The following is a 57,671-nucleotide window of genomic DNA, read 5'->3' as shown; positions in this document are numbered from 1 at the left end:
TCAGTTGCGCTTGTAGCTCGTTTTTTGCATTCGTTGCGAGATATAACCCTGCCAGTACGCTAGCCAACGCAAGGCAGACTAATAGCTCAACCAGACTAAACGCCCGTTGCCGGTTGCTGCTTGTCGTTGAATAATTGTTGTTTAACCAAAAGTAAATCACTGAACGCCTGTTTTTTATCTTTTGGATTGCGTAAAAGATAAGCTGGATGATACGTAACTAAAAAAGGAATCTGTTGATAATAGTGTAATTTAGCCCGCAATTGATTCAAAGGCGTAGTTTTACCCATAAGAAATTGTCCGGCAAAACGCCCAAGGGCCAGAAGCAATGCCGGTGCTACCAGTTCAATTTGCCGTACAAGGTAGTCGCGGCAATGATTAATTTCCTCAGGCAAGGGATCACGATTATCAGGCGGCCGACATTTTAAAACATTGGCAATATACACCTGTTGTTCATCCAAGCCGATGCTTTGTAACATCCGATCCAGCAACATACCGGCTTTACCCACAAACGGCTTGCCCTGTTTATCCTCATAAAATCCGGGAGCCTCGCCAATAATCATGAGTTTCGCAGCCGGGTTACCGCGAGAAAAAACCGTGTTCGTGCGGGTATTAGCCAACGCGCATCGCCTGCAGGAAGCCACGGCCGTCATTAATTGCGATAACTGTTTTGTACAGCCGGTATTGTCATCGCGTACAATCCAGGGCTCTATCCCCATTTGTTGCAGATAATAATGATTTAAATGATTTGACATGCCAGCCTTAAACCTGTTTTCGATGAAAAAAAGCGACAATTCTCGTGGACATAAATGACGGAGAAAGCTTCGCAGCGAAAACCAGAATTTTATTCATTATACCGGGAATAATAAATAATTTATTGCTATTTAATCCGTTGTAAGCCTTACGCGCAACTTTTTCGGCACTCATGAGTCCAATGATGCCACGGGCAAGCCAGGATCCCTGCATGTGGGCCCTTTCCATAAACGCCGTTTCAGTTGGGCCTGGGCACAAAATAGAGACAGTAACCCCATGCGGCTTTAACTCATACGCCAAGGCTTGCGAAAGGGAGATTACATAGGCTTTGGTCGCATAGTAAGTCGCCATGCGCGGTCCAGGCTGGAAGCCTGCTGTCGATGCCACCTGTAAAATTTTTCCTCGACCCAGTTTGCTGAAGCGCTCGGCATAATAGTGGGTGAGTTCGGTTAGACAAACCATGTTTAATTGCATCATGGCATTGACCGTTTCGTTATTCGTTTCCACAAAATCAGCCATGCAGCCGATACCGGCATTATTAATCACGCATTCAATATCCCATTGCTTGTTTTCCAGCGTTTCTACCAGGGTACGCGCACTGCCGGGGCGGCTTAAATCCATGGTGATGCTGTCAGCCTGGATACCGAATTTTAAGCGAAGCGTTGCCGCAAATTCGCTGAGACGCGATTCTTCACGAGCCACCAGAACCACATCATGTCCCTGCCTTGCAAACTCAAACGCTATAGCCTGCCCGATTCCCCTTGATGCGCCAGTAATCAGTGTCCTCATGATAGTCATCCGTATAAATGAGTTCGTCTCCCTGCCCCTTAACCACGGTCTGCAGGGGCTCCTCTTTGTTTTTCAGGCTATGGCAAATCAGGCGTGCCGCATTTAGATTGCCGGTTTGAAAGGCTTTAAACAATCGTGTGGCCTGTTCCGGGGTTAACTCCCAGTTTGCATAGAACACCGGTTCTTCGGTAATCCCTTTATTATTAAGAATAGATTCAAACCATTTCAATTGCTGGCATTGTTCCTTTAGCGATTCAACATTCAACCTCGACGTGATCTGTTTCAGAATAGCGAACAAGACATGCACCTCGCCATTGATTTTAAGCAGCATATCGAGGCTATGATGAGGGTTGCTCAAAGCAAATGAATGCCGTGCTACTTTATAGATTTTCAAGTCTGCTGGCTTTTTAAAGACAGCAGCAGGCAATTTTAAAAAAATCGGAAACATGCTTTCAAAAATCTGCATATTGCACAGGGTATTGACTCGACGCAGCCAGGTGGACAGGCCTGAATTAAAAAAATCACCCTCATTGGGATACGGCGATCTGGCAGACTCTGATTTGGGTTGCGGAAAATGACGCTCGCGTATCTCATTAATTTTATCAGCAGTCATCCCTCGTTCAAGAGCAATGTCAGCCAGACGCTCAAACCAGTCCTTGCGATTACGAAAGCAGGTAAAATAGAGCGCTTCTTCAATGCTTGCAAAATTCGCATACATGTATTCTTCATTACGTGCCTTACCGGACTGACTTGTGTCATAGCGTGGCGCAATGTAATTTTTTACCGCTTCCTCACCATACTGCACCAGCATGGCCTGTTCTTCTGGCGTGATATTAAATTGAGTAGCCGACACATTGCCTGTGGGCAGCAAGACCACCTGATTACTGTGCTGCATTAATCGTAAACGATCCTGTTCCCAGCCGCTGACTGGATCTTTAACACCCGTTAAAAAACCATAAATCCAGTTCCAGATGAAATTTTCCCGGTAGATACGATCCACCAGCTTATCCAGCAAGCCCCGCTCGCAACCATTATCAAACTGAAAAGCAAGCAAACTTAAACAATTGCCGTATTCCGACGTCAGCAGCGTTGAATGGTTGTCATGAAATACATTGGTGGGGAGATTGTTTAATACGCCGCCATCGTTGTGCGGCTCTCCTTCAAAAATAGTGGGTTTAAAAACTACCGGTAAACTGGCTGACATCGTGACCACGGCACTGACTTCAAGATCCGGCGTGGTCGTGCTTGAGAAATAGCGGGTTTTGCGCCGCTTTATATTGGTCGCTGTCACAATTAACTCATTACCGAGCCCGCAATCAGGGTAGCGCGCCTTAAGCGCTTTAAGTGATGCAAAGGTGATTTTATTATTGTAGAGTACTTCGTCCGACAGAAACTTTCGCCCCTTGGCCGTCGTATCAATTTCATAGCGCCGAATGATTTGATTGACTTTCTGCGTCACCATAAAATCCAGTGCGCCTTTCACGGCCTGGGTATCTGACATGCCTGAACTGTCAATGTCAAAGTGAATCAGATTTTCCTGCCGAAATTCTTTAAAAAAATTCAATATCTCTTCCGAGGTGTAGCCTAAATAACACAGCACGGCCATAATGGCTCCAGCCGAACTGCCTGCAAAACGGGTTGGATTGATGCCGGCTGCCTCACAGGCTTTATACGCACCAACATGGGCAAATATTTTGCCGCCACCACCGCAAAACACCATATTGTCAAGCTCTGGCCGTTTTTCGGTAATCAGTATTTCGCCGGTGGATGGCCGCTCGGACACCATGACGTCATCCTCTTCGATAAGCGGTTGGTAATTTTTTTCTCTGAATTTAAATTCTTCCAGTTCATATTCGTTATTTGGTTTTTCATACCAGGACTTAATCCAGCGCCATAATCGTTGATACCAGGTTTGCGTGGTAATAAACCGCTGCGTCTGGCGGTATTCGTACATCTCCTCCATGCGCTGATTTTGCAAAGGCACACGGATAGCATAGAGATGCGGTTTAAAAATCATGTCATCATAATTGAGCGCATCAAGATCCTCATGGATTAAACTTTCAACCAATCGATCGGTTAATATCAAGCGTTTAGCATTACGCAGGGGCGTCAACTGATTATCATCCGGATCGCGGTATTTACTGCCATTGCTTTCCGTCGCAAATTGTTTAAGGCCAATCAAAAGCCCATACTTGTCCGGACAGATTTCAACACCGGTCAACTGGTAATTTAATGTGAGCTCCAACGGCGTAAGCGGCCAATGATAGGCTTTGCGGCGATAATAAAGGAGGTTCGTGATACGGCCCCACCAACTTAAACCGACTTCCGCCGTGTAACCCCGGTAATCATTGGTCGCTACCCCGCTTAAAAAAGCCATTTGCGCATTATGGCAATGCGGCGTTAAAAACCAGTGGATAAATTTTTCTTTCGCCTCATCACTAAGCCTCGTGTAATCGAAAATGATGCGTTCATCGTCCAGCAGGTAATTACCCAGTGTGTAATGACTATCCGGCGCCAGGCCGTTGATACGAAACCAGCCGCGATGAATGCAAAGAAGAATTTTTTGAAGAAGGCGTGTGTTGGGATGTTCGGCAGTATTCCTATGTAACAAATCACTTAACACATTTTCTCGAGCCATAATAAATCCCTTTGTTATGTGATCGTTATCAACCACGTTTCGTCCAAAGTGGTCTGACTGATAAATTATTTATCCAATTTAATAACTAACATAAATCATTGCAGAATTGAATAAGGCAGATGGAGTTTATTAAACGATACACGTGTCTGTTAATAAGACACGTGTCATTTATTCGGACAAGGAGGCCAGGATATTGGCGATTACCTGTTCTGGATTGGGTGATCGGGTGATGGAGCGTCCCATGACCAGGTAATCGCTGCCCATCATGAACGCATCCTTAGGCGTTACGATTCGGGATTGATCATCAGCATCATCACCTGGGAGACGGATTCCGGGCGTTATGGTTAAAAAGTCAGTGCCGCATAACTGCTTGACTATAGGCGCTTCCAGAGCTGAGCACACCACACCATCCAACTCGGCCTGATGCGCGAGGTGAGCCAAGCGGTTCACCTGATTGGCTATGGACGTGTCAATGCCTATTTCTGGCAATTGCAGGGAATTCATGCTGGTTAACACGGTGACTGCAATCAGCAGGGGTTTATCCTTGCTGAGGCCATCCAGTGTATTTTTGGCAGCACGCATCATCGCCAAACCGCCAGAGGCATGAAGGTTCATCATCCAGACTCCCATTTCGGCAGCGGCCATGCAGGCACGCGCGACCGTGTTGGGAATATCGTGAAATTTCAGATCCAGAAAAACCTTAAACTGTTGATTAACCAGCTTTCTGACAAATGAAGGGCCAAGCAGGGTAAACAGTTCACTGCCGACTTTAAGGGCGCAGTGAGCTGGATTAATTTTTTCAATCAGCTTTAATGCATCAGCCTCATGATGAAAATCAAGAGCGACAATCAGCTCAGTGGTCATCAGGCGACTTCAACGGCTGAAGCTATACATTTTTTAACTGCATCAACGACCCTGTTTTGCTCTTCGAGCGTCAAATAAGGGTGCATCGGCAGGCTTACAACCCGCTTACTGGCGGCCTCCGCACACGGGAAATCACCAGTTTTGTAGCCTAAATACTGAAGCGCTTCCTGCTCATGCATGGCAACCGGGTAATGCACTGCCGTTGGGATGCCCAAAATTTGCATTTCTTTCTGGAACTGTTCACGGTGTGGTACTTCAATGGTGAACTGGGCATAAACACTGGTATTGCCTGCTTTAATGACTGGCGTTTGTGCAATTCCGTTCAATAGATGGATATAACGTTCAGCCACTTGTTGACGCTGTTCGATTTCTTTTGGAAACAGCTTCATTTTTTCAATCAGGATAGCCGCCTGTATGGTATCCATACGGCCATTGATCCCAATGCGGCGATGACAGTAACGGGCATTCTGGCCATGGATGCGAATTTCAATCAGGCGCTCGGCGAGAATATCATCATCGGTAAAACAGGCCCCGGAATCACCATACCCGCCCAAGGGCTTGGATGGGAAGAAACTTGTGCATCCGATGGTGGATAACGCACAGGAATAATGCCCGTTTTGAGTGGCGCCAAAACTTTGTGCGGCGTCTTCAATAACCGGTAAACCATATTTTTTGGCAATCAGATTGATTGCTGCCATATCTGCCGTTTGGCCATAGAGGCTGACTGGCATAATCGCTTTGGTGTTTGGCGTAATCGCCGCTTCCAGCTTTTTAACATCAAGATTATAAGTCGCAGGATCAATATCAACAAAAACAGGTTTGGCCTGGCATAAAGCAATGACTTCTGCTGTTGCAAAAAAACTGAATGGGCTGGTAATCACTTCATCGCCAGGTCCGATTTCAAGCGCTAAAAGCGCCATGAGCAGGGCGTCTGTGCCGCTGGCATTGACAATGGCATGGCGGGTACCGACAAAATCAGCCAGTTGACGCTCCAGGAGACCAATCTCCGGTCCCATGATGTATTGGCCATGATCCAGTACCTTTTTAATACTGTTTAACACGTCGGTTTCGATTAATTGATACTGCTTTTTCAGGTCGATAAATTGCATAATGTTCTCGTTAAAAGCGATTTAAACCAGAAATCAGGATAAACCTAATCTCCCTCTAATCCATGAACAGGCTTCATTCTACCCCACTGCTTACAACTTGGGCAATGCCAATGTAAGTGTTTACCGCCAAATCCACACTGAGTACAGCGATAAATGGGTTTATTATCAAGAAACTTGCTGGTAATGTCGTAAAGCATTTGCAGTTTGTCCCGCACTTTGCCATGGGCTGTTTCAAGATGCCAGCAAATCAGGCGGTTGAGCCCCTTAATTGATGGGTAAGTGCTCAATTGCTCTGAAACAAAATCAATGGCGGCATCCATGTTTTTTTCCTTGCGCAGATAATCCCCAATCACAAAAATAGTGGATGCGCGAGGATGGTCTTTGAGGGTATCTGCCAAATAATCTACGCATTCATTCATGCAATCCAAATGGCGGTGGCAAACAACCAGCGGTTCAATGATTTCACTCAAAAATTCAGGGTCTTGCTGCGGAACTCGTTTTAATGAACGGATTGCCTGTTTGAAACGACCCTGCTCCATGTCGAACAATGCCTGCATCAAACTGCCGCGAACGGACAGTTTATCAATCAATAACGCTTGCTTGATGGCATTCTGTGCCTTTTCCAAAGCATTCGCCTTTAAAGCCTGGGTGGCAATCTCACAATAATAATGAGCAGCCTGCATGTGCATGCTCTGTCCAGTTGATAGTTCCAGTTTTTTAATGACATCCAGCGCGTTTTCCCAGGATTTCTCCTGTTGATAAATAGCGAGCAGCCCTTGCAGACTGGAGGTTTCACGCGCCCCACCCAGCTCAACCACCTCAAGAAAAATACGCTCTGCGCGATCAAACACGCCAGCGCTCATGTAATCCTGGCCTAACGCCATGAGGGCTTCTTTTCGTTCCACCATGCTCAACTGCGGTCGGGCAATCAAATTTTGATGAATGCGGATGGCACGATCGACTTCGCCTCGGCGTCGAAATAAGCTGCCAAGCGCCAGATGGGTTTCAACCGTTTCGCTGTCTACTTCAAGCAGTTTGATGAACACGTCAACCGCTTTATCGGGTTGTTCATCCAACAAATAATTAAGACCAACAACATATTCTCGTGATAAGCGGTTTCCCGCTTTCGACTCTTTGCCGGCAAAGCTTCGATTAGCAACCCACCAGCCTGACCAAGCCGCGGCCGGCAATAACAATGGCCATAAATTAATCATCAACGGTCTCCATGACGAATAATCAATTGATTGAAATCATCACAACGGGGCGGTTTTATCTTAATTTCTGAAACGCTGTCAAATCGTCGCTTCAATGTTGATCTTTTAATGGTATATCCCTTAAATTTTTAATTTCTTTTTCCGTCAGACGTAACTGGTTTCTTACTCTGGCTAACTCGCGCTTAAGTCGCCAGTAGCGCAATAGAAAGATGAGGAAGCCAATCAGAATACCTATTCCGAGCATGATTGTCATTAAAATGGAAATGGGCATGGTCATCGTGGTCACATAAAAATTCACTTCGACGGAACTGGCATTTAGCGCCGCAAAGCTCACACCAACCAAAATTAATAACAAATAAAACAATATCATCAAAAGACGCATTGCATTTATCCTTATACGCTTTTACATACGCTTTGACGCTGAAACACGTCAATAAAGACCCCGTGTTTAGCCGTCTTCCCATGGTATTTCAAATGAAGTGCTCTAAGTCAATCACAAAAAAAAGCGTAGTAAACTACGCTTTTTTTTCTTACCGATGTCTATTCAACATCTTTACTGGCCATCTTTTCTTTCAAGAGATCACCCAGAGTCGTGGAGGCCATTTCGCCGCTACGTGAGTATTTCTTGATTGCTTCAGCCTGGTCTTGTGCGTCTTTTGCTTTAATAGACAGGGAGATGGTACGGTTTTTCTTGTCAACATTGACAATTTTCGCCTCAACATCATCGCCTTCTTTAAAGAAAGTGGTCGCATCATCAACTTTGTCTTCGGATAATTCGTTGGCACGAATGGTTCCAATCACATCCTGCATTAATTCAACAGTAACTGTTTTTGAATCAACGGCAATGACTTTACCCTTGACAATGGCGCCCTTGGCATTTTCTTCAACGTAGCTGGTGAAGTTATCACCTTCCAGTTGTTTAAGACCTAAGGAAATGCGCTCACGCTCAGCATCAATAGCGAGAATAACGGCTTCGAGTTCCTGACCTTTCTTGAACTGCTTGACCGCTTCTTCGCCTGGGGTATTCCAGGAAATGTCAGACAAGTGAACCAGACCATCGATTTCGCCATCCAGACCGATGAAAATACCAAAATCAGTGATTGAGCGGATTTTACCGGTAACTTTTTGACCCTTGCTATGGGTTTGAGCGAACTGGTGCCAGGGGTTGCCAACACACTGCTTCATACCCAGAGAAATACGGCGTCGTTCTTCATCAATTTCAAGAACCATGACATCAACCATATCACCCATAGAGACCACTTTGCTGGGATGAACGTTTTTGTTGGTCCAATCCATTTCAGACATATGAACCAGTCCTTCAACGCCCTCTTCGATTTCAACGAAGCAGCCGTAATCTGTGATGTTGGTTACCTTACCCTGTAACTTTTTACCGACAGGATAACGTTCAACCAGATCAACCCAGGGATCATTGCCCAATTGCTTCATGCCCAAGGAGACACGGTTACGCTCGCTGTCAAAGCTCAATACTTTCACTTTAACGTCCTGGCCGACAGACAACACTTCGCTAGGATGCTTGACGCGCTTCCAGGAGATATCGGTGATATGGAGCAGACCGTCAATACCGCCCAGGTCAATGAAGGCACCGTAGTCAGTCAGATTTTTCACAATACCATTCAATACTTGGCCGTCATGCAGCGATTCCAGCAGGGCTTGACGATCAGCACTGCTTTCTTCTTCGACAACAGCTCGTCGGGAAACAACAATGTTGTTTCGCTTCAGATCCATTTTGATTACTTTAAACTCAAGCTCTTTGCCTTCGAGGTAGGATGGATCACGGACAGGTCTGACATCAACCAAAGAACCTGGCAGGAATGCACGGATTGTACCGATTTCAACAGTGAAACCACCTTTAACCTTGCCAGAAATCAAGCCGGTTACTGTATCGTTGTTTTCATGGCACTTGGACAATTTACGCCAGGCTTCCTGACGTTTGGCCTTTTCGCGGGACAGCAGGGTTTCGCCGTAGCCGTCTTCCACAGAATCCAAAGCCACTTCGACCATATCACCGACATGGACTTCCAATTCACCGTTCTTGTCCTGGAATTCTTCAACAGCGACTATCCCTTCGGATTTTAAGCCAGCATTGAGTGTGACGAAATCATCATCGATATCGATTACTTTTGCGGTGATTATTGCGCCAGGATAAAATTGAGCACCAACGATACTTTGCTCAAATAATTCTTTGAAACTTTCAGACATGTTTAATTAACTCTTTAGTAAAATAATGGAAGCATGAAATCCACTCAACTTCCCCCCTTGTTCGCATTTTCAGCGAAAAAACGAATGGTGTCCGATTAATTTTAAAACATTATCGAACACTTGTACAATCGTTAATCCAGTTGTATCAATCCTCACTGCATCCGGTGCAGGTTTGAGGGGCGCATGCGAGCGCTGTGTATCCCGCGCATCGCGTTTAGCCAATTCATCAACAACCTGCGCGAGGCTAACATCAATTCCCTTTTCTTTCAACTGAAAATATCGTCTGGCGGCTCGTTCTTCCGCTGAAGCATCCAGATAAATCTTCAAAACCGCATCCGGGAAAATCACAGTGCCCATATCTCGACCATCTGTAACCAGACCCGGCGGTTGGGCAAAAGCACGCTGACGCTGCAGAAGCGCTTCCCTGACTTGAGGGATAGCGGCAATGACGGAAGCATCCTGACCGCACTGTTCGGAGCGCAATTGATTATAGACATCCTCACCATCAAGAATAACCCGGCTCTGCTGATGAGGGTCCGTTTCAAATCGCACATCCAGCGAATGAGCTAACTTTACTATATCCTGAATCTGATTAAAATCAATTCGATTTTTTCTTAAGGCATAAGCAAGAACCCGATAAATAGCGCCGCTATCGAGCACATGCCAATTCAAATGATTAGCCAGCATATGACAAATCGTGCCTTTCCCCGTACCGCTCGGTCCATCAATCGTAATAACTGGAACCATTTTATTGCATTTCATCAACATATTCCTCAATCGACATGCGGATGGCGCGGGATGTTTTAACAAAATCCGGAAACGAAGTTGCCACATTCGCACAATGCCTTACCGTCACTGGCCCTTCGGCGACAGCGCCAGCAATGGCGAACGCCATGGCAATACGATGATCATTAAAACTGTTCACTTCACCACCTGATATTTTTCCACCTTTTATGAAGACCCCGTCTTCAAAACCCTGGGCATCTACACCCAGGCGCTGCAATCCTTCCACCATGGCGCCAATGCGGTCACTTTCTTTCACCCGCAATTCTTTAGCGCCATGAAGCCTGGTTTGGCCATTGGCACAGGCTGCTGCAATAAAAATAACGGGAAATTCATCAATAGCCAGAGGCACAAGGGCCGTGGGGATATCAATTCCTTCCAGCGGTGCATATTTTACATGCAAATCAGCCACGGGTTCTTCACCGCATAAACGTTTATTTGTCATAGTAATATTAGCACCCATCATGTCCAATATTTGGATAATACCCGTGCGCGTGGGATTAATCCCGACATTACGGATGATGAGGTCGGAGCCCGGGATAATTGAAGCCGCCACAATAAAAAAGGCGGCGGAAGAAATATCACCGGGAACAATAATGTCGCAACCAATGCACTCGCTTTCGGAGTTGACGGTGATGCCGCTTTCAAGCTTTTGTATCGGGTAGGAAAAGGTCGTCAGCATGCGCTCGGTATGATCGCGGGTATGTCCCGTCTCGACCACCGTGGTTTCTCCCTCGGCATACAATCCAGCCAGCAACAGGCAGGATTTTACCTGGGCGCTGGCTTCAGGCATTTCATAATGAATGCCGCGCAGTTGTTGACCGCCGCGGATATAAACCGGCGGTTTTCCTTCCGTGGTCACTAAATCAGCACCCATTTGCATCAAGGGCCGGCTGACGCGCTCCATGGGTCGTTTTCTTAAACTGTCGTCCCCATCCAGTTCAGAATCAAACGCTTGGGCTGCAAGAATACCAGCCAGCAGGCGCATGCTAGTGCCTGAATTACCGCAATCGATGGGTTTTTCCGGCTTTTTTAAGCCGTATTTGCCTACGCCATGAATGACCACTCGACGCGAAACAGGTCCTTCAATACGAACCCCCATAGCCTGAAATGCCTTGAGGGTGGCCATGCAGTCATGGCCTTCCAGAAAACCGCTGACGGTGGTCGTACCCTGAGCAATGGCGCCGAGGATAATGGCACGGTGGGAAATGGATTTATCGCCAGGAACGGTAATATCCCCTGTCAGGGCAGTAACCGGCTTACTCATAAAATGTAAAGCACTCATATCGGATGTTCCTCAGCAAAATCACGCATGAATTGAATCAGGGCATCGACTCCGGCCATGGGCATGGAATTATACATGCTGGCGCGCAAGCCACCGACAAAGCGATGCCCTTTTAAAGCCAGGAGGCCGCGGGTTTTTGCCTCAGTCAAAAACAATTCTTCTAACGCGCTGTGAGTTAAAGAAAAGCAGACATTGACAATAGACCGGTAAGCGGGGTCAATTTTGCACTGATAAAAGTCGGACGAATCAATGTAGCTGTAGAGCCGTTTCGCTTTTTCCAAATTGCGCTGATACAACACCTCAACCCCACCCTCATTCAGGATCCACTGGAACATTTTATCCGCCATGTAGCAGTTAAACGTTGGGGGGGTTGCATAAAGAGAATGACTTGCTGAGTACGTACGATAGTCCAGCATGGTCGGTATTGCCGAGTCATGAATAGATTCAAGCAGGCGATGACTGATGATAACCAGAGTCAAACCGGAGTTGGCAATGTTTTTTTGGGCACCAGCAAAAATTAAATCATAATCAGCCACATTAATCGGTTCACTCAGCAGACAGGAAGTCATGTCGGCGATAAGGGGGATGCCGTTGGTTTTGGGTGGCGCAGGCAGGCGAATACCGTTAACCGTCTCATTCGGTGTATAGTAAATGTAAGTACTGTCTTTTTTAATATCCCATTGATCGGGTGAAGGGATACAGGTAAATCCTTCGGCTTTACCTGAAGTGACACAGTAAGCTGCCTTGAGCTTTTTGGCCTCGTCAAAGGCAAATTCAGACCAGATTCCTGTCACCAGGTAGCCACCAAATTGCTTTTTACCTAAAAAATTCATGGGAATGACTGCAAATTGCGTCCGGGCAGCCCCGCCCATAAAAAGGACATGGTAATTATCGGGGATCCTGATGAGCTCGCGCAAATTACTTTCCGCTCGCTTCATTAGGGTATCAAACTCCTGGGTGCGATGACCGACCTCCATCACCGACATCCCGGTACCCTGCCAATCGAGCAATTCATTTTGCGCTTCAATCAATAGGGACTCGGGCAACATCGCAGGCCCGGCGCCAAAATTATAACCTCTAGTCATTGCTGTTTTCTTCTACCTCTTCACCCGGCTCTGCGACATCTTCGTCCTGTTCGACATCGCCATTGATTTCTTCAATGCGCTGCATGCCAACAACATGCTCACCCGCACTGACGTTAATCAAACGAACGCCCTGGGTGTTACGGCCAATAATTGACAATTCCTTGACTCGGAAGCGGACCAGAGTACCTTGATCAGTAATCAGCATGACTTCATCCCCTTCATCCACTTGCAGGGCACGAACCACTTTGCCATTGCGTTCATTGACCTGAATAGAAATAACGCCCTGACCGCCACGGCCTGAAACCCGATATTCACCAACATCCGTCCGTTTGCCATAGCCTTTTTCGGTTGCTGTCAGAATAGTCCCTTCAGGCTTGGCGACGACCAGGGAGATAACAGATTGATCTTCCGCAAGGCGGATGCCGCGCACGCCGCGGGCAGTGCGCCCCATGGGTCTTACCAGCTTTTCATCAAAACGGATGACTTTACCCGCATCGGTAAACAACATGATGTCTTTGCTGCCATCGGTGATATCAACACCAACCAAACGATCGTCGCTATCCAGATCAACCGCAATGATGCCAGTGGAGCGCGGCCGGCTGAACGCTTCAAGCGGTACTTTTTTGACCGTACCGTGCCGGGTAGCCATGAAGACGAAATACCCTTCCTGGTATTCCCGCACCGGCAACATGGCATTAATGGCTTCATCTTCGGCCAGAGGCAGAATGTTAACAATGGGTTTGCCTCGGGAAATACGACTTGCCAGCGGCAATTGATAGGCTTTCAGCCAGTATAATTTACCGTGGTTGGAAAAACACAGCAGGGTATCATGGGTACTGGCGATAATTAAGCGTTCAATGAAATCTTCATCTTTAACATTAGTCGCCGACTTGCCTTTGCCGCCGCGACGCTGGGCCTGATAGGCCGAGATAGGCTGGTATTTGACATACCCCTGGTGAGACAAGGTCACTACCACGTCCTCTTCCGTGATTAAATCTTCAAGCGTAATGTCTTCCTGAGAAGCAGTAATTTCTGTACGTCGCTCGTCGCCAAACTGGCTTTTTATCTCAACGAACTCGTCGCGAATGACTTCCATTAACCGCTCAGGCGAAGCGAGAATATTAAGCAGCGCTTTAATTTCCTGAAGTAATTGCTTGAATTCATCAATAATTTTGTCTTGCTCAAGCGCAGTTAAGCGATGCAATCGTAATTCAAGAATTGCCTGCGCCTGATTGGCAGACAGACGGTAGCCGTCAGGCAAAAGACCAAAGCCAGGATCGAGATCATCGGGCCGGCACGCATCGCTGCCGGCGCTATCCAGCATGGCTTTCACAAGTCCTGGACTCCAGGTCCGCTCCATCAGCCGCTCTTTAGCGTCCTGCGGAGTTGGTGACTTTTTGATTAAATCAATCATTTCATCAATATTAGCCAGAGCAATGCCCAAACCCTCAAGGATATGCGCACGGTTTCGAGCTTTCTTCAATTCAAAAATTGTTCGGCGGGTTACGACTTCACGGCGATGCCTGATAAAATATTCGAGAACCTGCTTAAGGTTTAACGTGCGGGGCTGGCCATCGACCAGGGCCACCATGTTAATACCAAAAACATTCTGCATCTGGGTATGAGCATACAGGTTATTGAGGATGACTTCAGGTACCTCGCCACGTTTAAGCTCAATAACGACGCGCATCCCCGATTTATCGGATTCGTCCCTTAAGCCAGAAATGCCTTCCAATTTCTTTTCACGGACCAATTCGGCTATTTTTTCAACAAGCCGCGCCTTATTTACCTGATAAGGCAACTCATTAATAATAATGGCCTGACGCCCGGACTGGGATTCAGTTTCAATGTCGGTGCGGGCACGGATGAGGATTCGCCCGCGGCCGGTGCGGTAAGCCTGGACAATTCCCGCCTTGCCATTGATGATGGCTGCCGTTGGAAAATCAGGGCCGGGGATATAATTCATCAGATCATCAACGCTTAACTCCGGATCTTCAATCAGCGCGATACAGGCATTGATGACTTCAGTGAGGTTATGAGGCGGAATATTCGTGGCCATACCTACCGCAATTCCTGAGGAGCCATTAACCAGAAGGTTGGGCACGCGGGAAGGTAAAACCACTGGCGCAAACTCGGATTCATCGTAGTTAGGGCTAAAATCCACCGTTTCTTTATCGAGGTCTGCCAACAGAGCATGGGCTACTTTTGACATCCTGACCTCGGTATATCGCATGGCGGCGGCAGAATCGCCATCGACGGAACCGAAGTTACCCTGCCCGTCTATAAGCAGGTAGCGCATGGAGAAAGGCTGGGCCATGCGGACGATGGTATCATACACCGCTGTGTCGCCGTGAGGATGGTATTTACCGATAACATCCCCCACCACACGGGCAGATTTTTTGTAAGGCTTGTTCCAATCATTACCCAATTCGCTCATGGCATACAATACACGGCGGTGAACCGGCTTCAGGCCATCGCGAACATCCGGCAGCGCTCGCCCGACTATGACGCTCATGGCGTAATCCAGGTAGGATTGTTTCAGTTCATCTTCAATATTGACTGGTATGACTTCTTTGGCTAAATAAACCATGGCTTGGAGGCGTCCTTATGCAATCATCGAATAAATGACCATAGGAAGATAAACTTTCCTTCTGGCCGGTCTGCTACGTCACTCAATTTAACGTGTAAGAATACCATAAGTCAGTCTTTATTTGAATCCGGCAGGTGGCCAGGACCATGATGAAGGTCCGATTTTTTACTATTTTTATCCGTTAACAGGCAAAAATAGCCCTTGATGTTATGATTAAAGGAGAACGACTTGTGAAAAAAGTCGGGCCGCTTCATACTCAATCATTTTTGTAAAGATTTAATGCAATGATAAATTGACTGTGAAGATACGTTTTAATATAGTTTCGCAACTGATGTAAGCGTGAGGCTTAAGAAGCCAAGCACCAAGGAGACATAATGACAACAAAAACCGCACAACTGATTCTTGACGGACATCCCCCCGTTGAGTTACCGGTCTATACGCCAACTCTGGGAAAGGATGTAATCGATATTCAAAAATTGGGATCAGTGGGGGCGTTCACCTATGACCCTGGCTTTGTTTCTACAGCATCCTGCGAGTCAAAAATAACCTACATTGACGGCGACGAAGGTGTCCTTCTCTATCGCGGCTACCCCATTGAACAACTGGCTGAGAAAAAAGACTTCCTGGATGTCAGCTATTTATTAATGAACGGTGAATTACCCACAGCGGATGAAAAAAAGAGCTTTGTCAGCCTGATTAATAACCACACCATGGTTCATCAGCAAATGTACCGCTTTTTAGACGGCTTCCGCCGCGACGCACATCCCATGGCGATTATGGTGGGTATAGTCGGAGCCTTGTCGGCTTTTTACCATGAATCCATGGATTTAACCAATCAGCATGATCGTTACATTTCCGCTATCCGTCTGATAGCCAAAATGCCGACTTTAGCCGCGATGAGCTACAAATATTCTGTGGGGCAGCCTTACATGTACCCCCAAAATAAAATGTCCTACGCTGAGAATTTTCTGCACATGATGTTTGGCGTCCCTTCGGAAAACTACGTGCCGAATCCCACCATTGTCGATGCCATGGACAAAATTTTTATCCTGCATGCCGATCATGAGCAGAATGCATCGACCTCCACCGTCCGATTGGCTGGTTCTACCGGAGCCAATCCCTTTGCCTGTATTTCAGCGGGTATTGGCGCTCTTTGGGGGCCTGCGCATGGCGGCGCCAATGAAGCATGCCTCAATATGCTCAAGGAAATCGGCGATATTAAAAACATTAATCATTACATTAAACGGGCCAAAGACAAGGATGATCCATTCCGTCTGATGGGATTTGGTCATCGCGTTTATAGAAGCTATGACCCTCGCGCCAAAGTGATGCGGGAAACCTGCCATAAGGTTCTTGAGGCCGTTGGCGCCCACGATGCTCCCATTTTCAAGCTGGCTATGGAACTTGAGCGCATCGCACTGGAAGATGAATACTTTGTCGAGAAGAAACTCTACCCGAACGTGGACTTCTACTCTGGCATCACCTTAAGCGCGATTGGCATTCCAACCAACATGTACACCGTGATTTTCGCCCTGGCAAGAACAGTCGGCTGGATGTCACACTGGATGGAAATGGTCGCCAGCAAATCCAAAATCGGCAGACCCCGCCAGCTCTACACCGGCGAAAAACTGCGGCAAGTTCCCTAAAGTCACAAATGCAATGGCTCCCCCGCCTGCGCGGGGGATGACAAATAAAGATGCAAAAATAACATCAACGCAGAAATAATAGCTGCGCAGGAATGGCATTAGCGCAGGAATGGCATTAGCGCAGGAATGGCATTAGCGCAGGAATGGTTTAGCGCAGGATGGGAATCCGCTTATGTGTCTGCCCGCGCAGACGGGCATCCATTGCCCGTCATGCCGTCCTCATCATGCGCATGACACGCTGCCATCCCTGAAAATCATGCTCAATCTTCTCCCGTTCATTGTTAGGTGAGAATTCCAACTCGGCATGCCAACTGGCTTCAAGCGTCGACAGGGATCCCACCTGGCCCACGCCTATTGCGGCCAATAATGCAGCACCCTGGGCCGTGGTTTCAATGTCATGAGGCCGCTGCACAGTTGTCTGGCATTGGGACGCTAAAAACTGCAGAAACCATTGATTGACTGTCATTCCCCCATCCACTCGCAGGAGTGAGATACGCAGATTACTGTCTTCCTCCATGCAGGCAAGTACTTCCCGGGTTTGATAACATACTCCCTCAAGTGCTGCACGTGCAAAATGGGCGCGCGTGGTGTTTCGAGATAAACCAAAAATAGCCGCCCCGGGTGTGGACAACCAATAAGGCGCTCCCATCCCGTTGAATGCGGAAACCAAATAAACCCCCTCATTGCTGGTAAGGCTTCTTGCCAACTCCTCCGTCTCAGCCGCATTAGCCAGGAGCTTCATCTCATCGCGTAACCATTTCACCGTAGTGCCAGCCTGATAAATACTGCCTTCAAGACCATACATGGTCTGACCTTGAATGGTATAGGCAATGGTAGTCAGCAAATGATGATGAGAAAGAACCGCTTGCGGGCCCGTGTTCATCAACAAAAAGCCGCCGGTGCCAAACGTCGCCTTGGTCATGCCTTCAGCGAAACAGCGTTGGCCAATCAATGCCGCCTGCTGATCGCCTGCCACACCATGGATGGGTACAGAAAACCCCAGATGCGACACATCAATATCACCATAATAGGCATCACAAGCCCTCACGTCTGGCAGTACCGCCTCGGGAATGGAAAACAATTGAAGCAGTTCGGTATCCCATTGCTTTTCATGAATATTAAAAAGCATGGTGCGGGATGCGTTGGTGACATCGGTTAAATGGGATTTACCCTTCGTCAGGCGCCAGATTAAAAACGAATCGATGGTACCAAAAGCCAATTGTTCCTTAGCCAGCAGGGATTCTGCATCCTTTGTGTGTTGAAGCAGCCAATGCAACTTGGTCGCGGAAAAATACGCATCCACTAACAGACCCGTCTTTTCACGAATCATGCCCTGATAGTCCGATAAGGATTCACAAAAAGCCTGGGTTCGTCTATCCTGCCAGACAATAGCCGGCGACAGGCATTTTCCGGTTTCTTTATCCCAAAGCAACGTCGTTTCGCGTTGATTGGTAATGCCGCAGGCAATAATTTTCCCCCCGTCCGCCTGCGCTGCGACATCACGAAGAGCGGTTAAAGTCTTTTGCCAGATTTCCTCCGGATCATGTTCAACCCAACCGGGCTTAGGGTAGTGCTGGGTGATGGTATATTGGCTGGTAGCAACCAGTTCAAACCGGTCATTATAAAGCATGGCGCGTGTGCTGCTCGTTCCCTGATCAATAGCCAGAATATAATTCATTGCTTTCTACTTCCCTATCGTGATAATTAGAAGAGTGATTTTATACGCTTTTTGCGGAGACCTGAACATGGATGATTTCTTTGATGTGGCCATCATTGGCGGCGGCATTAACGGTTGCGGGATTGCAGCCGATGCCGCCCTGCGGGGACTGTCGGTACTTTTAATTGAAAAAGATGATTTGGCATCCAAAACATCGTCCAGCAGCAGTAAATTAATTCATGGCGGCTTGCGCTATCTTGAGCAATACGATTTCTCGCTGGTCAAAAAAGCCCTTGATGAACGGCAAACCCTGCTTAAAATTGCTCCCCATCTGGTCTACCCGCTCCCTTTTGTTTTGCCTTATGAACAAAGCATGCGCCCAACCTGGTTATTGCGTACCGGCTTGTTCCTTTACGATCATTTGAGCCGCAAAAACCGTTTGCCAAGAAGCCGCTTAATCCGCCGCTCTCAAGCTTGGAGTGAGCCTTATTTTTTACCATTATCCACGGCATACCACAAAGGATTTGCTTTTTACGACTGCGCAACCGATGATGCGCGTTTAACCATCAGCAATGCCTTGCAGGCACGCGCGCATGGCGCCATTATTTTGCCCCGTACAGAATTGCTAAATGCCACGGTTGAAAACCAGTCATGGCGTTTGCAGGTGAAACTGCAAAATGATCGGGAAGTGATGTTTAAGGCCAGGACAGTCATCAATGCCACAGGCCCTTGGGTCGAACAAGTCAATCAACGCTTAAACATCCCCAGTCGCTACAAAATGTCGCTGGTCAAGGGCAGTCATCTGGTGGTCCACAAGCTTTATGAAGGCAATCACGCCTACCTGTTGCAGAATAAAGACAAACGCATTGTGTTTGTCATCCCCTACCACGGCAACACCATGATTGGCACAACGGATATTGCCTTTAAGAATAATCTTGACCATGTCAGTATTTCACCCGAAGAAATCACCTATCTTCTGGATCTGACCAAACTGTATTTCCGACACACCATAAAGAAAGAAGACATACTGACAACCTGGAGCGGTGTTCGTCCCCTATTGTCGTCTGATGATGAAAAGCCACAGGCTTTAAGCCGGGATTACGCGTATCATTACTCGTCTCATCCTGCCCCGGCAATCGCCATTTACGGCGGCAAGATAACAACTTATCGGCAACTGGCCAATGAAACCATGGATACGTTAGCTGCCGTTTTCCCCGCTCTACCCCCAAGCCTGTCTGATAAAATGGTATTGCCTGGCGGCCAAAGCGATCATTCGGATTATAAAACTTATGTGGCTCATGCGAGAGAAAAATATTACTGGCTTGACGAGAATATCCGCGAACGTCTTTTTCGAGCTTATGGTACACGAACAGAGTTAATTCTTGGTAAATTGAACGAGACTGCTGATTTAGGGGAGCATTTTGGTCACGGCCTTTATCAGGTCGAAGTGGATTATCTGGTGGAACAGGAGTGGGCACAAACCTGCGATGATATTTTATGGCGTCGCAGCAAATTAGGATTACAGTTTTCCGCAAGAGAAAGGGATGCTTTAATGCATTACCTGAACAATAAAATTATTCTCGCCTAGTGTCGCTGGGCTAACAGCCCAGCCTGTACATTATAAATGAAAGGTTTTCTTCAACCAGCTTTGCGCCTCAGTGCTTAAGGACTCTTCCTTAAGAACCAAAGCCGGGATAACCGCTTTCCGTTCAGTTTCATCGCCGTACATTTCGTCCATCAACTCATTCCAGTATTTCAATACAGCCGCTGCAGGGAGTTGATCCACCTGGCCAAGTACCTGATGAAGTCGTTGACGCCAATAAGCATCCACCGCTTTTTCCATCCAGGAAATAAGTTTTGGAGTTAAACCATGTTCATCGAGGCCCTTGCCCTCACCAAATCCTTTTTCAAATTTTTTGGTTCGAAGGTGAGCATACTTTTTGCCGTAGAGCTTGTTAACCCAGTCCATCCATTTCTTGCCTAAATAAATTCCTGTTTCAGAATCAGGGGCATGGTGGAGATTGTTATTTATCTCCTCAACCAGTGCAAACCAACTGTTCTCAAATACCTGTCGTTGCTCAGGCGTCGAGTCAGCCTTCATTTTTGCCTCAAATTCCGCGTACTGCTTTAGCTCATCGGCTGTGAAGATTTCTTTGACCCAGGCGTCTTCCAATTGTTGTGTCATTTGATATACCTCAATAAGTTGCATAATTTGTTGCCATGGAATGGATTTCTTATCGCTGCAAGCCATCGTGATACGTTTTATAATTGCATTCGCTTCTAACAAGGTTTCTGCCTTCCGCTGTAAAAATTTGGCTTGCATAATCAGATTGTCAAAAACATTCTCCTGCTTAGCCAGTAACTGTTTTATTTGGGATAGCTCAAAACCAAAGAATTTCAGTGCAATAATCTGTTGCAGCTTTAATAAATCCTTTTCGGAGTACAAACGATAATTATTGTTCTGCCGTAAGCTCGGTTTTAACAAACCAATTTGGTCGTAATGATGCAGTGTACGAACTGAGACATTAGCCAGTTTGCCAAATGCCTTGGCATGCCATTGATTCATCGTTTTTTCCTCCTTGAGACCAAGGTTAGGGGATGACGCAACGTCAGGGTCAAGCCTTTTGTGAAAATTAACCCCGTCAGCCGCGTCAACTTCGGGAAATAAGCTATATATATATAATAATGATAAAGGTTACTCATGCGAACCAAACCTTATTTGATGACGGCCTGTAGTGAGGAATGATGATTAATTCGTTTGCCCGGGAAGAAGAGCGACTCGCTGCTCTATACGAATTGCAAATTCTTGATACCCCTCCTGAAGAGCGATTTGACCGCATTGTTAATCTGGCCGTTGGGTTTCTCAGTGTGCCCATCGGCTATATTGCCCTGCTTGATGCCCATCGGCAGTGGTTTAAAGCACGATGCGGCATCCTTATTAGTCAGTCTGATCGCAATGAATCCATTTGCCATTATACCATTCAGCACAATGAGCCGCTGGTTATACCTGATATTCTTCAGGATGAGCGATTTGCTGACAAATACGCGGTTTTTGGCGAAGACAATCCTATCCGATTCTATGCTGGTGTTCCTTTAAGCAACGCAGACGGATTGAAAATTGGCACCCTGTGCGTTGCTGATAAAGATCCTCGACATCTTACAGAGAGTGAGTTAAAGCTGCTTTGTGAATTAGCACGGCAAGCGGAAGATGAATTGGCGCTGCTGACAGTGACTAAATTAAAAAAATCATTGCGTGAAACCAATACCGCCTTAAATGAGGCTAAAGAGCAGCTTGAGTTGCGTAATGAACTGCTGCTCAAAATGTTCAGTTCTTATATGTCGGATGAGGTGGTGAAGCAACTGCTGGCTTCACCAAAGCCCCTGCAACTCGGGGGTGAAAAGCGAAAAATAAGCATCCTTTTCAGCGACTTGCGGGATTTTACCTCCATCTCGCGCACCTTATCGCCTGAAAAACTCGTGGATATGCTCAATCATTATTTTTGTCGGATGGCTTCTGTCATTGAAAAATACCAGGGTACCATCAATGCTTTTATCGGGGATGCAATCATGGTCATTTTTGGCGCCCCGCAGGACATCGAAAACCACGCCTTGTCCGCAGCCGCCTGCGCCATCGAAATGCAACAGGCGCTTCATGATGTCAATGAATATACCCGAGAGAATAATTTACCTGAGCTCGCCATGGGAGTCGGTATTAACACCGGGATTGCCGTCATTGGCAATATTGGTTCAGACAGGCGTCAGCAATACACTGCCATTGGTTGTGCGGTGAATCTGTCCTCCCGAATCCAGTCGCTGACTTCAGGCGGTCAGATTTTGATTTCCGAACATACGCTTAAAGACACAGGGAATTGCCTCATGATTAAAAGCCACTCCAGCGTAGAGGTGAAGGGTTTTGACGATCCAGTGAAAATTTATGAAGTGGAAGGTATCGATGAAGCCGCCACTCATTCACTTATTAAGCAGAAATAGTTTATTTGGATTGACGTTCTTCGTCCATTTTTGCGCGGATTTCCGTCATATCGACTTTTAATGCCTGTTCAGCCAATTCTTTTAAGGCAGATTCAGGCATACTCCCCGACTCTGAGTAAATGATAATGCCCTGCTTAAAAACAATCAGGTGGGGAATTGAACGAATCTGGAATGTTTCAGCCAGCGCTGGAACCGATTCCACATTCACTTTAGTGAAGTGTATGGCCGGGTACTGTTCAGCGACCCGGGCATAGACTTTACCAAACTCCTTACAGGGCGCACACCACTCGGCCCAAAAATCAATAAAGACGAGGTCTTCAGTCGTCACCAAGGTTTCGAGTTGTTCCCCACTGACTAAGTCTTTGAGCATGATAATTCCCTGGCATTGATGGCAGAAAGAATATTGGTAAAAATACTGTCGACACTACCAAGGCCGCTGACCCGATGAAATTGCGGAGCCAAGCAGTCTTGGGTATTAGCCCAACGCTGATAATAGTCAATCAGCGGCTCGGTTTGCTGGTGGTAAACATCCAAACGGTTTCGAATCGTCGCTTCGGAATCATCCGCGCGCTGAATTAAAGGCTCACCGGTTGCATCATCCAGGCCATCCTTAAGCGGTGGATTGAATGTCACATGATAAACCCGGCCGGAAGCCACATGAACCCGCCTGCCGCTGATACGGTTAATGATTTCGCTGTCGGGTACGGCGATTTCAATGACATGGTCGAGTTTAATGCCAGCGGTTTTCAACGCGTCAGCCTGAGGAATCGTGCGGGGAAAGCCATCAAAAAGAAACCCTTTGCGGCAATCGTTTTGTTGCAGGCGCTCTTTCACCAATGCAATAATGATGTCATCTGAAACCAGCTTGCCGGCATCCATAATCGCCTTGGCATTTTTACCCAGTTCAGTACCTGCAGCAATGGCAGAACGCAACATGTCCCCAGTCGATATTTGAGGAATGTCGAAATAATTGGTTAATTTGAGGGCCTGAGTACCTTTCCCGGCGCCTGGACCGCCCAGCAGCATTAAACGCATTCATTGACTCCTAATCGAATTAACCTTCTATCCTACCTTGAGATGGCAGCAAAGTCATTAGTTTTGCTCATTATTTATACCGAAAATGCGACGCTGGAACTGAACAGCGGCTCAGTTGCGCCTGATAAATCTGGGCTCGGGTTTTTACTTTCCGCGCCACCTGAATCAACCAGGGTTTTCTAAGGTAGGTTTTACGCTGATACCCTCCCACCCCTTCATGGTATGCCAGGTAAAGATTATAGGCGTCATAGCGCGGAATATGGGCGCGGCGATTGGCCTGATTCGCATACCAGCCGATGAAATCCACCCCATCGCTAAAACTGTCTCTGGACGCCCAGAAATTACCGCCGTCCTGCGATTTTTTATATAAGGCCCAGGTTGAACGCAAAGCCTGGGTATATCCGTAAGCGCTGGACGGCCGTTTCCACGGAATTATCCATAACAATTTGGATCGTGGCGGCGTCGCTTTGGCATCAAATTTGGATTCCTGATGGATAATGGCCATTTGTACCGGCACAGGAACACGCCAACGCCGTTCAACGTCCTTGCTGGCACGGTACCAACCGGGGTATTGTTTAAAAATATTGCAGACGTTATTCACATCAGCGGGTTGGCGGGATGCGCATCCGGACAATACAAGCACAAGCGAGATGATTAACAGCTTTAATTTCATTATTCTTATTTAGGTAACATTTAAACGGCTATTAGTAACAAAAAGTAGGCGAGATTTAAATATTTATTATAAAAATTTCCTGAGATCAGGCAGTTGCAATTTCCCTTTTGTTAAAGAATACTAGCAGGTTACGATTGCTTCATTATCCCACGCTTTCTATTAGTAATGGCAGGTTCTGCATGAGTATTCTGGTATTTGATATTGAAACCATTCCGGACCTTGAAGCCGGCCGTAAATTATATGATTTACAGGGTCTTTCCGACGAAGACACAGCCAAAGCCATGTTTGCTTTACGGCGAGCGAAAGTCGGTCATGATTTTTTACCCCATTATTTGCAAAAAATTATCGCAATCTCCCTGGTTATCAGCCAAGGGAATCACATCAAAACCTGGTCTTTGGGTGATGAACAGTCAGACGAAAAAGAGCTCATCACCCGCTTTTTTTCTGGCATCGATAAATATTCCCCAACGCTGGTCAGTTGGAATGGCTGCGGTTTTGATTTGCCGGTTCTTCATTATCGCGCGCTATTGCATGGCATCAGTGCGCCGACTTATTGGGAAACCGGCGATAATCAGCAGCAGTTTCGCTGGAATAATTATTTAAACCGCTTTCATTATCGACACCTTGATTTGATGGACATTTTAGCGGCTTATCAGAATAAAGCCTTTGCGCCTTTGGACGAGATAGCATCGATGTTGAATTTTCCGGGCAAAATGGGCATGAGCGGTGCGCGGGTTTTTGACGAGTATTTAGCCGGCAATTTAAAAGCCATTCGTGACTATTGCGAAACCGATGTGCTTAACACCTATTGCGTTTACCTCCGCTTTGAGCTCATGCGCGGTGTTTTTACTCAGCAAGATTACGACCAGGCATTCATGCGATTAAAGGATTATTTAGCCGGTGAAGCAGAACGCCCACACCTTCAGGAATTTTTAAGCCGGATGGCCTGAATCAAGGTCAGATAATCGCTATCTGGCTTTTGCTGAAACAAAGTACAGTCTATAGTTATGAAAAGACTCTTGGATGGACAGGTATGCTGAACTATTTAAAAAAAGGCTGGAATGGGCAGTTGACGTTTGGGCAAATTTTTTTTAGCCAGGGAGGAGATTACCTTCTGGAGGGTGGTCTAGCCTATATCGTCTTTTATATTTTTATACTCACTGCTTTGTTCACCGGAGGATTCAATCTTGAGAATCTGTGGCTGCTTCCGTTGATGCTTTATGCCGTTGGTTTTTATATCTGGTTATTAAAAGCTTTTTGGGGTTCAGCTAACCAGAGCAGCAATGCATTCACCGCCACGATGATTCGTATTTTTACTATCCTGTTGCCTCTTATTTCTATCGCCTTGTTCGTGTTTATTTTACTCTATTACCTTGCTACGGCTATTTTGGAGTTACTGAATTAACCGGCTGATTATGAACTTTACCATTATTCCTATTCGTGAAGAATACATTGACAGTTACTGGCAAGCCCTTGACAGCGTGGCACGCGAGCAAAAATATTTGGCTTTTCTTAAAGGGCCGCCGCTTGAAATGACCCGGGATTTTGTCAAACAGAACCTCAAGGGGAATTGGCCTCATCTCATCGCTTTGCATGAGGAGGAAGTCATTGGCTGGTGTGACATTTCATCACTTGACCGTCCTGTCTTTGCTCACATCGGTTCGTTGGGTATTGGCGTTAGAGCCGCTTTTCGCGGCTTGGGCGTGGGAAAAGCCTTGCTGGCTGAAGCCCTCAAACAAGCACGTGAAAAAGGATTGACCCGCATTGAATTAACCGTGCGGGAACACAACAAAACCGCCAGGGCACTTTATCAACAGTTTGGTTTTGTCGTTGAGGGAATACATAAAAATGCCGTGTGCATTGACGGGCGGTATGAAAACCATTTGTCTATGGCTTTGCTTTATGCTTAAACGTCGGTTTTTTAAGACATGTAACGGCGACCCCAATCTCGCAAAGCCAACAGCATAGGTTCTAATTCAGCCCCGTATTCCGTCAACGAATATTCAACTTTTGGGGGGACCTGAGCATAAACCTGCCGATGAACAACGCCATCTTTTTCCAGTTCACGCAATTGCAGGGTGAGCATGCGTTGCGTAATGCTTGGCATCAGACGTCTAAGCTCGTTAAATCGTTTGGTGCCGGAAAGCAGATGGAAGAGAATTAACCCTTTCCATTTATTACCAATAACATCAAGGGCAGCTTCTACAGCACAGCCATAATGGCAATTGTTCTGTCGTCGACTGGGTTTCGTCATAAACAAATCTCGGTATATTTTTTGTAACTATATTACAAAACTGTGCATTCTTGCACAAATTAATGGCATGGTTACACTGTTGCAAACCCAGTAACGAGCAATAATCATGACAAAATCAATGCGTATTTTCATAGGACTTTCATTATTTTGCAGGATGCTTTCAGCGGCTGAATACACCTCTGTTTCTTTCTTTGCCTCCAATAACACCGGTATAATCCAACCGGAACAAGCCTACCAGCGCCTGCTCAGTGACGCACAGAATCAATTGAAAAACACCATCATCGATATCTTTCAATCCCATCACCTGGAGCAGAGCCAGTGCGAAGACGGCATCGGCGTGTATCAAATGGCAGACAGCGGCCATTTGACTGCAGATAATGGCAAGATTTTTACAACCTCGCCTTATCAAACGCTCACCGATGACACAATATTTTCTCTCTCTCAAGAGATGGCAAACGCTTTGCAGCAGGAAAGCGTGGCTGTTTTTGTTCCGGATGACAAGGCCGAAGCCGCCGAGACCACCGTCTATCTTAATTCCCGGCATTACAGCCTGACGCAAACCATCAAACTGATTAATGAACGACTCCCAGCCGATTATTCCCAGGCATTCACCCTTCATTTTGACAGTAAATACGGGGGTTTTGACGAAGCAACCATTGGCAGCATTGAGTGGTTGGGCAATCAAATTGATCCGGTTGTTATTCAAAACGCCTTTCCTGAAGAAAAAATGACAAGGAAGCATGGCAAAGCGTTTTTAATCTATCACGATGGGCGCATTGTTAATTTTTAAGCATTGGTTCTTTCCTGCATAAAATCCAGGCTGGCTCGGCGACAAGTCAGCCTTTTTCATCGACTGAAATTATTTTACCCAACCCTGTCATCGATAGGTCATTGTATTTAAGAATCATCCTGTTACAATTGCGTGCAGTATTAATGCTCTGAATGAAGATATGATCAAATTAACCAGCCTGTTTATTGGACTCACCTTACTAAGCCATCCCCTTGCTGCCTCCGATGTCTCGTCTGTCACTTTTTATGCAGCGAATAATGTTGGCGAAGTTGCCCCAACTGAGGCCTACAAAAACCTGTTAAGTGAAAAGCAGCGTCAATTAGAAACCACCATGGTTGATATCATGCAATCCCATCATCTTGAACAAAGTCAAGGTGAAAACATTTTGTGCATGTACAAAACCGAATCTGACGGACATTTGGCCGCGGAAAACAGCAAACTGTTTACCAGCTCCCCTTACCAATCCATTGCCGAAGATGAAATATTCACTATCTCAAAAGAACTGGTCAGTACCTTACAACAAGAAGCCGTTGCCGTCTTTATTCCCAACGAACAGGCTGGCAGTGGCGATACCATTATTTACCTTAATTCACACCATTACACAGTTGACGACGTCTTAAAACGCATCAGCGAAAAATTGCCCCCGGAATACACGCAGATCTATACCTTGCATTTTGATAGCACCTACGGTGATTTTCATAAGGCTCGAGTAGGTCGTGTTGAATGGTTAGGTCATCAGATTGATTCGTCTGTCATTCAGGCTGCATTCCCTGACGATACGATTGAAGTAAAAAATGGGCAGGCTTACCTTGTGCTCAAAGATGGGCAAATAGTTAATTTTTAACACATCACGAAACATGGGCTATACAGGGTATAGCCCCGTCAGCATATGATCATCACATGAGATCGTTTAGCAAGGCTGCCAAACGACAACCTGCCAGAGCGATGCGTTGCTCAGCCGTTACCTTCACCATATCCTGGTATTCATTGCTCGGTTTTTCACCATTTTTGATTTGATACGCCTTGGCAATGGCCAATTGATAAGACTCCTGGCTCCAGGCCTTGGCATCAAGCGTCATGTTATTCACGTGACAAGGCCAACGCTGTTCAATTTTCCAGGCTTTAGCGTTCAGTTGTTTGGTGTTTAATCGGGCTGTTTTAAGAAAGCCGCCGCCATTATCCCAATAGGAATGCAGGTTGGGGCCAACGGGATTGTCACCCAGCATGACCAGATTACCTCCCATGTCGCCTTTGGGGTGTTGAACGCTGAATTGACTGATGGCGTGTAGCGGCTGATGGATGTCCCCTACCACGTGTAAAAGAATTCTTAAACTGAATCCTTTATTAAAGAGACTGGCCTTGGGGTCCTTCAACACTTTCTTCGCCTTCTCGATGGCGTAAACAGCATTCACTTCATCCGGTTGAATCAGCTCAGTCCCATCGACAGAATAGGGAATATCGATGTAATGCATGGGTTGCAGCCACAGGTCATTCATGTAACGCAGGCCATCCATCCAGGGTGCTGCATTCACCAGGGATTGCGATTTAAAAACGCTATCCAGACCATGGTTGTAACGGACATATTGCGAACGGGCCTCCTTGTTTAAATGATGGTAGGCAATCTGCGCTACCAGACGGTGTCCGGTAGCATTCCAACTGTAAGCAGTGCCTGCGGCTGCCAACGCAGCCATGGTCATAACACCGACAATTCCTTTTTTCACTGCAACTCCTTGATTGTTTGATTAGCCCAAAAACGGTGACCAGGCAGGTTCCTGCACATCCCCTTCTCTCGCCGGTAAACGCATGTGAATGCGGCCATCCAGAGAAACAATGCCCAACACCCCTTTGTCATTGTGACGAGTAGCATAGAGAATCAACCGGCCATTAGGGGAAATAGAGGGCGATTCGTCCAGGGTTGCGAATGTCACCTGGGTAACATGCCCAGTATCATCCTGCACGGCAATATTAAAGCGGCTGTCCTGCTCTTTATGCAGCATGACAATGTGCCGCTGATCAGGGGTGTAGGAAGCACGCGCATTGTAACTGCCATCATATGTCACGCGCGAAACACTGCCGTCGGCTAAGGACAAACGGTAAACCTGAGGAGAGCCACCGCGTCCGGAAGTAAACAGCAGGCTTTTGCCATCCGGGGCAAAACGTGGCTCTGTATCAATGGCGTCTCCAAAAGTCAACTGTTTTAACTGGCCGGAAGACAGATTGACCGTATAAATTTTAGCGCTGCCGCTCTTTGAGAGCACAACGGCCAATTGATTACCATCTGGCGACCAGGCAGGCGCACCGTTAATGCCAGTAAAATCGGTGACCAGACGTCGCTTACCCGTTTCAACCGACACAATAAAAATCTGCGCTTTTTTCTTTTCAAAAGAAACGTAGGCAATTTGTCGCCCGTCTGGTGACCAGGAAGGCGACATAATGGGCTCGGACGAAACCAGCAGGCTCTGGGGATTAAATCCATCGGCATCAGCAACCTCCAGCGAATAGCGGGAACGTCCTGCACCGCGCTGCACCAGCACATAGGCAATCCGGGTGGAGAACACACCGCGCTCACCAGTCAGTTTCTCATAGACCAAATCACTGATATGATGCGCTAAAGCCCGAATATCATTGCTGCCCACCTGGAAACTTTTTGATAGCAGACGCCCATTGGCTACCGCGTCAATGAGATCAAAACTGACGTCATAGCGGTTAAAACCCAATTTGCTGACCCGGCCAGTTAATACGCTATCAGCACCCGCGCCACGAAGAATACCGACCCCTTGCGCACCTTCAGGCAAGCCTGGCGGTGTCGGAATGATTTTGAATTGGCCTGATAACTGCAAATCATGATTAATGATCGTCGTCAATTCAGAGCCGGCACTGTCGTAACCAAAAGAATTAATGGCAATGGGCAAAGCCGAGTTAATCCCCTGGGTTAATTCGAGATCGAGGGCATAAGACCCACTCGACAATGCAGCGAAAAATAATATCACAAGTCGTTTTAACACGGTTATCCCCTCACGTTTTCTGGTCGTACGGTTAAACTGATATCACGAAATATATCAAAGGTCGCGGGATCAGTCGGTACTGGCAGCGGCGACGCTTTATAAATCGCAGTTTGTGCGGAGCGATCGAGAATGGGATCACCGCTGCTGCGGATTAAACTCACCTCAAGCACTGCGCCATCAGGCGCCAAGCGAATCCTGAATTGACTGGATAAGCCGCGATCGACATTATCCGGCAAAATCCATTGGCGTCCGATTGCATTGATAATCAGCGCTTTGTATTTATCCACTTCGCCGGCAAGACGGGCTCGATTGGCCGCAGCCTGGGCTGCTTCAGCCGCCGCCCTCTCAGCGGCCGCTTTTTCTGCCGCAGCTTTTTCGGCTGCGGCTTTCTGAGCGGCCAATTTCACCGCTTCGTCCTTTTTACGGGCTTCTGCTGCCGCCTGTTCAGCCTTCAATTTGTCAGCTTTGGCTTTTTCCTCGTCTTTTTTCTTCTTCAATTCAGCCAGCTTCGCCGCTTCCTGTTGCTGCTTTTTTTCCAATTCCTGCTGTTGCTTTTTAAGCTCCTGGAGTCGCTTGGCTTCCTGCTCTTTTTGCAAAGCCAGTTGTTTCAGGCGCTTTTGCTCTTCTTCCATTTGTTTCTTTCTGGCAATGGCGAGCTTATCCGCTTCTTCTTTTAATTTCGCTAAACGTTGCTGTTCTTGCAAACGCGCCCGTTTCGCCTGCAAAACCTGTTGCGCCAGGGCTTTCTGACGCGCCTGTTCCGCTTTGATTTGTTGCGCCCGCTGCTGTTTTAAACGATTGACGGTCTCCATGACTTCCTGATTGTTAACGCTCACCGCCTTAACAATTTCTTTTTGCATAGCATTGGCTTCTATCGGCGTCATCTCACCGGGGGTATTTTTGGCTTCATTCACCAAAACGGGTCGTTTGCTGGATGACTCCGTCAGTAATAACAAGGCTAACAACAAATGCAGCGTCAGAGCCGCATAAAACGCTTTGCGGTAGCTCTGTTCAATCCTCATGCTTGGTTCTCCGAAATGGCCTCAGACGAATCGGTTAATAAGCCGACCTGTTCAGCCCCAGCCTGTTTCAACAACGCCATGGCACCCACTACTTTGCCATAGGGCACACCCTGATCGCCTTTCACCAGGACATTAATGGGCTGGTTATTCTGTTTGGCCAACTCCAATTCTGCGGCCACCCTCACCATCAGAGCCTTGGGCTCCATGGGTAAATCCGGCGCCGTGTTGATGTTTAGGAAATAGTCGCCGCGTAAATTCACCGACACGATGATGGGTTCTCGCTCAGTGGGTTTTAGGGACTGGCTTGCGGCCTTCGGTAAATCGACCGTGACCCCCTGTGTCAGCATAGGTGCCGTAATCATAAAAATAACCAGCAAAACCAGCATGACGTCAATGTAGGGAACCACATTGATTTCTGCAATCGGTTGAGACGATTTGGTTTTTTTTCTTAACATCGTTTATCCTCTCACGGGCACAGCGCTTTGTTGCTCTATCAACGAAACCAGTTCATCCTGAAAAAGATCATATTGTTCCAGCAGGTTGCCGGCACGGGTACTGTAACGGTTATAGGCAATGACCGCCGGAATGGCCGTAAACAAGCCCAATGCGGTGGCCACCAGCGCTTCTGAAATACCAGGCGCCACCATGGCAATGGTAGCCTGCTGTGCCTGGCCTAAGGCCTGGAATGACGTCATGATGCCCCACACAGTCCCAAACAAACCAATGTAGGGAGAAATGGAGCCGACAGAAGCAAAGAAAGGCAGGTGTTTTTCGAGACGCATGGCTTCCTTGGCATGGCTGATTTGCATGACGCGCTGGATGGGTTCAAGCACGACGGCCCCCTGTTTTCTAGCCCGCACGTATTCTTTAAACCCCGCATGGAAAATGGCGGCGATGCCTTGCCGTTCATCCGCGTGACTATCGATATCGGCATACAATTTACTCAAATCGCCGCTATCCCAAAAACGGCGGGTAAATTGGTCGCATTGCTGCTTTTTGCGGTTAAAAAACCATGCTCGCTGGATAATCAATGTCCAGGAAACGATAGAGGCAGAAAGTAAAATCAGCATCACGGTTTTAACCACCAAACCGGCTTGTAAAAAATAACCTAAGACACTGGCATGGCTACCCACGTTGATTCCTCCTACTTGTCATTTCTTATTTAATTGTAATCGGGCGGTATACGCTGTATTTTCATTGCACTATCGACACAGACAATTTTAACCTGCGCCTCGCAAAGAAGCATATTATGCTGATTTCGCAGGTTTTGTTCAAATAAAATACTGCAGGATCCCCGCTTCATGATGTCCGTACTGACCAAAAGCAAATCATCCAGCCTGGCTGGATGCAAAAACTGCATCTTGACGTCGCTAATGATAAAGTGCCGGTCATACTCCGAAGCCATTTGTGTCAGGGACCAGTTTTTCTCACGCAACATTTCCGTTCGCGCCCGTTCAAAAAAGCAAAGGAAATTGGCATGATAAACAATGCCCATCATGTCAGTGTCTTCAGCATACACGCGAAAGTGGCTTTGATAACTCATTTACAACTCATGCTCGACCGGTTGCAGGCCAAAATGGTGATAGGCCAGATTGGTTGCTATTCTACCGCGAGGCGTCCGCATGAGATAGCCTTGTTGAATAAGAAAAGGCTCAAGAACATCTTCAATGGTCCCCTTTTCTTCCCCAATCGCCGCGGCAATGCTGTCCAAGCCCACGGGGCCGCCGCCAAAACGTTCGATGACAGTCAGCAATAATTTCCTATCCATCAAATCAAAGCCCAGTTTATCGACATCGAGCATTTGCAAAGCCTGATTAGCGATGTCGCGATTAATTCTGCCATTGCCTTTAACCTCGGCATAATCCCGCACCCGCCGTAAAAGCCGGTTGGCAATCCGCGGTGTACCGCGCGAACGCATAGCAATCTCACGCGCGCCATCCTCATCCGTTTCAACCTTAAGCAACCGCGCGGAACGGGAAACAATCTGGGTTAAGGCATCGACAGGATAAAACTCAAGGCGTTGCACAATTCCAAAACGATCCCGCAAGGGTGAAGTTAGAAGTCCAGCACGGGTTGTTGCTCCAACCAGTGTAAATGGAGGCAATTCAAGTTTGATGGAGCGTGCGGCCGGTCCTTCACCAATCATGATATCCAGTTTGTAATCTTCCATTGCAGGGTAAAGAATTTCTTCAATCAGCGGACTTAAGCGATGAATTTCATCAATAAACAGAACATCATTTTCTTCAAGGTTAGTCAGGATGGCAGCCAGATCGCCGGCTTTATCAAGTACTGGACCAGAGGTTTGGCGCAGATTGACACCCAACTCATGCGAAATAATGTTGGCCAGCGTTGTTTTACCCAAACCCGGAGGCCCGAAGATCAGAACATGATCCAAGGCGTCCCGTCGGTTTTTAGCCGCATCAATAAAAATTTGCATTTGCGAGCGCACAGCCTCCTGGCCAATGTATTCCTTAAGGCTTGGGGGACGGATGGCGCGATCAATCGCTTCTTCGGAGTCAGCGGGTGTTGCGCTGATGAGTCGATCACTTTCGAGCATGTAGGATTTAAGGATTAATCACGGATGTAGCCATTCTAACACAGCTTTTTAATGCTTTCTCTTGTCATTTGGTTTATTAATACCTGTCCAAAGCATTTCACGGGTACGGCAAATACGGGAACGGACGGTGCCTAACGGACAATTGAGGTAAGCGGCTACTTCTTCATAACTTAAACCACCAAACACATGCAGCAGAAAGCATTGCTGCATGCCTTGCGGCAACTCGCCAAACAGGGTATCCAGACGTCTCCCCAGTTGAAATTCAATCAGCAGGGCCTCAGGATTCGTCACGGCATCCGGCAGTATGCAATCAGCAGCGGCCTCGTGTTCAGCCATTAACTGCCGACTGCGGTAATAGTTTTTAACGGTATTTTGAATAATGCGATAAAGCCAGGTGGTGAAGCTTGAACGGCAATCAAACTGCTGGATATGTCGGAATAATTTAATGCAAACTTCCTGCACCAGGTCATGAACTGCCGAGGCATCGTGCACCTGTTGCCCTATTTGCCGGGTAATTTTTTGGTAATAGCGTGATATCAGTTGATTAATGGCTTTCTCATTGCCATTAAGCGCACTATGAATTAATTGATAATCCGTTTCCCCTGACGATAGGCCCATTATATCAATATCCAACCATATTGATTAATATATCGACAACGCGGACGTCTTCTTTAACCCTATTTCACTTTTTCAATGATTTTCAACTGCCTGTCATCATCCTTGCCCAGTTGATCACAAAAAATAACCAGGACCTTTTGCTTGTCCTCAGAAAAGAATTTAACAAGAATAAATAAGCCGGTATGCAGTAACAGCCGATGCTTCGTAAACGTTTCAATCGCATCATGGCCAACCAATTGCCAGGTATTGCCCTGATGAATGAATTCGCGGCACCCACCCGCCGGATAAGGATGCCTAATCCCGCAGAGAAAGATGCCCAGAAGGACACCCAATAACGGAATAATTAAAGCCCATGGCAATCCGGAATAAACCAACAGCAGGGATGCGGTTGTATTGAGCAGGGCCAAGGTATAAAGATAATGGCGGGAGCTACTTAAGGTAATCCTGTAATTGAATCCGTTTGACAATTTCTTCCACGTCCCTGTCGGCCGGCTCACTGCCCATTAGCCAGCTATAAAGCACCGGATCGGGCTGCTGCAGCAAGGCTTCAAATTGGCTAATCTGCTCTTCGCTTAGCTCATCAAGCTGCCGATTAAGAAACTGGTTCAACAACAGATCCAGCTCTAACATTCCCCGTCGGCATTGCCATGTCAGTTTTGCTTTTCTAGCGGCGCCTATCATGCTTATCCAGTTGTAAAAGCCGTCAATGTTACACTAAACTTGCAAACTACCGCAATCTTGAGGCAATGTCAGGTCACCCTATGAACCATAGCACATACACAATAGCAAACCGTATTTACCAAACACAGCATCCTCTAAAGGAAGAAGTTCATTTCGACACGGCTGAAAACTATATTTTTCACCTGCCGAATTTAGCCGTCCTTGCTGTTGACGGTGCGAAGGCTGCTGATTTTCTGCAAGGGCAAGTAACCTGTGATTTGCGCAAGATTACTCCGTCCACCATGCAACGCGGGGCCTTATGCAACCTGAAAGGTCGTATCATGGCCTTACTCGATGTCATCGATTGGCAGGGTTATCATCTGGTGCTGCAACGGGATTTGCTTGAAGAAACGAAAAACAATCTGTCGAAAACAGCCATGCTGTCACGCGTCACTTTGCAGGTGAATGATGAGTATCACGCATTTGGTTTTTTAATTAACACCAGCAATCGAACCCTACCGCATTTCCCCTTGCCCGCCGAAACAGGACAGGTGACCCAGTCCTCTGACTACTGCTGCTATTTTCTGGGTCATAATTTATTTTTAGCACTCATCCACCAGGACAGAGTCAGCCATTACCTTGACCATTTTTCCGCTTCGCAACAGCGGGGTTCGCTGGGCTGGCATTATTTGCAGCTTTTAAACCGCCATGTCAGCATCTATCCTGAAACCCGCGGCCTCTTTCTCGCCCACCGCATTGATTTGCACAAGCAGGGCTATATCAGTTTTGACAAAGGATGCTATAAGGGACAGGAAATCATTGCCCGCACGCATTATAAAGCCAAATTAAAACACGAACTGCAGATTTTCACCGTCTTAAGCGACAACCCGCCCGTGGTCGGCAGCCGCCTTTTTGCTGAGGGCACGCAACAGGAAATCGGCGAACTCATTGATTTTTGTCCCAAAGGAACCGATTGTTATCTGATCGCGGTGAGTATTCATTTTGAGCATGCGCAGGTGGTTACACTCGAAAATCATGACCAGGCCCTGATGCTGCTTGATCCGCTGGAAAATACCAAAGGAAGCTGATCGGATTTGGCCATTAAACCTGAGGTCAATGGCATGTAAATTTTATGCGTTATAGCTATCTTTTGCCTACATGCCGTGCTTTATGCACAGCATTTGAATCGAGGGTAATCACTGGATTCCGCGCACAAGGCGCGGAAAGTAGACATCTTATTGAGGAAGGGCCACAAAGGCAAAAGTGAGGGAAGGGCATTGAAGCAAAGTGGCCATTTGAATTCGTAAAGTACGTATAATGCCTTTGCCGGTTGAGGCCTCACCCGGATTAAACCTTAAAGATGAGAAACCTCATCAATACCCCGACGTCCCGGCAACATGCGTTGTACGACATTGTCTTTATCAATAAAGTAATGTTTAAACGCACCCGCTACATGCAAAACCAACAGGGCTATAATAATCCAGGCGATTACTTCATGGCTCTCGGCCAAAAAATGGGCCAGCGATTTATCTTCAGGGATACCAGGCAAGGTCAAGGTAACCAGGCCAAACAATTGCGGCGGCCTGCCAGCTGCCACCGACATCACCCAACCCACAACCGGCATGAGAATGACAAACACATAGAGGGCATACTGCACAAAACGGGCCGCAAAGACCTGCCAGGCCGGAACAGTCATAGGCAAAGGCGGTTTACCGGTGCGGATAATCCAGATAACGCGTAAAATCATCAAAGCCAAAATAGTAAGCCCAAATGATTTATGCATCATGTAGGCCATGCCTTGCCATTGCTTCGGTACATCATCGAGAAAAAAACTTCCAGCGAGCATAAGAATTAAAATCAACGCCACAGTCCAATGAAAAAATTTGGACCCGGACGAGTAAGCCGTTATTGATTTGCCATTATTCAATTTAAACTCCTTGTAATAAGCAGCGGCTATCGGTGTAGCCGCATCATTTTAGGTAGTGACTTCCTTTTCTGACATCTGCAAGGTCGTCTGGGTTAAATCAAGCAATTCTCTGATGGCCACAAAAAACATGGTGTAATTCAGAGATTGACTTGAACGCAGGTCGGCCAGAATGTGACGCCAACGCTCAATCAACGTGCTATGATTTTCAGCCCAATGAGCAAATGATTTCATCGAATCTTTTTTCTTTTCATCAAGGCTGATAATACCAACTGTCAATTGCCGCTGCTGCCAATCCAAATCATCCCGCAAGGCTTCGCGAGACAGGGACTCCCAGTTATTTTCAGTGGGGTGAACAATAACCTGCGAGCGAATCCAGCCCAAATCGAGGAATTCGCCAATAGCAAAGTAAGCCTGCGCCACCTGAGTAACACTCAGTTCCAGTTTTTGCGCCACTTCAATAATATCCATGGCTGAAAACAAGGCGCGGGTGATTGTCAGTTCATGAGCAAACTCCTCATCCACACCCAAATCAATATAATGTTGATACTGTTCCTTGTATTGGGCAAGGTTCCCTTCACTATAGATAGTGGGGATAGCCTTTTTCAACTCCTCAACCCCGGGGCCATAAAGTTTAACGGCCTTGCTGATATTTAAGCGCATGCGCTGGCTTCTTAAGAACCAACGGGTTACCCGGCGCATTAATCGTACATAGAGCATGACAATATCAATCTGTTTGGACGCACTGACAAAGGACTCCAACGCACTGATTTTCTTCAACACGCCATCAATATTAAGCACCGTGCGCGCAATCATGTAGGCACGGACAATGGCTGAAACAGGCGCACCGGTTTCATCCTGCATGCGGTAAATGAAAGTAAAGCCCATCTCATTTACGATGATATTGCTTAAACGGGTAGCGATAATTTCCCGGCGCAATGGGTGTTCCTGCATCTGGGTGCTGAAACGCTCCTGAAGCGGCCTTGGAAAATAGCTGACCAGGAAGGTTTTCAAATACGCGTCCTCAGGAACATTGGTTGCCAATATCTGCTCTTTAAGAATGGTTTTACTGTAGCATAGTAAAACCGCGATGGACGGCGGCACCAAGCCTTTACCCAGGAGTTTACGCTCGGCAAACATTTTGTCATCCGGCAGGAACTCAAGATTTCTGTCGATTTTGCCCGTACGCTCCAATTCATTGATATAGCGCATGTGCAATTCAACTGATTTTAACGCCTGAGCCGCTGTATAACTGATGGCGCGTGGTTGGGCAAAATTATCCCTCAATACCAGTGCGGCAACTTCATCCGTCATTTCTGCCAGCAGTTCATTACGTTGTTTTGGCGTTAAATCGCCCGCAGCGACAATGCTGTTTAACAGAATTTTAATGTTAACTTCTTTGTCAGAGCAGTTTACACCACCTGAATTGTCAATGAAGTCGGTGTAAATTAATCCACCTTCCATCGCATATTCAACACGCGCCAATTGGGTTAATCCGAGATTACCGCCCTCGCCCACCATTTTACATCGCAGCTGTTTCGCGTTGATGCGCGTCGCATCATTGCTTCGATCGCCGACGTCAGCATGGGTTTCGCTTTGCGCTTTGACGAATGTTCCTATTCCGGCACTCCACAACAGATCCACTTTGGCACGCAGGATAATCCGAATCAATTCATTGGGTTCAATCTGAGCCTGCTTGATCCCGAAGACCTGCTTCATCTCCTTACTGACCGGTATCGATTTGGCATTGCGGTTAAACACGCCGCCGCCTTTGGAAATTAATTTCTTGTCATAATCGCTCCAGTTTGAACGCGGCAGATTAAACAGACGCTCACGCTCCTTGAAGCTGACCTCCGGATCAGGATTGGGATCGATGAAAATATGAAGATGATTAAACGCACCCAGCAATTTGATATGCCGGGATAACAACATGCCGTTACCAAACACATCCCCTGCCATGTCACCGATACCAACAACCGTAAAGTCTTTATCGATATCCATGCCGGATTCGTAGAAGTGACGCTTGACCGATTCCCAGGCGCCCCGGGCGGTAATACCCATTTTCTTATGGTCATAACCGACAGAGCCCCCAGACGCAAACGCGTCTCCGAGCCAGAAGCCATACTCTAAAGAAATGGCGTTAGCGATATCAGAGAACGAGGCTGTTCCTTTATCGGCGGCCACCACAAGGTAAGGATCATCCTCATCATAGCTGAGGACGTTGGCTGGTTTTTCAACCACTGATCCCTTGTAATTATCGGTGATATCGAGCAGGCCGCGGATAAATTCCTGATAACAGGCAATCCCTTCGGCCTGAATGTCTTCACGGCTGCCATTTAAAGGCAGGTGCTTGGGTACAAATCCACCTTTCGCACCACTTGGCACGATAACCGCGTTTTTGACTTGCTGCGCTTTCATAAGGCCCAAGATCTCGGTTCTAAAATCCTCTTTGCGATCAGACCAGCGCAATCCTCCGCGAGCGACTTTACCGCCGCGCAGATGCACACCTTCAAAACGCGGCGAATAAATGAAAATCTCAAACATCGGATAGGGTTTGGGAACGCCCGGAATAGCCTTGCTGTTCAGTTTGATAGAAATGTTTTTCTTGGGATTCCCCTTGGCATCCACCTGGTAATAATTGGTTCTTAACGTGGCAGAAATAGCATGCACGTATTGGCGGATTATTTTATCTTCATCCAGATTGCTGACATTATCCAAGGCAGTAAAAATTTGATCGATCTGACTGGTGAATTGATCTTCGCGTTGATTATTGGGCTGTGGATTAAAGCGGGTTTCAAACAATTCGACCAGTTTTTTAGCGATTGCCGCATTGTTATGCAACGCCAACTCAATGTATTCCTGGCTGAAGGTCAGTCCGATTTGCTTAAAGTATTTCGCGTAGGTACGCAAGACTGCCACCTGACGCCAATTAAGGCCGGCAGCCAATACCAACTGGTTAAAACCATCATTTTCGGCATGACCAAACCAGACACTCGCAAAGGCATTCTGGAACAGATCCTTGATTTCATCAATATCAAAGCAGACGCCACGGGTGTATTGCAGAGCAAAATCATTAATCCAGGTCACACTGCCGTCCTCAAACTTCAACACGTAAGGACGTTCACTGATAGCCCGCATGCCGAGGCGTTCCACAATAGGCAGGACATCAGACAAGGGGATGGTGGTGTTATGTTGATAAATTTTAAGGCGGAAGCTGTCAGCAACCTCATCCATGGGACGATAGAAATTCATTACCAGTGGGTTGTCATCTGACAGGGCTTCAACATGCTTGATGTCATAAACAGCCGTGCGCGGCGAGAAAGTATCGCAATAGGAGACAGGGAATGCGCCGCGGTATCGGGCAAACAGGTGATTAGCCTGTTCCTCGCCGAAGGTTTCAACCAGAAAATGCTGCAATTCGTCATTCCATGAACGGCCAACCTCAATCAGTTTTTGTTCGATTTCCTTAAAGTCCCATTGCGTTTCATCCTGAGGGTTCGTGCGGATAATGAAATGAATACGCGCCAGTACGGATTCAGAGAACCAGGTGGAAAACGTGATTTCCTCTGCATTAAAGCTTTTTTCAAGAATATGCTGCATGGCCTGGCGCAACTCGGTATTGAAGCGCTCTTTGGGAACATAGACTAAACAGGAAATAAAGCGTCGATACACATCGACACGCGCAAACATACGGATTCGTCGGCGTTCCTGCATGTAATAAATACCCATGGCAATTTCCAGCAGCTCATCTTCGGATGCCTGGATTAAATCGTCACGCGGCAAGGTTTCAAGAATATTTAACAAAACCTTTCCGGCGTGGCTTCGTGGCACCAGCGTGGAATTGTTCATCACTTTAGCGACTTTATGGCGCAGGAAAGGAATGTGTTTGGGGTTGGTATTGTAAGCGGCAGACGTATACAGACCAATGATCCGCATCTCACCTATCACCTGCCCTTTTTTATTGAAGCGTTTAACGCCAATGTAGTCGGTATAAGCCTGACGATGAACCGTCGCTTCAGTATTGGTTTTAAACATCACCAGAGCCCGTGAGGACAGGGTAAGCTCGCGCGCCTCGGGGGTCATGGCTGAAATGCTGCGGGCTGTGGATTTGCTAAGGCTTGGCCGCAATACCCCAAGGCCTGTTTCCGGTAGCGGCTGCAGAATGGTTTCATGGCCTTTTTCAACCAGTTCATAATCACGAATGCCCAGGAATGTAAAATGATGATCTTCAATCCATTCCAGGAAAGCTTTCGTTTCCTCCGCTTCGGCTGGATCAAGAATATCCGGGGCGTCATCCAGCTCAGCAATGGCTCGGCGCACACGCTCACGCATCGCCGGCCAATCTTCAACCACGGCTCGATTGTCCTCGAGAACGCGGTCGAAATTACGGTGCAACTCTTCCAGGATAGCCGGATCCGTTTGTCGGTCAATTTCCATGAAAATCGGGGCTTCGACAAAAACGTCTTTCTTGTGATCCATAGCGGGATTGGAGCTGCGGGGCAATACCTGAACGACCTGATTTTTTTCATTCCGTTTCACGGTCAGACCACCCATGTGAATGACGAGGTGGGCTTCAAAGCCCATGCGGTTGACAACCATTCTCAACGAGTCAACCAGAAAAGGCATGTCGGTCGTTAACACTTCAACCACGGTATGGGTGGTCTGCCAGCCGTGCCTTTCAAAATCGGGGTTGTAAATACGGATCTTGGTTTCATTGGGTGCGCGGGTCTGGATAAGAGACCAAAAATTAATCGCTGCCCCATAAAGATCTTCAATATCCCATTCGCACAGGTCTTCCATGGCAACTGTGCTGTAAAACTGTCGCACGAACTCAGAGCACAATTGGGCTTGTTCGGGTTCCATTTTGCGCTTCAGTTTATCAACGATGGCATAAATGATTAAATCTTTACCTTCTTCGAATTTGTAAGACATTCAATCACCTCAATTAGGCACAAAAAATTAGCTGCCGCGCATTATATACTGGTGTTTCGCAACTTACACGGCAATATTGCAAATTTATTAAACTATTATTCAATAAAGACGAGGGTATCAATAGCAACCCAATCGGCTAGTTCCATCATATCCTTATTGCGCATGCGAATACATCCCCGCGATCCGGGCATGCCAAGGGGAGTTGAATCGGGTGTACCATGGATATAAATGTAGCGTTTAAGACTGTCGACCTCACCGCCCTGATTGCGCCCGGGTTCTAAACCATCCAACTGGAGAATGCGGGTTAAAATCCAGTCCCGTTCCGGATAACGTGCAGCCAGCGATGCATCATAGATTTCACCTGTCCACTCGCGCCCTACAAAAACGCTGTTTTCGGCAGCATCCAATCCTATCCGCGAATGGATGCGATGCCAGCCGCGGGGCGTGCATTCACTGCCCATGCGTTCACCCAAGCCGTTTTTCCCGGTAGAAACCGGGTAGGTTTTCCACAAAGCATCCTGCTCATAGCACTCCATGATTTGGCTTGCCGCCGAAATATAAATGTATTGCTTCATCTTGCATCACTTGATTGCTACGGTTTTAATATTAACAAACTCCAGGATTCCTTCCCGTGAAAGTTCACGTCCATAACCTGACTGCTTGATGCCGCCAAAGGGCAATCTCGGATCGGAAGCGACAAAGGCATTCACAAAACAACTGCCGGCTTCAATGCGGTTTTTGGCCATCTCTTCGCCACGCACAGTGTCGCGGGTAAAAACCGCGGCTGCTAACCCGTAAGGGCTTTGGTTCGCCAGGCGAATGCCTTCCTCTTCACTGTCAGCATGAATAACAGCAATAACAGGCCCGAATAATTCTTCATCAAAGGCCGTCATGCCAGGTTTGACATGCACAAGCAAGGTGGGCGGATAATAAAATCCGGAGCCCGCCGGCAACACCCCGCCGTCCACCAGGCGCGCGCCTTGCGCCACACTGTCAAGCACCTGTTGATGCAGGATATCACGCAAATCCTCTCGAGCCATGGGGCCCAGGGTGGTTTTACAATCGAGCGGTTCCCCCATTGTGTAATTTTTTAGGCGTTGCTGAAGCTTTATCACCAGCTCATCATGAACCGCGGCTACGGCGATAATGCGTTTGGCCGCGATGCAAACCTGTCCACAATTATTTAGACGGGATTTAACGATGCAATCCGCCGCCAGATCAAGATCTGCATCGGCAAGCACAAGATAAGGATCGCTTCCGCCCAATTCAAGCACTGATTTTTTTAAATGCGATGCGGCATTAGCGGCGACTATACGACCCGCCTTCTCGCTTCCGGTAAAGCTTAATGAGGTTATTTTCTCGTGGGCGATGATGGCCGCCGCTCCCTCATTATCCACCACTGCATGCTGGAAAAGGTGGGGAGGGAATCCGGCCTCAACGAACAATTTTTCGATAGCAAAACCACAGCCCGTGGTGATAGGCGCATGTTTTAAAATGACCGCGTTACCGGCCATGATAGCGGGTATGGCGCAACGATAAACCTGCCAGAAGGGAAAATTCCACGGCATGATTGCAAAGACAATACCAGCCGGCTGATAGTACACTGTTGATTTTTGCAATTCAGTCTGTATGATTTGCGGCTTTAAGTATTCTTCTGCTTTTTCGGCATAATGCTCACCAAGCCAGGCGCATTTTTCTATTTCCGCCTCGCCCTGAGCAATGGGTTTACCCATCTCACAGGCAATTAAAACAGCCAGTTCATTTTTTTTTCGGCGAAGCAACGCGCTTAAAACAAGCATTTGCCGGCGCCGCGAGGCAAATGACGTGCCGCGCCAGGCCAGGAAGGCTTGATTGCCTTGCTCAATGAGGGCGTCAATGCCTTTACCGGCAAGCAGAGGGTATTCAGTCAGTTTTTTCCCGGTAGCAGGATTGATGGTTTGAATGCTCATGGCGATGTCATTATTGTTAATTTAAACGAGTTTAGACTATCTCTGGATGAGTGCAACTATTTAAACGCTCCGACATGGCTGTTTTTCCCCTGCAATGGATAATATTTAATTCAGTTTTTATATTTTTATTCATAATGGGCCCGTTCTGGCAAAATATTCAATTCCTGTATTACTCTCAGTGGTTGCCTAGAGGATTTGATTGTTGTTACTATTTTCAGAACGACAGGCGGATACGTACAATTGTACATATTGTCTCCATTAATGAACTTTACTCCACATTGGGATAATTTTAATGACAAAAAGAATGCTAGGCTACCACCCCGCTCACTACCTGGTTGCCTGGGCCGTCCATGCTTTTACCGCCAGCGCAGCGTGCTTTGGCCTTTTAACGTTAGCCAAAATTTACCAGCATGATTATGTACAGGCTTTATGGTTCATGGCGGTGACCGTTGTCATTGATGCTGTCGATGGAACGTTGGCGCGACTGGTCAGGGTGAAAACCGTATTACCGAATATTGACGGTGCCTTGCTCGACAATATTGTCGATTACCTCAACTACGTCATCACACCCTGCTTTTTCCTTTTCGTTAAACCGGATATGCTGGCTGCTGATATCAAATTGTTAATCATTGTGGCCATCACCATTGCCTCGTCCTATCAATTTTGCCAGTCGGATGCCAAAACACCCGACCATTTTTTTAAAGGCTTTCCCTGTTATTGGAATATCGCTGTGTTTTATATGTTTATCTTTAATACCGCCATGTCTACCAATGCCATTATTCTCACCCTCCTGTGTATTCTGATCTTTGTCCCCGTTAAATACGTTTACCCGTCGCGGCTTGACTACTTAACCCAATCCAAAACACTTAAAACCATGATGCACAGTTTTTCGTTGATTTATGGCATCAGCTCCGCCCTGATATTATGGAACTACCCTGAGATTAATCCGGTGAATCTGGCTGTTTCGCTGGGTTATGTCATTATGTATCTGGCCTTAAGCGTCTACAGGACCTATTCCCCGATGATCATTTCCCGCATGTCTGCGCATAAAGAACGATAGAATCATTCACATTTGCCTAAAGACTGATTAATATAATGCGTTTTCAATGTGAGGATTGAGGTGAGTATGTCTGTTTACCGTTGTATGTTTACCCTGTTGGCTACCTGTTTGTCGATAAGCACCCTGACGCATGCCGAGGCGTTTCCCCATGGTTGCGAAGTCAGCGGTTTTGGTTACAGTAATTACCATTTGATTGTTAACGAAACCGGTGATCAGGCCTTTTATCTCATTCAAAACCGCAGCGACAGAACCATTGAATTGCAACGCATTGAAACACGGGAAGTGTTCATGAGCCCCCCCCTGACGGCTAAACTGGAACCCGCCAATTGGGCCGCCTTTGCTTCCGACATTCGGGAGATGCATTTCCAATGTTTCTATACCGAAAATGAAAATACGGCGAAAGTAAATTGCCGCGATGTACTGGATGTATGCCAATATCCTCGAGTTAAATTTGCTCTGAGTAATATGGGAAATTACTGGGTATCTACTAATAAATCACAACGACAGGTCATTAACGATGCCGCCGCAAAAGGAATTTACTTACGATGGTAAGGTACCTATCAGTACCCATACTAAATTATTCGTGCTACTCGGCATTCTAGGTAGCATTGTTTCGCTTCTTGGACTGATTAAAATACCGGCGCAATTGTATTTTGTCGCCGGCTCCACTCTCCTGCTATTTACCGCCCTTCATTTCAAGCTGGTTTACTTTATCGCGTTGGAATTGATCTTAATTGCTGGACACGGTGCTATTCTCTTAGGCATTGGCCCTGCCCTGCAATTCGCCATCCCTATCCTGCTTTGTGTGCAATTATTATTTTTTTATTATTTAAGTGGCCAGTTAACCAATTTATTTATTTTGATAGGCATAGCCGGCATAGCGCTGCTGTCTATAGGTCTGGCCTATGAAAATCAGTGGGTTTTTTTTTGCGGCGGTAGTGCAGTAGCCTGCTATGCGTTTTACAATGCATCCAGCAAAAGGGCCTCTTTAATCTGGGCCATATTGAACTGCTTCTTTGCTCTGATTGCAATCCTGAAAATTGCTTTTTAATTCTGGAGATTTTATGGCTAAAACACCTTCCACCATGTCCCCACTGGGTACTCAGGCCCCCTTTTTTTCTCTAACCGACGTGGTAACCGGTAACACGATCAATCTTGCACAGGATCCCAATGCCAAAGCCACTGTGATTATGTTTATCTGCAATCATTGCCCTTATGTAAAACACATAAATAAGGAATTAACCCAACTGGCCAATGATTATCTGTCCAGACAAATCCGTTTTTATGCCATTAATTCCAATGACGTGGCTAATTATCCCGATGACTCACCAGATAACATGAAACGAACTGCGAAAACAGAGCAATACCCCTTCCCCTATCTTTTCGATGAAACCCAGGAAGTAGCCAGAGCTTATCAGGCCGCCTGCACGCCTGATTTTTTTGTCTATGACAATAAACTGTTATTGATTTACCGAGGCCAGTTTGATGACTCACGGCCAGGAAACGCAATCCCGGTTACAGGCGATTCTATCCGTACCGCTCTCGATTGTGTGCTTAGCAATCAAGCAGTGAGTGAGACACAAAAGCCGAGTTTAGGATGTAACATCAAATGGAAAGCCTGATGCCTGAATTTAAATTGTGTTTTTATGTACCTGAAAGCCATCTGCAACAAGTCAAGCACGCCTTGTTTGACGCTGGCGCGGGCAAGCTGGGTCAGTATGATCAAACCTGTTGGCAAACCGTGGGCCAGGGTCAATTTCGCCCCTTGCCAGGCGCAAACCCGACTCTGGGTGAAAAACTGACTCTGACGTATGTCACCGAAGTCAAAGTGGAAATGCTGTGCGAGGAGCACTGTTTGCGTGAAGCCATCGCGGCGTTAAAAAAGGCCCATCCTTATGAGGAGCCAGCGTACGATATCGTAAAGCTTGAGCAATTAAAATAAAAAAGCCTGCATCAGCAGGCTTTTTCTATTCATGTATCACCTTATTTTGCGGCGACCACCTGAATTTGCAGCGTAGCAATCACATCGCTGTGAACATGCACTTCAACCGTGAAATCACCCACGGAGTGGATAGGACCTTCTGGCATAACGATTTCACGTCGGCTGATTTCGATTGAGCGCTCGACCAAAGCATCCCGGATTTCATTGACACCGACAGAACCATACAGCTTGCCTTCATCACTGGCCATTGCAGAAATAACCAGCGTGATATCATTCAGCTTGGCTGCCCGTTGTTCAGCAACAGCCTGTGCCTGTTGCGCTTTCTTTTCGAGCTCGGCACGACGTTGTTCAAACATCTGAATGTTTTCCTCTGTAGCAAATACTGCTTTGCTTTGTGGAATCAGAAAGTTTCTGCCAAAGCCGTTTGCAACATTCACTTTATCGCCCAGCTTGCCTAAATTTCTAACATTTTCTAATAAAATAACTTGCATCTCTTACCCCTTGTTCTGATTTTCGCCCGCTAAAAACAAGCGGCGCGCTCTCAAATTAAATAAACTATCGATTGATCCAAACAAAACATACACTGGCAGCATGATGTACGGCACCACAACAATGGGGATCAGTAATAATACCCATAACGCGAGCCGACGCTTTTGAGCCAGTAGGCTGAGACTTAAACTAATCCCAGCCGCCATCAGGTAGACAAAAAATAATGGTAAACAACTTAATAACACGGGACTGTGCTGGTAAACACCATAAAGGCATACCAGAAGCAAAACTACCGCGGCACTGCTGGCACGAAAGGCCATGATTTCCCTTTTGAAACCACCAGGGTAAAAAAGCATGGACTGTACAGCGCGTGCGACTAACAGCGAAAAAACCGCTGATAACATGACGCTGATGGCCTTAATGCCTAACAAATAATTCGCAAGACTGACCTGATTTTCAGGCGGCTGATGTTCAAGCAGACTGGCAATAACATTTCCTTGATCAAGCGCTTTGAGCATATCCTGGACCATTTTATATTGGGCAAGCATAAACTCGGGAGCCAAGCTATGGACAAGAAGAATCATCACAGTCGCGAGACCAATCATAAAAACAGCAACTTTTTGCCAACTGGCTGTTGCTCGCAACAAGCAGGCACCCAGGTAGCAGGTCAGGCAGGTCAAGGCAATGGTGGCCAACAGGTACGGGCTTGAACTGGTCATCTCAGCCATGCAGAGAGAAACCGTCAAGCCAATGATTAAACATTGGCAACCAGAAGCCCAACCCTTGCGCAGGGTGACCAATGCCATGACAGACAAGGACACCCAGGCGGTAAACGGTATGACGGCCAATACAGCAGTCAAAAACCAGGCATATTTCTCATTTTGCAATAAGAAATGGCCCTGCTTTTGTAAAAATCCGCCCGTGAGTTTCATTGTTATCGATGACTATCGCAGTAAGGCAGTAAACCCAGGAAACGAGCGCGTTTAATGGCAATAGCCAGTTGACGCTGAAAACGGGTTTGAGTACCAGTAATGCGGCTTGGAACAATTTTACCGGTTTCGGTAATGTAGTTCTTTAACATGTTCAGATCTTTGTAATCGATTTCAAACGAATCTTCACCGCTGAAACGACACATTTTTTTGCGACGAGAATAAGCTGTCATAAATAGTTCCCCTTAAGCTGCTCGGTTATCTTTTTCTTTTTTCATTAACATGGATTCGGTTGTAATCGCATGTTTCTGGCTGATAATTAATTCACGCAGAATCGCATCGTTGAATTTGAATGCGTTTTTTAATTCATCAAGAGCAGTTTGATTACACTCGACGTTCATCAGAATGTAATGGGCTTTATGAACTTCTTTGATGGGGTATGCCAATTGTCTGCGGCCCCAGTCTTCCTTACGATGAATAGCGCCGCCATGCTTGGTGATGATCCCTTCATAGCGCTCGACCATCGCCGGAACTTGCTCACTCTGATCAGGGTGAACAAGGAATACAATTTCATAATGTCTCATGTATTTTCCTTATGGATAAAAGCCTTCTTTATCTGTAATAAAGTAAGGCAAGGTTTAAAAAAACGCTCGATTGTAACTGATTTGGGGAGTTATAGCAATCGAAAGGGCTGCAGCCGTCAAGGATTAACCATTAGCCACTTATTCTTCAATGGTTGCCAGCTGTGGGCAAGTCAAAAAGCACATACCCTACCCCGTTACCTCAGCCAATACAATCAGGAACAGGCGATAACCGTGATTTTGGTAAAAACTATTCACTTAAGCTTTAGTTAATATTCAGATGGTAGTTTGTGGCCTTTAAATAAACAAGAGTCTTTAAATTATGCCAACCCCATCTCCTCAATTAGAACAACTTCGTCAACAAATTTATGCAAGACATGACTACCTGAGAAATCATTTACTTTATCTTCAAGACATTGAAAATAATAAAATTTCAGAAGAAGATGTTAAGTCCTACCTGGGAGAAGTCTTTGAAATCCCTTTTGTGCAAAATAACGAACACACGATTAATCAGCTCATTCTGGTCATTCATGAAAAACTACAGTTTTATAGTAAATTATGGGAAGTTTCCGCAAGTGAAAATGAAGAACAGGCTTTTTCATTAATCAGTCTTTTAATTGAGCGGAATATATCGCACTGTGCAAAATTCAAAGCCATTTTAGCCTTAAAAAATATCCCGACTGAAATTAAAATCCAAGCTGCCTTTCATGACTTTGATCTTCTCACAGAATTTCAAAAACTGATTAAACCGCATCTTCCATCCTCTCATGCCACACTGAAGAGCCTCATTAAAATATCCACAAGCGAGAGCACCCACGCCATGCAAAAGGGGGATCGAAAAGAATTTAATAGCGCGGTCACAATAAATTGGGAACCCGCGATTAAAAAATTAAAGGCGTTTACCCAGCGCACAAACGTCGATTTGAAATCAGGTAAAACGAAAGGTCCTCGCCTGTCAAAACAGCAACTTGACTCCAAAACTGACGAACACATGTCGGAAATTGAAGGGGTGGATGCGAAGACCATGGCGGAATTACCAAAAGCGCTGCGTGCTTTAGCAAGCATCGTTGAGCGGGTAAAAGAGAACGGCAAGCCTAACCAGGATCCCGATGCTGTCATAGAAGAGAACGTTACATTATTTTTCAATGTGCAACCCTCGCTTCGTTTTTTACAGCAGCTTATTGATTCATGGGAAGGCACGGAAAAAGCCGCTTTGAAAACCAAAGCTGAGTCTGATGCTAAAGAAAAGGCAGTAAAATACTACCCTAAAATTTGGAGCAAAACCTCTACCGCTATCATTCAATTGCACAAACAGGCCGAAGCCTTGCTCGCTCAAATCGACGGCATCGATGTTGAGATAACGGATGAAGAACAGGACATGTTGACTGCATTCAAATACGAATTAGAAACCATTCAAAGTCAACTTGATTCACTAAAAAAAGAATGGCCTGAAGCCTGTCCGCAAAAAATCAAAAAAATTGATGATATCGATGAACTTGAATCCGATACTTACCACCAGCAAAAATCGTTGAAAAAACAATTAACCGGTCTCAAACAACAGATCACTGAAGCCGAAAAGCAAATTCGGACCAATTATGATCAACGCTTGGAGGCGATGATTAAAAAGAACAAGGAAGAATCTGAAGAAGTGGATAAAAAATCCCAAGCTTATTTACATGAAAAATCGGAAAATAACAAAGCGCGGCGAGATGAGATTAATCGCAAACGGGAAGAGAAGCAGCAAAAAAAGATAGTCGTCCACAAAGAAAATTTGCCATTTTTTAGCCCGGAATTTCAAGTAGACACCCATATGGAGCAGCTGTTAAAAAATTTAAACCCCAAACGCATAACATTATTAGAGGCTATTCTAAACAAAGATTCAAACATTAAAGCAAAAAAAGTGTATAAATTAATTGAACATTTAGGAGGCCAAATAGAAGAAATTGGCCATGGCAGCTCCCATAAACGTATTCGTCTCGGAAAATACTATGTGGAATTAATCAAACACAATGACGGCACGCAAACGACATCCTCATCGATGGCCACAGGCGGATTTTTCAAACAACATGGCAAGCAGCATACGTCCAGTACTTTATGCCCGTTTAATGTCAAACTCATCGCGGCAACGTTCGAACGCGCCAATATCACCCTGGCAACCATCCAAAAACTTAAAAGCACAGCACCAGCCATCGAAATCAGTCAATCAGCCACGATGATGACCATGGCATAAATAGTCAGTTACAGGCCACTCAATGGGTGGCCTGGCATTTATAAAAGCCAGAGAGGCTCAAAAACAAATAGACCTGAAAAATAAATTAACTCTTTGCCTAATTAACGCATTTAATAATATTTTTTTAAGATGTACATGAGTTATTATTTAAATGAAGGAAAATCATGACTAAAAGCATTGGGTAAGAACATGGTCAGAAAGAAAAGGAGGCTCTACCCCAGCCGCAAAGCTCACCTCTTGAAGGGGTATAGCAGATAGCCGGCGCGCGCCATTCAAGAGCGCCTCTTTTTAGTAGAACCTGGTAGAGCATCCTTGAAGAACCACGATTGCATTTAGCCCATTCATGCGATATAACAAACGAAAAAGCAAAGAAATTCGATATGGACATTATTAACGTCTCATTTGAAAAACCATTTACCGTCATGATTAACGGCGAAGCGATTGAAGTGGTTGTTTTTAAAACAATCGAAGATGGCAATATTAAATTTGGCATCAAGGCACCACGATCCGTGAAGGTGCATCGCGAGGAAATTTACCAGGCCATTAAACAAAAAGAGCAATTGCTTGAGAGCGAATAATCTGATTGCCGATGATGAGCGCTGCCTCTTTCCCCTGCTTGCGCTGGCACTGTTTCTTTCCTTCACCTCGCTTTTAGTTAATCATTTTTTCTTCCATTTTCATGGAAATAATTACTTCCCAAACGGCAGTTTTGGCATGGGCATATCCTTATTGCTCATGATGCTGGGCTGTCGATTACTGTTTTCAAATGAACACGTCAGCTATGTCCTTGCCCGTAAAGTTGTTTTGTTTTTTATTATTATGGCAACCTTGGCAACGATGACCAATGCTGCTCAATACACGCCTTTTTCGCCCATCGATAAATACTTGATTGCATTGGAGTCCCTGTTTGGTATCGATATGGCCAGCATTGTCGCCTGGACAGCGCAGCACCCCACCTTTAAACACCTGTTAATCTATATTTATGCCAGCATCGATTACCAATTGAGCTGCCTGCCGCTGATTATTATTTTTCTTCGTCAGTTTGATGTCGTCAACGAGCATTTTTTTCTGCTCGTATGCAGTTTTATCTTAGGATTTGGTTTTTACTATTTTTTTCCGACGGTGGCTCCGGCCAGCATGATATCCAGCCCCTATTTCTTTGCAGAGCAGCATGATACCGGCATTAAATTTATGGAAATACAAAGCCACAAAATCCCCTCCACCCTGTATGGCGGCATGGTTGCTTTTCCATCTTTTCATGCTTTGTGGGCCTGGTTCAGTGTGTATTTATGCCGACGGGTAAGGTTTTTATGCTTTCTGCTTTTACCGATTAATCTGTTGCTTGTGGCCTCCTGCGTCCTTCTGGGTTGGCATTATCCTGTTGATATTCTGGGCAGCGTTGTTTTAGCCGTGCTTTGTCACACGGCCTATTATTATTGTCAACGTCATCTGCTTAAGCGGAAATCTTAACAGGCATGCCGCTTGGTGATTGCAATTCCGTGCTGACGGCCGGCTTGTTGAGTGTTTTTTTAAGGGCATAGCCATTTAGTTTTTCCTGTAACAACGCCTGGAGATTGATTTTCTTCTCGTCAGTTAATCCAGGATGCACCTGGACATACAACTGGCCATTCATCAAACCCAATTTCAAGGGCTCATTCATTACCGTCACGCGCGTGCCCACAGCCACCATCTCAAATAATTGTTCAATGTCTTCCGGCATCATGCGAATACACCCTGCACTGACGCGTGAGCCAACCCCGTCGCGGCGATTGGTCCCATGGATTAAGTAAGTAGGCCAGCCTAATCTTAAAACATGGCGTCCGAGCGGATTGCCTTCGCCGGCAGGAAACTCATCCGGGATGGGGGTACCATTTTTTGCCGCTTCAGCCCTGACATTAGCGGTCGGATGCCACACGGGATCGCGCTCTTTGACCGTAACGCTGGTTTTTCCCGTCGGCGTATGCCACCCTTCCCGGCCAATACCGACTGGCATGGTCACGACCACATTGTCGCCTGGCGGATAGTAATAAAGGCGGTATTCTGCCAGATTAATCACAATCCCTTCACGAGGTCCTGGCGGCAGCAGGTATTGCGAAGGAATAATCAGACGTGTGCGCAAAGGCAGTGGCCGCAGCGGATCAACCTGAGGATTAACTCTAATCATTTCGAAATAACCCACATCATAACGAATGCCAACATCGCTTAAGGTTTCACCCGGTTCAGGAGAGGTGTATTGGATTTCTCCCACCATATCGCCTGACGCAGGAATAACAAAGGTCGTCGAAAACGCGGGATTGAAAAAGAATAAAAAACCAACACTCAGGAATAGTCGCAACATAGTAATAACCCGAATAATGAATAATGGCAGATAAAATCTGCCATTATTGAAAAACATGCTGTGGAATGAATTTTACAAATCGCTATTGGCTTTGAAACGCGACCCGTATTTGGACTCCAGTCGGGCAAACAGTTCATTGAGTTTGTCATGACCGAACTGTTTGGCATAATTCATAGGGCCACCACGGAAAGGTGCAAAGCCAGTTGCGAAGATCATACCGCCATCCAGCAGGTCGCTGTCAGCCACTACCCCTTCACGTAAGCAAGACGCGGCTTCATTGACCATGCGCAGAATCAAACGATTAGCAATGTCTTTGCCCGATTTATCTGATTTAACCGCGGGTTTAATGGGTTTACCGTTTTTATAGCGGTAGAAGCCCTCACCGGTCTTGCGACCAAGTTTGCCTTCTTTGACCATATCGCGCAAACGCTGCGGCACCGTACCCCCAAAATGGGCAGTGAGATTTTCAGCTACAGCCAGACAAACATCCATGCCCACCGTGTCGGCCAATTCAACCGGCCCCATGAACATGCCAAATTCTTCAGCCGCATTATCAATGGCTGCACCACTATACCCCTCCTCAATCAATTGCACGCACTCCATCAAGTACGGCATCAACACGCGGTTAATCAGAAAGCCGGGACTGGATTTGACTGGCAGGGGCAAGCGGTCAATCTGACCCACAAATGCACAGGCGTCCTGGACCACTGTTTTAGAACTTTTGGTGCTGCTCACGACTTCCACCAGCGCCATTTGAGCTACCGGGTTGAAGAAGTGAATACCAATCAAACGCTCAGGATGCTTCATTACCTGACTGATTTCATCCAGTGGGATACTGGACGTGTTGGTGGCGATAATGGCCGTTTTTTTGGCCTTTTCTTCTACCTGTTTGAAAATTGCCTGTTTCACCTCCAGGTTTTCAAACACCGCCTCGATAATGACATCAGCGCGGGCAATGCCGTGACCATCCGGATCAGGGATTAAACGATCAAGCGCTGCCTGAATCAGACGGGGTTGCTTGAGCTTTTTCTTATACAAGGCGTGTGCCCGGCCAATGGCTGGTGCAATCTGCTGATAGGATTTATCCTGCAATGTCACTTTTAAACCACGCAATGCACACCAGGCAGCAATGTCACCGCCCATCACGCCAGCACCAATCACATGCACATGCTCCGCTTTAAACTGGGAATCTTTCGCAAAGGCTTTCATGCGCTCGCGCAGCGAAAACACGCGAATCAAGTTTTTTGCGGTGTCGCTTTTGCTTACCAGTTGTTCGACCGAATCGACTTCCTTAAGGTAAGCGCGCTCGCCATGACCACCTTCTTTTTCCCATAAATCAATAATGGCATAAGGAGCGGGATAATGTTGTTTTTTCACCTTTTTCGCTAATTGATAACGCATCAGCGGCGACAACAACATACGAACCCAGGCCCAGTTGGACAGCGTCTGGAAGAATCGGGGTTTATGTTTGGCTGGCTTGTTTTTGATATAGAAAGTGGCCGCGCGCTTCAATTGACGCACAGGGACTACTTCGTCGACCATGCCCAGTTTTTTTGCCTTTTGTGCTGTAAGCGGTGCACCCGTTAAAATCACTTTGGAAATGGCATCAAACCCACCAATTAGGCGTGGTAGACGGACAGTGCCACCCCAACCCGGATGAATACCCAGCATCACTTCCGGCAGTCCCAAACGTGTACCCTGATCATCTGTTGCAATGCGGTAATCACAGGCCAAAGCCAGCTCCATGCCGCCGCCCATGCAAAATCCGTCAATCATGGCAACCGTAGGAATCGTCAAGGCTTCAAGGCGCGCAAAAACCGATTGCCCCTTCCTTAAAAAATCCACAGCTTCTTCTGCCGTATTGAATTTGGAAAAGGCATTGACATCAGCACCAGCTATAAAGCCCTTCTTTTTGCTGGAATAAATGACCAGTCCTTTCGCTTCATGATCGTTGGCCACTTCCTGCAACAGACTGTTTAATTCATTTAACACATCATCGTTTATGGTATTAACCGAGGTATCGTTGCGATTGATTGCCAACCAGATAATATGGTCGGCATCCTTTTTCATGTCCCAATGGTTGTAGTTATTCATTATTCGCTCACCTCAGTCACACGTTCGAGATACATTGCCCCACCCTGGCCGCCGCCGATGCAAATTGCGGCCATACCCCGGGTTCCCTTTGTCTGTTCAAGAGACTTTAAAACATGCAATACAATACGGGCCCCACTCGCGCCAATGGGATGTCCGGCAGCGATAGCGCCACCGTCTTTATTTAATTGATCCAGTGAGGGCGCTCCCAGAGCATGCTGCAAGCCCAGTTGGGTTTTGCAATAATCGTCATCATTCCAGGCAGCAAGACAACCCAATACCTGCGCTGCAAACGCTTCGTTAATTTCCCAACAATCGAGTTCTGCCGGCTTAAGATTATGCCGCTGTAAAATCGGTGTGGCAGCATGAACAGGCCCCAATCCCATCTGGGACGGATCCAGCGCAGACCATTGTGAATCGACAATGCGGCCAATCACGGGCAGTTTGTATTTTTTCACAGCCTCGGCACTGGCCAGTAACAACAAGCAGGCGCCATCCGTAATCTGGGAGCTGTTGCCCGCGGTGACCATGCCAAACTTTTTATCAAAAAAAGGCTTGAGTTTGGCAAGTTTTTCAACGGTTGAATCCGTTCGCATGCCATCATCCTGAGGATACACATGCCCTTTTTTATCAATGATGGGCATGACTTCGGTCATCCGGCCTTGTTCATAGGCCCTGGCCAGACGTAGATGGCTTTGTACCGCGAATTCATCCATTTGTTCGCGGGTAATACCGAAACGGTAAGCCACTTTTTCTGCCGTTTGTCCCATATTTAACCCAACGATAGGATCCGTCAGGCCGCGCAGCAAGGCGATAACCGGCGCCAGAAAAGAGGGGCGAAACTGAGTCACCAGGCCCAGACGCTGGCCTGTGCTTTTCGCAGAGAACCAGCGGCCTAGCCAGGAGGCCATTTTCTCATTGAATAATAGAGGCGCATGACTCATGGCATCTGTGCCTCCGGCTAACACCAAATTACTGCGGCCAGACGCGATTTGCATCGCGGCATTGTCCAGGGCCTGCATACCGGAAGCGCAATTACGCATGACTGTAAAGGCAGGCACTTTATCGCCACAACCTAAACGCAAGGCCACAACGCGGGCTATATTGGCTTCATCCGGCCCAGGCATCGCGGAACCAATGATGACTTCGTCCAGTTCGCTGGGGGAAAAAGGTTGGCGATTGAGCAAGGGAACACCCGCTGCCACCGCCAAATCCGAACCGGTAAAGGGTCCTACGTCCTTTGCTTTCAAGAAAGGCGTTCGATTGCCATCAACAACATAGACGGCCCTGCCCTGCAAATTTGATCGTTGCTCCATCATGCCTCCTGATACATGTCGTGCTGGTAACTGTCAGCAATTTTTTTAATTGATAAAAGATAGCAGTAATCCTAACTATTTGGAAATTTTGTTAAAAATTATTTTTATTTAAAATCAGTGTTGACGATAAACAAATACCTGCTATACTGCCGCTTCATTGGACGGAGAGATGGCCGAGTGGTCGAAGGCGCTCCCCTGCTAAGGGAGTATGGGAGAAATCCCATCGAGGGTTCGAATCCCTCTCTCTCCGCCAGACAGAACGACGCGCCCGTAGCTCAGTTGGATAGAGTATCTGGCTACGAACCAGGGGGTCGGAGGTTCGAATCCTTCCGGGCGCGCCATATAAATCAAAGAGTTACGTGAATTTTCGAGTGGTGTAAAAAAGGTGATGTAGCAAATTTGTAACACTTTTTTTACCCTGTCACGTTTCAAATCACCCATTTACTAATCCTAACGTGTTAATCCTACTCGCAGCCGCTTTCAGATGATCGCTTGATAAATGCGCATAACGCAACACCATTTCAAAACTTGACCATCCACCTAATAACTGAAGCTCTTGCAAGCTTGTTCCATTTTGCACATGCGGTAATCCCCCCATATTTAACTGACATCAAAAATAGAGGTTTAAGCAGCTACTAAAGCCAGCTTCTGCCTTG

At 46.7% G+C, this 57,671-nt stretch carries 57 protein-coding genes, 2 tRNA genes and 1 pseudogene (1 of these 60 running past the window's edge); 19 read left to right on the top strand and 41 right to left on the bottom strand.

Going from position 1 to position 57,671, the window contains the following annotated elements:
- From Lery_RS09070 to gyrA, 13 genes are all read right to left on the bottom strand, one after another.
- Window positions 1-160 carry the 5' end (the start) of a GspH/FimT family pseudopilin gene (locus Lery_RS09070; protein WP_082657171.1) on the bottom strand. Its footprint begins 371 nt before the window's first position, so the window shows 160 of its 531 coding nt (coding positions 1-160); its start codon is at window positions 158-160; the stop codon falls past the left edge of the window.
- Window positions 96-752, bottom strand: coding sequence for a uracil-DNA glycosylase (locus tag Lery_RS09065; RefSeq protein WP_058526942.1), 657 nt, complete (start codon window positions 750-752; stop codon window positions 96-98). Before Lery_RS09065 ends, Lery_RS09070 begins: the two co-directional genes overlap by 65 nt.
- A gap of 7 nt (window positions 753-759) precedes the next feature.
- Window positions 760-1,539, bottom strand: a complete 780-nt coding sequence (locus tag Lery_RS09060; RefSeq protein WP_058526941.1) for an SDR family NAD(P)-dependent oxidoreductase — start codon at window positions 1,537-1,539, stop codon at window positions 760-762.
- Entirely contained in the window at window positions 1,484-4,177 is a 2,694-nt protein-coding gene (gene vpdC, locus Lery_RS09055) for a Dot/Icm T4SS effector VpdC (protein ID WP_058526940.1), read from the bottom strand. Before vpdC ends, Lery_RS09060 begins: the two co-directional genes overlap by 56 nt.
- 168 nt (window positions 4,178-4,345) lie before the next feature.
- Entirely contained in the window at window positions 4,346-5,041 is a 696-nt protein-coding gene (pyrF, locus tag Lery_RS09050) for an orotidine-5'-phosphate decarboxylase (RefSeq protein WP_058526939.1), read from the bottom strand.
- On the bottom strand, window positions 5,041-6,150 hold the full coding sequence (locus Lery_RS09045) for a DegT/DnrJ/EryC1/StrS family aminotransferase (RefSeq protein ID WP_058526938.1): 1,110 nt from the start codon (window positions 6,148-6,150) through the stop codon (window positions 5,041-5,043). Before Lery_RS09045 ends, pyrF begins: the two co-directional genes overlap by 1 nt.
- A 44-nt stretch (window positions 6,151-6,194) precedes the next feature.
- Window positions 6,195-7,364, bottom strand: a complete 1,170-nt coding sequence (lapB, locus tag Lery_RS09040) for a lipopolysaccharide assembly protein LapB (RefSeq protein WP_058526937.1) — start codon at window positions 7,362-7,364, stop codon at window positions 6,195-6,197.
- 91 nt (window positions 7,365-7,455) lie between these two features.
- Complete coding sequence (locus Lery_RS09035) at window positions 7,456-7,746, bottom strand: lipopolysaccharide assembly protein LapA domain-containing protein (RefSeq protein ID WP_058526936.1); 291 nt, start codon at window positions 7,744-7,746, stop codon at window positions 7,456-7,458.
- A 158-nt stretch (window positions 7,747-7,904) separates the two neighbouring features.
- Window positions 7,905-9,584 carry a 30S ribosomal protein S1 gene (gene rpsA, locus Lery_RS09030; RefSeq protein WP_058526935.1) on the bottom strand — a complete coding sequence of 560 codons (1,680 nt, stop codon included), beginning with the start codon at window positions 9,582-9,584 and terminating at the stop codon, window positions 7,905-7,907.
- 69 nt (window positions 9,585-9,653) lie between these two features.
- Window positions 9,654-10,346: a (d)CMP kinase gene (cmk, locus tag Lery_RS09025; protein WP_058526934.1), complete on the bottom strand. Its 693-nt coding sequence runs from the start codon at window positions 10,344-10,346 to the stop codon at window positions 9,654-9,656.
- A complete protein-coding gene (gene aroA, locus Lery_RS09020) occupies window positions 10,333-11,652 on the bottom strand; it encodes a 3-phosphoshikimate 1-carboxyvinyltransferase (RefSeq protein WP_058526933.1) in 1,320 nt (439 codons plus the stop codon). Before aroA ends, cmk begins: the two co-directional genes overlap by 14 nt.
- Entirely contained in the window at window positions 11,649-12,737 is a 1,089-nt protein-coding gene (gene serC, locus Lery_RS09015; protein ID WP_058526932.1) for a 3-phosphoserine/phosphohydroxythreonine transaminase, read from the bottom strand. The genes aroA and serC overlap by 4 nt, the downstream gene beginning before the upstream one ends.
- Window positions 12,730-15,327, bottom strand: a complete 2,598-nt coding sequence (gene gyrA / locus Lery_RS09010; protein ID WP_058526931.1) for a DNA gyrase subunit A — start codon at window positions 15,325-15,327, stop codon at window positions 12,730-12,732. Before gyrA ends, serC begins: the two co-directional genes overlap by 8 nt.
- Before the next feature lie 374 nt (window positions 15,328-15,701).
- Between gyrA and gltA the strand changes: the two genes are divergently transcribed.
- Window positions 15,702-16,973: a citrate synthase gene (gene gltA / locus Lery_RS09005; protein WP_058526930.1), complete on the top strand. Its 1,272-nt coding sequence runs from the start codon at window positions 15,702-15,704 to the stop codon at window positions 16,971-16,973.
- A 208-nt stretch (window positions 16,974-17,181) separates the two neighbouring features.
- Here gltA and glpK read toward each other — a convergent pair whose 3' ends face one another.
- Entirely contained in the window at window positions 17,182-18,651 is a 1,470-nt protein-coding gene (gene glpK / locus Lery_RS09000; RefSeq protein ID WP_058526929.1) for a glycerol kinase GlpK, read from the bottom strand.
- Between the two features lie 67 nt (window positions 18,652-18,718).
- Here glpK and glpD point away from each other — a divergent pair, with 67 nt between their 5' ends.
- A complete protein-coding gene (gene glpD / locus Lery_RS08995) occupies window positions 18,719-20,218 on the top strand; it encodes a glycerol-3-phosphate dehydrogenase (protein WP_058526928.1) in 1,500 nt (499 codons plus the stop codon).
- A 30-nt stretch (window positions 20,219-20,248) separates the two neighbouring features.
- Here glpD and Lery_RS08990 read toward each other — a convergent pair whose 3' ends face one another.
- Window positions 20,249-21,196, bottom strand: coding sequence for a MerR family transcriptional regulator (locus Lery_RS08990; protein ID WP_058526927.1), 948 nt, complete (start codon window positions 21,194-21,196; stop codon window positions 20,249-20,251).
- Window positions 21,197-21,372: 176 nt separating this feature from the next.
- Between Lery_RS08990 and Lery_RS08985 the strand changes: the two genes are divergently transcribed.
- A complete protein-coding gene (locus tag Lery_RS08985) occupies window positions 21,373-22,620 on the top strand; it encodes an adenylate/guanylate cyclase domain-containing protein (RefSeq protein WP_058526926.1) in 1,248 nt (415 codons plus the stop codon).
- 1 nt (window position 22,621) lies between these two features.
- Here Lery_RS08985 and Lery_RS08980 read toward each other — a convergent pair whose 3' ends face one another.
- The 3 genes from Lery_RS08980 to Lery_RS08970 all read right to left on the bottom strand — a co-directional run bounded on the left by Lery_RS08980 (window position 22,622) and on the right by Lery_RS08970 (window position 24,328).
- Window positions 22,622-22,990, bottom strand: coding sequence for a thioredoxin family protein (locus tag Lery_RS08980; RefSeq protein ID WP_058526925.1), 369 nt, complete (start codon window positions 22,988-22,990; stop codon window positions 22,622-22,624).
- Complete coding sequence (gene adk / locus Lery_RS08975; RefSeq protein ID WP_058526924.1) at window positions 22,975-23,655, bottom strand: adenylate kinase; 681 nt, start codon at window positions 23,653-23,655, stop codon at window positions 22,975-22,977. The genes Lery_RS08980 and adk overlap by 16 nt, the downstream gene beginning before the upstream one ends.
- A 70-nt stretch (window positions 23,656-23,725) precedes the next feature.
- The gene (locus tag Lery_RS08970; protein WP_058526923.1) at window positions 23,726-24,328 is read right to left on the bottom strand and encodes a transglycosylase SLT domain-containing protein; all 603 of its coding nucleotides are present in this window, start codon (window positions 24,326-24,328) and stop codon (window positions 23,726-23,728) included.
- A gap of 179 nt (window positions 24,329-24,507) precedes the next feature.
- On the opposite strand from Lery_RS08970, the gene Lery_RS08965 reads away from it, so the two are divergent.
- The 3 genes from Lery_RS08965 to Lery_RS08955 all read left to right on the top strand — a co-directional run bounded on the left by Lery_RS08965 (window position 24,508) and on the right by Lery_RS08955 (window position 26,238).
- The gene (locus Lery_RS08965; protein ID WP_058526922.1) at window positions 24,508-25,278 is read left to right on the top strand and encodes a 3'-5' exonuclease; all 771 of its coding nucleotides are present in this window, start codon (window positions 24,508-24,510) and stop codon (window positions 25,276-25,278) included.
- Window positions 25,279-25,361: 83 nt separating this feature from the next.
- Window positions 25,362-25,733, top strand: a complete 372-nt coding sequence (locus tag Lery_RS08960) for a hypothetical protein (RefSeq protein ID WP_058526921.1) — start codon at window positions 25,362-25,364, stop codon at window positions 25,731-25,733.
- A gap of 10 nt (window positions 25,734-25,743) precedes the next feature.
- Window positions 25,744-26,238: a GNAT family N-acetyltransferase gene (locus tag Lery_RS08955; protein ID WP_058526920.1), complete on the top strand. Its 495-nt coding sequence runs from the start codon at window positions 25,744-25,746 to the stop codon at window positions 26,236-26,238.
- Window positions 26,239-26,249: 11 nt separating this feature from the next.
- Here Lery_RS08955 and Lery_RS08950 read toward each other — a convergent pair whose 3' ends face one another.
- The gene (locus tag Lery_RS08950; protein ID WP_058526919.1) at window positions 26,250-26,582 is read right to left on the bottom strand and encodes a winged helix-turn-helix transcriptional regulator; all 333 of its coding nucleotides are present in this window, start codon (window positions 26,580-26,582) and stop codon (window positions 26,250-26,252) included.
- Window positions 26,583-26,688: 106 nt separating this feature from the next.
- On the opposite strand from Lery_RS08950, the gene Lery_RS08945 reads away from it, so the two are divergent.
- Both Lery_RS08945 and Lery_RS08940 read left to right on the top strand, forming a co-directional pair.
- On the top strand, window positions 26,689-27,372 hold the full coding sequence (locus tag Lery_RS08945) for a hypothetical protein (protein ID WP_131751052.1): 684 nt from the start codon (window positions 26,689-26,691) through the stop codon (window positions 27,370-27,372).
- Window positions 27,373-27,532: 160 nt separating this feature from the next.
- Window positions 27,533-28,216 (top strand): hypothetical protein, encoded by a 684-nt coding sequence (locus tag Lery_RS08940; protein ID WP_058526917.1) that lies wholly within the window; start codon window positions 27,533-27,535, stop codon window positions 28,214-28,216.
- A gap of 52 nt (window positions 28,217-28,268) precedes the next feature.
- Here Lery_RS08940 and Lery_RS08935 read toward each other — a convergent pair whose 3' ends face one another.
- Genes Lery_RS08935 through Lery_RS08890 form a run of 10 tightly spaced genes read right to left on the bottom strand, consistent with a single transcriptional unit; the run spans window position 28,269 to window position 35,204 of the window.
- On the bottom strand, window positions 28,269-29,093 hold the full coding sequence (locus Lery_RS08935; protein ID WP_082657170.1) for a S1/P1 nuclease: 825 nt from the start codon (window positions 29,091-29,093) through the stop codon (window positions 28,269-28,271).
- Between the two features lie 21 nt (window positions 29,094-29,114).
- The gene (gene tolB, locus Lery_RS08930) at window positions 29,115-30,377 is read right to left on the bottom strand and encodes a Tol-Pal system beta propeller repeat protein TolB (RefSeq protein WP_058526916.1); all 1,263 of its coding nucleotides are present in this window, start codon (window positions 30,375-30,377) and stop codon (window positions 29,115-29,117) included.
- A 2-nt stretch (window positions 30,378-30,379) separates the two neighbouring features.
- Window positions 30,380-31,399, bottom strand: a complete 1,020-nt coding sequence (gene tolA, locus Lery_RS08925) for a cell envelope integrity protein TolA (protein WP_058526915.1) — start codon at window positions 31,397-31,399, stop codon at window positions 30,380-30,382.
- A complete protein-coding gene (gene tolR, locus Lery_RS08920) occupies window positions 31,396-31,854 on the bottom strand; it encodes a protein TolR (protein WP_058526914.1) in 459 nt (152 codons plus the stop codon). The genes tolA and tolR overlap by 4 nt, the downstream gene beginning before the upstream one ends.
- 3 nt (window positions 31,855-31,857) lie before the next feature.
- A complete protein-coding gene (gene tolQ / locus Lery_RS08915) occupies window positions 31,858-32,532 on the bottom strand; it encodes a protein TolQ (RefSeq protein WP_058526913.1) in 675 nt (224 codons plus the stop codon).
- A 29-nt stretch (window positions 32,533-32,561) separates the two neighbouring features.
- A complete protein-coding gene (locus Lery_RS08910) occupies window positions 32,562-32,942 on the bottom strand; it encodes a YbgC/FadM family acyl-CoA thioesterase (protein WP_058526912.1) in 381 nt (126 codons plus the stop codon).
- A complete protein-coding gene (ruvB, locus tag Lery_RS08905) occupies window positions 32,943-33,956 on the bottom strand; it encodes a Holliday junction branch migration DNA helicase RuvB (protein WP_058526911.1) in 1,014 nt (337 codons plus the stop codon).
- A gap of 48 nt (window positions 33,957-34,004) precedes the next feature.
- Window positions 34,005-34,574 (bottom strand): RNA polymerase sigma factor, encoded by a 570-nt coding sequence (locus tag Lery_RS08900; RefSeq protein ID WP_058526910.1) that lies wholly within the window; start codon window positions 34,572-34,574, stop codon window positions 34,005-34,007.
- Between the two features lie 59 nt (window positions 34,575-34,633).
- Window positions 34,634-35,041 carry a hypothetical protein gene (locus tag Lery_RS08895; protein ID WP_131751051.1) on the bottom strand — a complete coding sequence of 136 codons (408 nt, stop codon included), beginning with the start codon at window positions 35,039-35,041 and terminating at the stop codon, window positions 34,634-34,636.
- Window positions 35,004-35,204 (bottom strand): succinate dehydrogenase assembly factor 2, encoded by a 201-nt coding sequence (locus Lery_RS08890; protein ID WP_237759194.1) that lies wholly within the window; start codon window positions 35,202-35,204, stop codon window positions 35,004-35,006. Before Lery_RS08890 ends, Lery_RS08895 begins: the two co-directional genes overlap by 38 nt.
- Before the next feature lie 131 nt (window positions 35,205-35,335).
- Between Lery_RS08890 and ygfZ the strand changes: the two genes are divergently transcribed.
- Window positions 35,336-36,322, top strand: a complete 987-nt coding sequence (gene ygfZ / locus Lery_RS08885; protein WP_058526907.1) for a CAF17-like 4Fe-4S cluster assembly/insertion protein YgfZ — start codon at window positions 35,336-35,338, stop codon at window positions 36,320-36,322.
- 266 nt (window positions 36,323-36,588) lie between these two features.
- On the opposite strand, the gene Lery_RS08880 is transcribed toward ygfZ, so the two are convergent.
- The 4 genes from Lery_RS08880 to Lery_RS08865 form a co-directional block, all read right to left on the bottom strand.
- Complete coding sequence (locus tag Lery_RS08880; RefSeq protein WP_058526906.1) at window positions 36,589-37,161, bottom strand: cytochrome b; 573 nt, start codon at window positions 37,159-37,161, stop codon at window positions 36,589-36,591.
- A 48-nt stretch (window positions 37,162-37,209) separates the two neighbouring features.
- Complete coding sequence (locus Lery_RS08875) at window positions 37,210-42,090, bottom strand: NAD-glutamate dehydrogenase (RefSeq protein ID WP_058526905.1); 4,881 nt, start codon at window positions 42,088-42,090, stop codon at window positions 37,210-37,212.
- 95 nt (window positions 42,091-42,185) lie between these two features.
- Window positions 42,186-42,665 carry a L,D-transpeptidase gene (locus tag Lery_RS08870; protein WP_058526904.1) on the bottom strand — a complete coding sequence of 160 codons (480 nt, stop codon included), beginning with the start codon at window positions 42,663-42,665 and terminating at the stop codon, window positions 42,186-42,188.
- A 6-nt stretch (window positions 42,666-42,671) separates the two neighbouring features.
- Window positions 42,672-44,039: an NAD-dependent succinate-semialdehyde dehydrogenase gene (locus tag Lery_RS08865; RefSeq protein ID WP_058526903.1), complete on the bottom strand. Its 1,368-nt coding sequence runs from the start codon at window positions 44,037-44,039 to the stop codon at window positions 42,672-42,674.
- A gap of 292 nt (window positions 44,040-44,331) precedes the next feature.
- On the opposite strand from Lery_RS08865, the gene pcsA reads away from it, so the two are divergent.
- The 5 genes from pcsA to Lery_RS08840 all read left to right on the top strand — a co-directional run bounded on the left by pcsA (window position 44,332) and on the right by Lery_RS08840 (window position 47,041).
- Window positions 44,332-45,099 carry a phosphatidylcholine synthase gene (gene pcsA, locus Lery_RS08860; protein WP_058526902.1) on the top strand — a complete coding sequence of 256 codons (768 nt, stop codon included), beginning with the start codon at window positions 44,332-44,334 and terminating at the stop codon, window positions 45,097-45,099.
- Between the two features lie 66 nt (window positions 45,100-45,165).
- Window positions 45,166-45,651: a hypothetical protein gene (locus Lery_RS08855; RefSeq protein WP_058526901.1), complete on the top strand. Its 486-nt coding sequence runs from the start codon at window positions 45,166-45,168 to the stop codon at window positions 45,649-45,651.
- Window positions 45,617-46,150, top strand: coding sequence for a hypothetical protein (locus tag Lery_RS08850; protein WP_065230279.1), 534 nt, complete (start codon window positions 45,617-45,619; stop codon window positions 46,148-46,150). The genes Lery_RS08855 and Lery_RS08850 overlap by 35 nt, the downstream gene beginning before the upstream one ends.
- A gap of 13 nt (window positions 46,151-46,163) precedes the next feature.
- Window positions 46,164-46,721: a thioredoxin family protein gene (locus Lery_RS08845; protein ID WP_058526900.1), complete on the top strand. Its 558-nt coding sequence runs from the start codon at window positions 46,164-46,166 to the stop codon at window positions 46,719-46,721.
- Window positions 46,721-47,041 (top strand): YqfO family protein, encoded by a 321-nt coding sequence (locus Lery_RS08840; protein ID WP_237759193.1) that lies wholly within the window; start codon window positions 46,721-46,723, stop codon window positions 47,039-47,041. Before Lery_RS08845 ends, Lery_RS08840 begins: the two co-directional genes overlap by 1 nt.
- Before the next feature lie 41 nt (window positions 47,042-47,082).
- Here the strand turns inward: Lery_RS08840 and rplI are convergent, their stop codons facing one another.
- Genes rplI through rpsF form a run of 4 tightly spaced genes read right to left on the bottom strand, consistent with a single transcriptional unit; the run spans window position 47,083 to window position 49,043 of the window.
- Window positions 47,083-47,532 carry a 50S ribosomal protein L9 gene (gene rplI, locus Lery_RS08835; RefSeq protein WP_058526898.1) on the bottom strand — a complete coding sequence of 150 codons (450 nt, stop codon included), beginning with the start codon at window positions 47,530-47,532 and terminating at the stop codon, window positions 47,083-47,085.
- 3 nt (window positions 47,533-47,535) lie between these two features.
- Window positions 47,536-48,462 carry a hypothetical protein gene (locus Lery_RS08830; protein WP_058526897.1) on the bottom strand — a complete coding sequence of 309 codons (927 nt, stop codon included), beginning with the start codon at window positions 48,460-48,462 and terminating at the stop codon, window positions 47,536-47,538.
- Between the two features lie 2 nt (window positions 48,463-48,464).
- Window positions 48,465-48,692, bottom strand: coding sequence for a 30S ribosomal protein S18 (gene rpsR / locus Lery_RS08825; protein WP_058526896.1), 228 nt, complete (start codon window positions 48,690-48,692; stop codon window positions 48,465-48,467).
- 12 nt (window positions 48,693-48,704) lie between these two features.
- Complete coding sequence (gene rpsF / locus Lery_RS08820; protein WP_058526895.1) at window positions 48,705-49,043, bottom strand: 30S ribosomal protein S6; 339 nt, start codon at window positions 49,041-49,043, stop codon at window positions 48,705-48,707.
- Window positions 49,044-49,362: 319 nt separating this feature from the next.
- Between rpsF and Lery_RS08810 the strand changes: the two genes are divergently transcribed.
- The 3 genes from Lery_RS08810 (at window position 49,363) to Lery_RS08800 (ending at window position 52,740) form a co-directional block, all read left to right on the top strand.
- The gene (locus Lery_RS08810; protein WP_058526893.1) at window positions 49,363-51,270 is read left to right on the top strand and encodes a coiled-coil domain-containing protein; all 1,908 of its coding nucleotides are present in this window, start codon (window positions 49,363-49,365) and stop codon (window positions 51,268-51,270) included.
- A gap of 380 nt (window positions 51,271-51,650) precedes the next feature.
- The gene (locus Lery_RS08805) at window positions 51,651-51,848 is read left to right on the top strand and encodes a carbon storage regulator (RefSeq protein ID WP_058526892.1); all 198 of its coding nucleotides are present in this window, start codon (window positions 51,651-51,653) and stop codon (window positions 51,846-51,848) included.
- Entirely contained in the window at window positions 51,835-52,740 is a 906-nt protein-coding gene (locus Lery_RS08800; RefSeq protein ID WP_058526891.1) for a phosphatase PAP2 family protein, read from the top strand. The genes Lery_RS08805 and Lery_RS08800 overlap by 14 nt, the downstream gene beginning before the upstream one ends.
- Here Lery_RS08800 and Lery_RS08795 read toward each other — a convergent pair.
- From Lery_RS08795 to Lery_RS08785, 3 genes are all read right to left on the bottom strand, one after another.
- Window positions 52,724-53,608, bottom strand: coding sequence for a L,D-transpeptidase family protein (locus Lery_RS08795; protein ID WP_058526974.1), 885 nt, complete (start codon window positions 53,606-53,608; stop codon window positions 52,724-52,726). The genes Lery_RS08800 and Lery_RS08795 overlap by 17 nt on opposite strands.
- Window positions 53,609-53,680: 72 nt before the next feature.
- Entirely contained in the window at window positions 53,681-55,702 is a 2,022-nt protein-coding gene (locus Lery_RS08790) for a 3-hydroxyacyl-CoA dehydrogenase NAD-binding domain-containing protein (protein WP_058526890.1), read from the bottom strand.
- Window positions 55,702-57,015, bottom strand: coding sequence for an acetyl-CoA C-acetyltransferase (locus tag Lery_RS08785; protein WP_058526889.1), 1,314 nt, complete (start codon window positions 57,013-57,015; stop codon window positions 55,702-55,704). The genes Lery_RS08790 and Lery_RS08785 overlap by 1 nt, the downstream gene beginning before the upstream one ends.
- Window positions 57,016-57,178: 163 nt before the next feature.
- On the opposite strand from Lery_RS08785, the gene Lery_RS08780 reads away from it, so the two are divergent.
- Window positions 57,179-57,268: transfer RNA gene (locus Lery_RS08780), tRNA-Ser, on the top strand.
- Between the two features lie 11 nt (window positions 57,269-57,279).
- A tRNA-Arg gene (locus Lery_RS08775) sits at window positions 57,280-57,356 on the top strand.
- 119 nt (window positions 57,357-57,475) lie between these two features.
- Here the strand turns inward: Lery_RS08775 and Lery_RS15705 are convergent.
- A pseudogene (locus Lery_RS15705) lies at window positions 57,476-57,613 on the bottom strand (hypothetical protein); the annotation flags it as partial.
- Window positions 57,614-57,671 lie beyond the last annotated feature (58 nt).

Source organism: Legionella erythra (genome assembly GCF_001467615.1).
In the GTDB taxonomy this organism is placed as follows: Bacteria; Pseudomonadota; Gammaproteobacteria; order Legionellales; family Legionellaceae; genus Legionella_C; species Legionella_C erythra.
Note: the sequence above shows the minus strand (reverse complement) of the source record. Positions and strands in the feature narration are given on the sequence as shown.

Bases quoted from the DNA above. Each gene is read 5' to 3' on its own strand.
- rpsA (WP_058526935.1), bottom strand. From the start codon at position 9,584: ATGTCTGAAAGTTTCAAAGAATTATTTGAGCAAAGTATCGTTGGTGCT.
- gltA (WP_058526930.1), top strand. From the start codon at position 15,702: ATGACAACAAAAACCGCACAACTGATTCTTGACGGACATCCCCCCGTT.
- Lery_RS08855 (WP_058526901.1), top strand. From the start codon at position 45,166: ATGTCTGTTTACCGTTGTATGTTTACCCTGTTGGCTACCTGTTTGTCG.
- Lery_RS08875 (WP_058526905.1), bottom strand. From the start codon at position 42,090: ATGTCTTACAAATTCGAAGAAGGTAAAGATTTAATCATTTATGCCATC.
- Lery_RS08960 (WP_058526921.1), top strand. From the start codon at position 25,362: ATGCTGAACTATTTAAAAAAAGGCTGGAATGGGCAGTTGACGTTTGGG.
- Lery_RS08785 (WP_058526889.1), bottom strand. From the start codon at position 57,015: ATGGAGCAACGATCAAATTTGCAGGGCAGGGCCGTCTATGTTGTTGAT.
- Lery_RS08850 (WP_065230279.1), top strand. From the start codon at position 45,617: ATGCCGCCGCAAAAGGAATTTACTTACGATGGTAAGGTACCTATCAGT.
- glpK (WP_058526929.1), bottom strand. From the start codon at position 18,651: ATGAATTATATTCTGGCTATTGATCAGGGAACGAGCAGCACACGCGCC.
- rpsR (WP_058526896.1), bottom strand. From the start codon at position 48,692: ATGACAGCTTATTCTCGTCGCAAAAAAATGTGTCGTTTCAGCGGTGAA.
- Lery_RS08985 (WP_058526926.1), top strand. From the start codon at position 21,373: ATGATGATTAATTCGTTTGCCCGGGAAGAAGAGCGACTCGCTGCTCTA.
- Lery_RS08870 (WP_058526904.1), bottom strand. From the start codon at position 42,665: ATGAAGCAATACATTTATATTTCGGCGGCAAGCCAAATCATGGAGTGC.
- Lery_RS08865 (WP_058526903.1), bottom strand. From the start codon at position 44,039: ATGAGCATTCAAACCATCAATCCTGCTACCGGGAAAAAACTGACTGAA.
- cmk (WP_058526934.1), bottom strand. From the start codon at position 10,346: ATGAAATGCAATAAAATGGTTCCAGTTATTACGATTGATGGACCGAGC.
- Lery_RS08990 (WP_058526927.1), bottom strand. From the start codon at position 21,196: ATGAATCAATGGCATGCCAAGGCATTTGGCAAACTGGCTAATGTCTCA.
- ruvB (WP_058526911.1), bottom strand. From the start codon at position 33,956: ATGCTCGAAAGTGATCGACTCATCAGCGCAACACCCGCTGACTCCGAA.
- Lery_RS08970 (WP_058526923.1), bottom strand. From the start codon at position 24,328: ATGAAATTAAAGCTGTTAATCATCTCGCTTGTGCTTGTATTGTCCGGA.
- pyrF (WP_058526939.1), bottom strand. From the start codon at position 5,041: ATGACCACTGAGCTGATTGTCGCTCTTGATTTTCATCATGAGGCTGAT.
- Lery_RS08910 (WP_058526912.1), bottom strand. From the start codon at position 32,942: ATGAGTTATCAAAGCCACTTTCGCGTGTATGCTGAAGACACTGACATG.
- Lery_RS08845 (WP_058526900.1), top strand. From the start codon at position 46,164: ATGGCTAAAACACCTTCCACCATGTCCCCACTGGGTACTCAGGCCCCC.
- adk (WP_058526924.1), bottom strand. From the start codon at position 23,655: ATGCGTTTAATGCTGCTGGGCGGTCCAGGCGCCGGGAAAGGTACTCAG.
- pcsA (WP_058526902.1), top strand. From the start codon at position 44,332: ATGACAAAAAGAATGCTAGGCTACCACCCCGCTCACTACCTGGTTGCC.
- rpsF (WP_058526895.1), bottom strand. From the start codon at position 49,043: ATGAGACATTATGAAATTGTATTCCTTGTTCACCCTGATCAGAGTGAG.
- Lery_RS08950 (WP_058526919.1), bottom strand. From the start codon at position 26,582: ATGACGAAACCCAGTCGACGACAGAACAATTGCCATTATGGCTGTGCT.
- vpdC (WP_058526940.1), bottom strand. From the start codon at position 4,177: ATGGCTCGAGAAAATGTGTTAAGTGATTTGTTACATAGGAATACTGCC.
- Lery_RS08790 (WP_058526890.1), bottom strand. From the start codon at position 55,702: ATGAATAACTACAACCATTGGGACATGAAAAAGGATGCCGACCATATT.
- lapB (WP_058526937.1), bottom strand. From the start codon at position 7,364: ATGATTAATTTATGGCCATTGTTATTGCCGGCCGCGGCTTGGTCAGGC.
- Lery_RS08890 (WP_237759194.1), bottom strand. From the start codon at position 35,204: ATGTTAGAGCTGGATCTGTTGTTGAACCAGTTTCTTAATCGGCAGCTT.
- tolR (WP_058526914.1), bottom strand. From the start codon at position 31,854: ATGTTAAGAAAAAAAACCAAATCGTCTCAACCGATTGCAGAAATCAAT.
- serC (WP_058526932.1), bottom strand. From the start codon at position 12,737: ATGACTAGAGGTTATAATTTTGGCGCCGGGCCTGCGATGTTGCCCGAG.
- Lery_RS08805 (WP_058526892.1), top strand. From the start codon at position 51,651: ATGGACATTATTAACGTCTCATTTGAAAAACCATTTACCGTCATGATT.
- gyrA (WP_058526931.1), bottom strand. From the start codon at position 15,327: ATGGTTTATTTAGCCAAAGAAGTCATACCAGTCAATATTGAAGATGAA.
- tolA (WP_058526915.1), bottom strand. From the start codon at position 31,399: ATGAGGATTGAACAGAGCTACCGCAAAGCGTTTTATGCGGCTCTGACG.
- Lery_RS08940 (WP_058526917.1), top strand. From the start codon at position 27,533: ATGATCAAATTAACCAGCCTGTTTATTGGACTCACCTTACTAAGCCAT.
- Lery_RS08955 (WP_058526920.1), top strand. From the start codon at position 25,744: ATGAACTTTACCATTATTCCTATTCGTGAAGAATACATTGACAGTTAC.
- rplI (WP_058526898.1), bottom strand. From the start codon at position 47,532: ATGCAAGTTATTTTATTAGAAAATGTTAGAAATTTAGGCAAGCTGGGC.
- glpD (WP_058526928.1), top strand. From the start codon at position 18,719: ATGGATGATTTCTTTGATGTGGCCATCATTGGCGGCGGCATTAACGGT.
- Lery_RS08945 (WP_131751052.1), top strand. From the start codon at position 26,689: ATGACAAAATCAATGCGTATTTTCATAGGACTTTCATTATTTTGCAGG.
- Lery_RS08830 (WP_058526897.1), bottom strand. From the start codon at position 48,462: ATGAAACTCACGGGCGGATTTTTACAAAAGCAGGGCCATTTCTTATTG.
- Lery_RS08810 (WP_058526893.1), top strand. From the start codon at position 49,363: ATGCCAACCCCATCTCCTCAATTAGAACAACTTCGTCAACAAATTTAT.
- Lery_RS08980 (WP_058526925.1), bottom strand. From the start codon at position 22,990: ATGCTCAAAGACTTAGTCAGTGGGGAACAACTCGAAACCTTGGTGACG.
- Lery_RS09045 (WP_058526938.1), bottom strand. From the start codon at position 6,150: ATGCAATTTATCGACCTGAAAAAGCAGTATCAATTAATCGAAACCGAC.
- Lery_RS08900 (WP_058526910.1), bottom strand. From the start codon at position 34,574: ATGGGCCTATCGTCAGGGGAAACGGATTATCAATTAATTCATAGTGCG.
- Lery_RS09065 (WP_058526942.1), bottom strand. From the start codon at position 752: ATGTCAAATCATTTAAATCATTATTATCTGCAACAAATGGGGATAGAG.
- Lery_RS09035 (WP_058526936.1), bottom strand. From the start codon at position 7,746: ATGCGTCTTTTGATGATATTGTTTTATTTGTTATTAATTTTGGTTGGT.
- aroA (WP_058526933.1), bottom strand. From the start codon at position 11,652: ATGAGTGCTTTACATTTTATGAGTAAGCCGGTTACTGCCCTGACAGGG.
- Lery_RS09060 (WP_058526941.1), bottom strand. From the start codon at position 1,539: ATGAGGACACTGATTACTGGCGCATCAAGGGGAATCGGGCAGGCTATA.
- Lery_RS08965 (WP_058526922.1), top strand. From the start codon at position 24,508: ATGAGTATTCTGGTATTTGATATTGAAACCATTCCGGACCTTGAAGCC.
- Lery_RS08840 (WP_237759193.1), top strand. From the start codon at position 46,721: ATGCCTGAATTTAAATTGTGTTTTTATGTACCTGAAAGCCATCTGCAA.
- Lery_RS08795 (WP_058526974.1), bottom strand. From the start codon at position 53,608: ATGTTGCGACTATTCCTGAGTGTTGGTTTTTTATTCTTTTTCAATCCC.
- ygfZ (WP_058526907.1), top strand. From the start codon at position 35,336: ATGAACCATAGCACATACACAATAGCAAACCGTATTTACCAAACACAG.